Consider the following 56,285-nt stretch of genomic DNA (forward strand, 5'->3'; position numbering starts at 1 on the left):
GGACATCATCAGCGACCACGAAAGCGAACTGCGCGATGATTGCGTTGGCGCACTGGAATATGTCAGCGAATTCCGCACCGGCATGGCACCAGCACTGGCTCGCTCGATCATGCTGCGCAACTTTGCCAACCTCGTGGATTCGGTACTGCTGGCGCAGATCCGTTTCTCCACCGAAAACATGGAAATCGAGCTGCACATCAAGGAAATCTGATCATCACAGCGATGTGAAGACAGCAAAAAGGACGCCCACAGGCGTCCTTTTTGCTGTGCGGCACACGGAACTCAGATGTCCTGCCCCTCGACAATACCGTCGTGATGGCGGTCAGCCGGCAGCACCAGATTCAGGATGATGGCCAGCAGGCTGACGAGGCCGACTCCGGCAAGGTTGAAATTCTGGATCTGCAGCATCAATCCGCCGATCCCGCAGGTCAGCACCACCGACACGATCACCAGATTGCGCGGCGCCATCAGGTCCACCTTGGCATCGATCAGCGTTTTCAGGCCGATGGAGGCAATGGTGCCGAACAGCAGCACCATGATGCCGCCCATGACCGGCATCGGAATCGACGCCAGCACGGCGTTGAATTTGCCGAAGAAGGCCAGCACGATGGCGAGCCCGGCCGCCCAGGTCATGATCACCGGGTTGAAGTTGCGCGTAATCATCAGCGCACCGGTCACTTCCGCATAGGTCGTGATCGGAGGGCCGCCGATCAGGCCGGCAAAGCACACGCCCATGCCGTCACCGGTCAGGGTGCGGTGCAGGCCGGGGCTGGCGGTATAATCCTGGCCGGACACCTTGCCGACGGCCATCACGCCGCCGATATGCTCGATGCAAGGCGCAATCGCCACTGGCAGCATGAAGAGCGCGGCATACCAGTTGACTTCAGGACTGGTGAAATGCGGCAGTGCGAACCAAGGCGCATTGGCAATGCCGCTGAAATCGACCACGCCAAGGAAGATCGCTGCGATATAGCCGACCACGACCCCCGAAAGAATCGGCACCAGCCGCAGCATACCGCCGGCAAACACGGATACGATGATGGTTGTTGCCAGCGAAATCGCCGCCAGCGTCAGCGAGACACCGTAGGGAACCAGCTGCTTGCCGCCCCCCTGCCCCATGGCCATGCCCGATGCGGCAACGGCAACCGAAAGACCGATCACCATGATCACCGGGCCGATCACCACCGGCGGCAGCAGCCGGTTGATCAGCGCCATGCCACGCCAGCGCACAATGGCAGCGATCACGAAGTAGGTAAAACCGGCCGCAAACAGGCCGAATTGCGTAGCCGCCAGGCCCCAGGTCTGCACCGAAAAGATGATCGGCCCGATAAAGGCAAACGACGAGCCGAGGAAAATCGGCACCTTGCGCCCGGTCACCAGCTGGAACATCAGGGTGCCGACGCCGGCCCCCAGCAAAGCCATGGCCGGGTTCAGCCCGGTCAAGAGCGGCACCAGCACCAGCGCCCCGAAAGCCACAAACAGGATTTGCGCGCCGGAGATGGACTGCCTCAGAAAATGGAACATCTGCACTCCCCCTTCATACCACGAACATTGATCAATACATAACCATGTATGTCGCCATAATTATTGATTTTGAATGGCTACATACACATACCCATCCACATCACAAGATACTGCGTGACATGCACACCAAAAAACGGGGAGCCTGCAGCTCCCCGTCCGGTTTACTTGGTACCGAAAATCTTGTCACCCGCGTCGCCAAGACCCGGAATGATGTAACCGTGCTCGTTCAGGTGCGAATCCAGCGAGGCCGCGACAATTTCCACGTCCGGGTGTTTTTCGTTCACCAGCTTCACGCCTTCGGGCGCAGCTACCATCACGATGGCCTTGATCTGCGTGCAACCCTTGCGCTTGAGCATGTCAATCGTGGCGACGAGCGAGCCACCGGTTGCCAGCATCGGGTCAATGATCAGCGCAAGGCGGTCATCGAGCGAGCCGACCAGCTTTTCAAAATAGGGCTCGGGCTGCAGCGTTTCTTCATTGCGCGCGAGGCCAACCACGCTGATTTTCGCGGACGGCACCAGATCCAGTACACCATTGAGCATGCCGATGCCGGCGCGCAGAATAGGTACCACGGTCAGTTTCTTGCCCTTTACTTTCTGCACGTCCACCGGGCCGCACCAGCCGTCAATCGTCACCGGTGCCAGCGGCAGGTCACGGGTTGCCTCATAGGCCAGAAGACGGGCCAGCTCTTCGGTAAGCAGGCGGAACTTGTTGGTGCTGACATCGGCTTCGCGCAGCAGCGCCAGTTTGTGCTGCACCAGCGGGTGGTTCACGACGGTGATTTTCATGGCAGACCTCGATAGATAAACCCCTCTATTGTAGGCCGACCAGCCAAGTTCGCCATTGGCGAAACCGCTACAGGAACATCTGCCATGACAGGCTGCGTCATTTCCGGCGAGGCGGACCAGCCCCACTCCGCAAGGCGGCGGCATGGAAATGGCCGGCCCAACACGGCCGGCCATTATTTGCAGCACTGGCACCGGAGTACGGTGGCACCTCCGTGCGCTCACGCCCGATTTATTGCACCTGCTGCCACATGCTCCAGGTCTTGTAGCCGCCATTGAGGCTGCGTACCTGATAGCCCTGCTGCGCAAGGAAGCGCTGCGCAATGTAGCCGCGCAGACCAACCTGGCAATACACCAGCAGTGGCCGGTCTTTCGACAGTTGCGGCAAAAGGCCGCGCAGCCCGGACAGCGGCAGATTGCGCGCACCGGGCAGCGTGCCGGCAGCGATTTCCTCCGGCTCGCGTACGTCGATGATTTGCGTGCCATCCGCGATGGCCTGTGCAACGTCTTCGGCCTGGAGCACGGCCAGCAGGCCGTCCTGCAGGTTCTGTGCTGCCATGCCGGCGAGATTGACCACATCTTTCGCCGAACCATAGGGTGGCGCATAGGACAACTCCATCTCCGCCAGGTCATCCACCGTCATCCCGGCCTGAAGTGCCACCGCCAGCACATCGATGCGCTTGTCGATCCCCTTTTCACCCACGGCCTGCGCGCCAAGCAGCTTGCCGGTGTCGGGCGCAAACAGAATCTTCAGGCTGATCGGCGTGGCACCGGGGTAGTAACCGGCATGGTCACCGGCATGCAGGTAGAGTTTGCGATACGCGATACCCGCCGCGCGCAGGGCGCGCTCGTTCAGGCCGGTACTGGCCGCAGTCAGCTCGAACACCTTGCAGATGGCGGTGCCCTGGCTGCCACGGTAACGGCTCTCGCGCCCAAAAATCACGTCAGCGGCAATGCGCCCCTGCCGGTTGGCCGGGCCGGCCAGTGGCAGCAACACCGGCTTGCCAGCGATCACATGCTGCACCTCAACAGCATCCCCAACTGCGTATATGTCTGCAGCCGATGTGCGCTGCTGGCTGTCAACCAATATCCCGCCAGTCACCCCCAGCTCAAGGCCGGCATCGGCAGCCAGCGCCGTTTCCGGGCGCACACCGATGGCGAGCACAACCAGATCGGCGGCAATCGCTTTGCCCGAGGCCAGCTGCAAGTGCAACTGCTCGCCAGCGTCGATGCGGGTCAGCGCTTCGTCCAGATGCAGCTGCACGCCATGGGCGCGCAGCGTGGCGGCAAGCGGCGCGGTCATCTCAATGTCCAGTGGCGACAGCACCTGCGGTGCCCGCTCGATCAGGTGAACAGCGACGCCGCGATGGCGCAGCGCCTCGACCGTTTCCAACCCGATGAAGCCGCCACCGATCACGCTGACGGTTTTGATTTCCGGCGTCATCGCCGCCATCAGGCGGTCGAGGTCAGGCACATTCCGCAAGGTAAACACGCGGGGATCATCCAGCCCGGGCAAGGGCGGGCGGATCGGCGCCGCGCCGGGAGCGAGAATCAGCGCATCGTAGCTTTCCTCATAGGTCTCACCGGTCACACGGTTCAGCACGCTCACGGTCTTGCGCTCGCGATGGATGGCCAGCACCTCGCTGCTGACACGCACATCCAGACCGAAACGCGCGCTCAGGCTTTCCGGCGTATGCAGCAGCAGCGATTCGCGCTCGGCAATTTCGCCACCAAGATGGTAAGGCAGGCCACAGTTGGCAAACGATACATACGGGCCGCGCTCGAAGACGATAATCTCAGTCGCCTCATTCAGCCGGCGCGCCCGCGCGGCTGCCGAAGCACCACCAGCGACACCACCAACAATAAGCAGCTTTCTGATTGTTGCCATGGCCCAACCCCTCTCTTCCGATAGTTTATTAAACAAATAATATTATATATTTTTGTATTTTGTAAAGCGTGAAGAATTGACAAGGCGCACTCGAGAGCGCAGATTGCGCAAAAAAGGTAGCCAACGATGAACAAACGAGAACTGATTGAAGCCGTACGCCTGCTGGCCGCTCTGGATCAGCCCGACCTTGACCGCAAGACGGTCGCACTCGTGCTCGACGCCTTTTCCGCCGTCGGTGTCGCCACCCTCAAGGGCGGCGGCAGCCTGCCACTGCCGGGCCTTGGCAAACTGGCCATCCAGCATCGTGCCGCCCGCATGGGACGCAACCCGCGCACCGGCGAGCCGGTAGCCATTGCCGCCAAGCGCACGCTGAAATACACCCCACTGAAAACACTCAAGGACGAGCTGGCCAGCCAGCAAGGGTGACGACACGCAACAGCAGCAACAGCATTTCGTGATGTTGCTGCGCATGCCGGCCCGCCTTTTGCTAAAATCGCGCATCCCTGATTCCATCCGTACCGGAACTTGCCCATGCCGCGACTGCGTTCACTGTTCGTCTCTCTCGCCCTGCTAGCCTCAGCCCATGTACTGGCCGGTGACGCGGAGGACATACAGCAGCTGCTGAAAGCCAGGCAGTATCCGCAAGCGCTGGAGCGCGCCGACAAGGCGCTGGCTGGCTCGCCGAAAGATGTGCAGCTGCGCTTTCTGCGCGGCCTCGCGCTGACTGAAACCGGGCGCACCGACGAGGCCATCAAGGCATTCACCCAGATTGCCGAGGAAAACCCGGGCCTGCCCGAGCCGTACAACAATCTGGCCGTGCTCTACGCCCAGCAGAACCAGTACGACAAGGCCCGTGCCGCCCTGCAGATGGCCATACAGACCAACCCGAGCTATGCAATTGCCCATGAAAATCTGGGTGATCTTTATGCCCGTCTTGCCTCCCAGTCGTATGACAAGGCCCTGCAACTGGAATCCGGCAACGCCAAAATCCAGACCAAACTGACGCTGGTTCACGAACTCTTCAGCCGCAATCCGCAAATGGCGCCGCGTGGCGGCAGCCCGACCCGGATCGCTGCAGCTGCCATTACGCCGAGACCGACACTGCCTGCCACGCCCGTTCCGACCAGGGCCGCCACACCGCTGCCTACGCCCACCAAGGCACCGTCGGCCACACCGGCACCGACCGCAACGCCGACAGCCAAGCCGACCGAAGCCCCCAAGCAGGCCGACACAGGCAAGCCAGCGGATCGCCAGCGCGTACTCAACAGCATCGACCGCTGGGCTGCAGCGTGGTCGAAGCAGAATGCCGATGCGTATCTGGCCAGCTACAGCAAGAATTTCCGCACACCCAAAGGCCAGAAATATGCGGAATGGGCCAGCGAACGCCGTGACCGCGTCACCGCACCGAAACGCATCGAAGTCGGGATCAGCAATCCGGAAGTCGAATTCATCGATGGCAATACCGTGAAGGTCAAGCTGCGCCAGAGCTACAAATCGGACCGTCTGAGCTCCACCACCGGCAAGGTGCTGATCATGGAACGCAGCGGCGATGGCTGGCTGATTGTTGAAGAACGCGCCGGCTAAGGATATTCACGTTGCACTACATCCGATGGTTCAAGCGCCTCGTGATCATCACGCTGCTGCTGGTCATTGCACCGGCAGCACGTCCGATCTTCAGCGACCCAGCCCCCGTTTCCCTGCTAATTGAAAAGCAGGGCAAGGCGGCAAATGGTACGCCGGAGCAGCGCATCATGGCGGCCATCGACGCGATTCGTGGCGGCCAGATCGCTGACGCCACGGCAACCGTCGAAGCCCTGCTCGCCGAACACCCGAATTACCGCCTCGCCCACCTGCTACGCGGCGATCTGTATGCCATGCGCGCACAGCCGCTTGACCGCATTGGTGGTGGCGTGGAGGGCAACAACCTCGCCAGCCAGCTGGAAGACCTGCGCCTGGAAGCCTACCAGCGCAACCAGTACCGCCTGAATCCGCCCCATGTCAACAAACTTCCCGGCAACCTGCTGGTGTTTGCCGACGAGATGAAACACGCCATTCTGGTCGATACCCGCGCCTCGCGGATTTACGTGTACGCCAACGACAACGGCACCCCGCGCTATGTGACCGATTTCTACGTCACCATCGGCAAACTGGGCTTCGACAAATACAAGGAAGGCGATCAGCGCACACCACTGGGCGTTTACTTTGTCACTGGCCACCTGCCACGCGAACAGCTCGACAAGAGCTACGGGGCGCAGGCCGATCTGTACGGCGTCGGCGCATGGCCGATTTCCTACCCCAACGAGCTGGATCGCACACAGGGTCGCACCGGTCACGGGATCTGGCTGCACGGTGTTCCGGCCGCGACGTATGCCCGCGCACCGCTGGCATCGAATGGTTGCGTCGCACTCACCAATCCGGAAATGCAGAAGCTGGCCGAATACCTGCAGCTCGGCAAAACCGCAGTCGTCATCGTTCCGGGCATTCAATGGCTGGATCAGGCCGCCTGGGACAAACAGCACGAGGCGGCCAAAGCCACACTGGAAAACTGGCGCACCGCGTGGGCCGAACGCCAGACCAGCCGCTATCTGAACTTCTACTCGGACAGCTTCCGCAGCGATGACGGCCTCAACATCCGCAGCTGGAGCGAACAGAAAGCGGCGGTCAACAACAGCAAGGAATGGGTGAAGATTGATCTCAATGATGTCAGCATCTTTGCGGCAGGCGAAAACGCCAGCCAGCTGGTGACCAGCTTCGAGCAGGATTACCGCAGCAACAACCTCGATAACCGCATGAAAAAGCGCCTCTACTGGCAGCGCGAAGGCGAAGGCTGGCGCATCGTCTGGGAAGGCAGCAGCAACGCTGGCTGATTGCGCATACCCATGAGTGCATGAAAGCACAACCCTTATCCGGAAAAGGCTCCAGTCACATACCCAACAAAAAACCGCAGCACGCTGCGGTTTTTTGTTGGCAGTACCGGCACAGATCAGAGTGCCAGGCCGCCCGTAACCTCGATGGCGGCGCCATTGATGTAGCTGGCTTCGTCGCTGGCAAGGAAGGCATACACATTGGCAATTTCTTCCGGCCGTGCCACGCGCTGCATCGGAATGCGCGACTCCATCTTCTTCAGCACGTCTTCCGGCATTGCCATCACCATCGGCGTACCGACAAAGCCCGGACACACGGCATTGGCACGAATGCCTTTCTTGCCAAGTTCCTTGGCCCAGGTTTTCACGAAACCGATAACACCGAACTTGGTCGCGGCGTAGTTGGTCTGGCCGAAATTGCCATACACGCCCACGACAGACGAGGCATTCAGGATCACGCCAGCCCCCTGCGCCACCATGGTATCGACCACGGCGCGGGTACAGTTGTAAACGCCCTTCAGATTGATGTCGATCACGCGGTCGAACTGCTCGTCGGTCATCTTGACCAGCTGAGCATCGGCGGTGATGCCGGCATTGTTCACCAGTACGTCAATGCGGCCATACTTGGATTTCACGCCATCAACCATGGCGGCGATCTGCGCCTTGTCGGTGACGTTGACCAGATAACCGACAGCATCGGCGCCACCAGCCACCAGCTCGGCAACCAGCGTGTCGATGCCAGCCTGATTGACGTCACACACGACGACCTTGGCGCCTTCTGCGGCGAATTTGCGTGCGGTTGCCTCACCAATGCCACTGGCTGCACCGGTAATGATGGATACTTTATCTTTGAGTTTCATGCCCGACCCCTGGTTGCGATTGAAAAGTGCCGGCGCGCTAACGGCGCACCGCATCAGGAATCAGCATAGCCGCCATTGTGCGGCGCAGCAAGGAAGATCAGACAGGAATGTGCAAGGGACAGACAGCGCGGAATCAGTGCCCGGCCGGATCGCCGCCGGCCTCGTCGATCAGTGTGCGGCAATCGATGATGCGCAGGTCATTGTCACGCGCGAACGTCATGATGAACTCGTACACGCGCGGGTCGATTTTTTCCAGCTGCTTGTCGACCGCGACGCAGCGCACATTGTTGTGCACCATTGGCCGCACATACGGCGCGTAGGACAGTTTCTGATCATGCCCGAAGGTGGACAGGATGCCGGAGAGTCGCTCGGCCCAGTCGCTGGGACGGAATTCGCGGCCGGAGCTGGTTAGGCCCTGAATGATGATTTCGTAAGGATTACAGATCATGATGCATCTTGGCGGAAACGCCCTCTCAGGCTCATGGGCATTATAACACCGCCACAATCGCCCCGCCCCCTTCAGACGAGCAATATCGGCATTCCCCGGTCTGCATACGCATCGGGGCTTGCCAGTACAGCGCAAACGGCTGAATAATGTTAACTTTTTCCCGCGTTGCCGGCGCCAAGCGTGTACGGCGAGACAGGACCCTGACAACCATGCGTCACTACCTTCAGTTCTCCGATTTCAGCCGCGAAGAGTACGATTACCTTTTCGAGCGCACCGCCAAGATCAAGGCTCGCCTCAAGGCGGGCGAACTCTACCAGCCGCTGCCCGGCAAGGTGCTCGGCATGATCTTCGAAAAAAGCTCGACCCGCACTCGCGTATCGTTTGAAGCCGGCATGTTCCAGCTCGGCGGCCACGCCATGTTCATGCACTCGAAGGACACCCAGCTCGGCCGTGGTGAACCGATCGAAGATGTCGCCCAGGTCATCAGTCGCATGGTCGATATCGTGATGATCCGCACCTTCGAACAGAGCATCATCGAGCGCTTCGCCGAAAACTCCAAGGTTCCGGTCATCAACGGCCTGACCAATGAATACCATCCCTGCCAGATCATGGCCGACATCTTTACCTACATCGAGAAATCCGGCTCGATCGAAGGCAAGACCGTCGCTTGGATCGGCGACTCGAACAATGTGTCGCGCACCTGGCTGCAGGCGGCCAAGATATTCAACTTCAAGCTGAACATTGCCTGCCCGCCCGGCTACGACATGACCGTACTGGACGGCCAGACCTACGGCAGCGATATCTTCGAAATCTTCCGTGATCCGTACCAGGCGGCACGCGATGCCGACATCGTCACCACCGACGTCAGCGTATCCATGGGCTTCGAGCGCGAAACCCTGCAGCGCAAGAAGGACTTCCTCAGCTACAAGGTCAGCGAAAAACTGATGCTGCAGGCCAAGGCCAATGCCGTATTCATGCACTGCCTGCCGGCACACCGCGGTGAAGAAGTCGACCCGGAAGTGATCGACGGCCCGCAATCCATTGTCTGGGACGAAGCGGAAAACCGCATGCACACCCAGAAGGCCGTAATCGAATATCTGCTGCTGGGCCGCATCGAGGACTGATACGTGTCCATGCTAGGCATCACCGACCTTGCCACTTACGTGATCGGAACGGTCGCCATCATTCTGGCGCCCGGACCGAATTCGCTGTTCACGCTGGGCGTAGCCGCGCAGCGTGGCGTGCGCGCGGGTTACGCTGCGGCGGCCGGCATCGTGGTCGGTGATCTCTGCCTGATGCTGGCGGCTGTGCTCGGGGTCGCCGCCCTGATGAAGGCCTTTCCGGCTGCGTATGACGTGGTGCGCTATCTGGGTGCCGCCTACCTCGCCTACCTGGGTATGCGCCTGTTACTCAACAAGCGAAAGGGCTCCGACGATAAACCCGTCGATGTACCAGCCAGCCATATTTTCCGCAAGGCGCTCGGCATCTCGTTGGTCAATGTAAAGGCCATCCTGTTTTTCATGGCCTTCTTCCCGCAATTTGTCGACCCGTCCTACGGCAATGTGCCGCTGACCTTTACCGCGCTCGGACTGATCCTGCAGGCGATCAGCCTGAGCTATCTGAGCGTATTGATTCTTGCCGGTGCCGGTCTTGCCAGACGACTGCGCCACACCCCCTGGGTGGGCGCGCTGCTGCAGCGCCTGACCGGCATTCTGTTCATCAGTTTCGGAGCCCGGCTGGCGCTGAGTCGCTAGCAGGGTGCTGAAACAGTCGCGTTCTTCACCGGCATCAAGCACCGGGCAAAGCCCGGCGCAAACATGCCGTTGAATGATCAGCGGCGAATTTTATTTTCAATACATTTTCATCGGCTTTGCCGCTGAAAATGCAGCGCAGGCTGTTTTCAACAGCCTGCTGGTCCGGAATCGTTTTATCGGGAGTAAAAGATGTCTGACGTGAAAAAAGTCGTGCTCGCCTATTCGGGCGGCCTGGATACCTCGGTCATTCTGAAGTGGCTGCAGGATACCTATCAATGCGAAGTGGTGACCTTCACCGCCGACCTCGGCCAGGGCGAAGAACTCGAGCCGGCACGCCAGAAAGCGCTGCAGTTCGGCATCAAGCCGGAGCACATCTATATCGATGACGTGCGCGAAGAATTCGTGCGCGACTTCGTCTTCCCGATGTTCCGCGCCAACACCGTATACGAAGGCGAATACTTGCTGGGCACCTCGATTGCCCGCCCGCTGATCGCCAAGCGCCTGATCGAGATCGCCCGCGAAACCGGCGCTGACGCCATCAGCCACGGCGCCACCGGCAAGGGTAACGACCAGGTGCGCTTCGAGCTGGGCGCCTACGCGCTGATGCCGGAAGTGAAGATCATCGCCCCGTGGCGCGAATGGGATCTGCTGTCCCGCGAAAAACTGCTGGCCTATGCCGAAACCAACGGCATCCCGGTCGACATGAAGCACAAGAACGGCGGTGCGCCGTATTCGATGGATGCCAACCTGCTGCACATCAGCTTCGAAGGCCGCCATCTGGAAGACCCGAAGGCCGAAGCCGAAGAAAGCATGTGGCGCTGGACCGTCAGCCCGGAAGCCGCACCGGATGCCGCCGAATACGTCGACATCGAGTTCGCCAATGGCGACCCGGTCGCCATCAACGGCGTGGCACTGAAGCCGCACGAAATCCTGGCCAAGCTCAACGAGCTGGGTGGCAAGCACGGCATCGGCCGTCTGGATCTGGTGGAAAACCGCTACGTCGGCATGAAGAGCCGCGGCTGCTACGAAACCCCGGGCGGCACCATTCTGCTGAAGGCTCACCGTGGCATCGAATCCATCACCCTGGACCGCGAAGTGGCCCACCTGAAGGACAGCCTGATGCCACGCTACGCCGAGCTGATCTACAACGGCTACTGGTGGTCACCCGAACGCCGTGCCCTGCAGGTACTGATCGACCACACCCAGGGCTACGTCAACGGCTGGGTCCGCGTGAAGCTCTACAAGGGCAGCGTATCTGTTGTCGCACGCGACTCCAAGGACACCCTGTTCGACCAGACCATCGCGACCTTCGACGATGATGGCGGCGCCTACAACCAGGCTGACGCCGGTGGCTTCATCAAGCTCAACGCGCTGCGCATGCGTATCGCCGGCAAGAAGGGCCGCTAAGTCACTCGCCCCGGTGCAAGCCGGGGTATAACGCCAGAGCCATTACAAGCAATAGCTTCCAGAAATATACCCATGACTGAAGAACAATTTACCGCCATTTCCGTGCCACTGCTCTGCACCGGACTGATCCTGTACATGGTCTTCATCATCTACAAGCTGGCCAAGGAATCGAAGGCTGGCAAGAAGGGGTTTCTGATTCTGCTGTTTGTACTGGGCTTCGGGATGTTCGGCTTCATTTTCAAGACCATCCTGACCGAGTTCCTGCAATAACCCATACCCAATTGTCCAAGAGACTTCCATGAGCCAGTTCGACAACGTATCCGTACTCAAGCAAGCCAACGTCTATTTTGACGGCAAATGCGTCAGCCATACCATTCTGCTGGCAGATGGCACCCGCAAATCCGTGGGCGTCATCCTGCCGTCCAAGCTGGTGTTCAATACCGGCGCACCGGAAATCATGGAACTGATCGCCGGCTCCTGCACCGTGAAGCTGGCCGGTGAAACGGAGGCCACCACCTACACCGGCGGCCAATCGTTCAATGTACCGGGTGATTCCAGCTTCGAAATCGAAGTGACCGACACCCTGCACTACGTCTGCCACTTCGGCTAAGCCCGAGCGCAGGCAATGACAGAGCCGCCAACGCGGCTCTGTTGCATTTATGGCTACATCAACCAACTACCTGCAGAAGGATTGCACTCATGCCCTCTTTTGACATCACCTCCGAAGTCGACATGGTCGCACTGAAAAACGCCATCGACGTGGCTGAGCGGGCCATCGTCAACCGCTACGACTTCAAGGGCACCTCGGCCAAGGTTGAACTCAACGAGAAGAACGAACTGATCACGCTTTACGGCGACTCCGAGTTCCAGCTTGACCAGATCAAGGACCTGCTTTTCCCGGCTCTGGAAAAGAAGGAACCGGACAGCAGCAAGCGACTGGATGCCCAGGATGTGCAGAAAGTCTCCGGAAACAAGGTCAAGCAGGAACTGAAGATCAAGGCCGGCATCGACAAGGACCTGGCAAAGCGCATCACCGTTCTGATCAAGGACAGCAAACTCAAGGTCCAGACCGCCATCCAGGGCGACGCGGTGCGCGTTACCGGTGCCAAGCGCGATGTGCTGCAGGAAACCATTGCCCTGATCCGCAAATCGGTCACGGACTTCCCGCTGCAATACCAGAATTTCCGCGACTAAACCGCCACAGGTAGGCCACAGAAGGAGACTGTACCTACCTGCAAGGTCTATAGTAAGCAGACTTTTCCACTGCCTCTGCTCATGACCTGGACCAAGCGCCCCCCCTGGCTGATCAGCACCCTTGCCCTGTTATTCTGCGCCGGGGTAGTGCTGATCCTCGCCCTGCAGGTGAATCAGTCCTACCGGACGGCACAGCAGCAGGCTCGCACGGAAACCGAGACTGAGGCCGTCATTCTGGAGGGTCAGATCAGTAATGCGGTATCGCAGCTCAATCTGGTACTCACAGACATCAGCCGGCAAGTGCCGCCAGAGCAGCTCTCCGGAGTGGCGCTTGACGATGATGCTGCCAAACAGCTCAATGGCTACCTGCTCGACAAGCTGACCATGGTTCGCCAGGCGAGCAATCTGGCGCTGATCAGCAGCAGTGGCCAGACCACGCATGAAGCGCTGGACACCCCCGAGGCACACATCAGCCTGCCGGCTGAAGAAGTCAGTAATATCCGCAATAACCGCTATCTCAACCGGGTGTACGTCACACTCAAACCGGAAAGCAGGAACCGGACCCCCTCCCTGCTGATTCTGCAGCGCATCGAAGACGGGAATGGTGAATTTGCCGGACTCGTCGCTGCCAGCATCGCCAGCGAATACTTCAGCAAGCTGTTCGACAAGGTTCCCTCGGGGCCGAACAGCGTGATCGACCTGCTGGACCAGGATGGCTTCGTACTGGCTTCGTTGCGCGGCCTCAGCCACCAGAATGCGCCTTACCCGTTTGCGCTTGATACAGATGCATTGAATAGCCTTGGCAACAAGGAAGAAACCATCACCCAACTGACCAAGTCTGCCGATGGCATGCGGCTGGTGAGTTACCGCACAATTCCAGGCAGCCCGCTGCGGATTGTCGTGAGCTCGGCCTCGGAAGACTATCTGGGCAACTGGCGGCGCAATTCACTGGCCTATCTGTTCGGCGGGGCGATTCTGCTGGGACTTTCTCTACTGATGAGCTTTTTCTTCTGGCGCTCGCACAGGCTATCCCGGAATCTGCGCAGCAAGGAAATCAAGTTGCAGGCCAGCGAAAACCGCTTCCGGCAGGTCATCGAAACCACGCCGGTTGCACTGATGCTGGCCCGCCTGCCAGATTATTTTGTCACCTACATCAACCAGCAGGCCGCCCAACTGTTCGATCTCCCCCAGGCCGCCGCACTGTCGATGCGAGCATTCGATTTCTTTCAGGATCGGGTTCAGTTCATGGATCTGGTTTATTACGCACAGCGCAACGAGCCCGCCCACAATGTCGAAATTGTACTGCGGCGGCATGACGGCATGCCGCTGTGGGCGACGCTTTCGCTATCTACGGTCACCATCAGCGAGCAGGTTGTTCTTGTCATCGGCATCAATGACATTACCGAACGCAAGCGACTGGAAGAAGAACTCAAGCGCCGGGCGACGACCGACAGCCTGTCAGGCCTTGCCAACCGGGCCCACTTCATGGAACGTGGCGAGCAGGAACTGCAGAGAACACGTCGCTACGGACATGATCTCTCGCTGATGATGCTGGACATCGATTTTTTCAAGCAAATCAACGACTCTTTCGGGCACCCGGCAGGCGACCAGGTGATCCGCTCGATTGCGGAAATCGCACTCGCCTGCCTTCGCGACACGGACCTGATCGCCCGCATGGGAGGTGAAGAATTTGCAATTCTGTTGCCCGAAACTGACCTGACCGCCACCCTTGAAGCAGCAGAGCGTTTGCGTCTCGCCATCGAAGAACACATGGTCACGACCCCGGAAGGTCATCGCATCCGCTTCACCACCAGCATCGGTGTTGCGCAGTACACGGAACACGACAGCGGTATCAGCGATCTGCTTAAGCGTGCAGACAAGGCGCTCTACAACGCCAAGCACCAGGGACGCAACCGAGTGCGCCAGTACAATGACAGCAAGGCGGATGACTTGCCACTTTCTTGACCAGCATCAACAGTCAGGCAGCCACTTGGGGAATGATATGCAAACAGCAAGCCTTGTTTGCACGCCACTCGCCACTTGGAGGCCCGTATGGAAAACTCTCCCTTGCAAGCCCTGTTCACATCCGACATCGGGCTGCTGTCGCTATTCACGATCGGCTTCATCATTGTGATGGCAGTCTACCTGTTCTTTTTCGTACGCCGGCATATCCGGGAAGACACGCTGGCACAAAATCAGGCCGAAAAACCGGAAGCCAAATAGCAGGGCATAAAACCTGCGTCAATCTATCGCAACAAGTCGATAAAGGTAAAAGCGCTCCTTCTGCTCATAGGGGCGCGAACCCTCCCAGAGCAGCTCGCTATTGGCCGCAGTCACCGGCCATGGCACCAGCCGGTAGCGGCATTCCGCAGCCTGGCGCCGCTCATCGACACGCAGATCCAGCGACGTGAAGTAACTCAAGGCGGCACGCGGCGCCTCACTGATGCTGCTGACATCCAGGCAATCGCCTGCAACGCGATGTGCGACCGCGTTGGCAACCAAACGATAGCTCTTGCCATCATCCAGCCAGGACTGCCACAGGCCGATAAATACGGCCCAGGTGAGGGTTAGGCCGCAGGCCCAGTTTGTCACCGCCCGCTGCCCACGCGGATTGCGCCGCAATAGCAGCAGCACCCAAAGCGCGGTGAGCAAAAATGCAAGCACCGTGCCCATAGTGATTCCCGGAGCATCCAGGCCACCATACTTGCGTATATGCGGCTGGATAAAACCGAGCAAATCTGATCCCAGCGAGAACCACGCAACCCACAAGCCCAGGGTAATCAGGCCGAATGTGGCAATACCAAACCAGTTCAGCGCCTGGGCTGCGCCACGGCGAAGGTCATCAACCCCCCCGGCACCGAAGAGCGACAATGACACCAGTAGTGCCAGCGCCTGGGCTTCGCTCGGATCACCGGCACAGCAGATGTAAAGCACCACAAGCAGCAATGCCCATAACTGATTGCGCCATAACGGTCGCAGCAACTCATGCCTGTTAAGCCAAGCCGTCCAGGCAGCCAGCGGCAATGCCGGCCATGCAAACCAGCTCACGATACCGGGCAGAAATCCGAATGCATGAAACAGGGATAACCGGGAAAACCCGCCATATGCTCCGAGCGCTGCAGTCTCCCACCAGATTGCAAAGAGCCCCGGCTGGGCCTGCCTGAATGCAAAAGGCCAGATGGCAATCAAGGGGGCGGCAAGCAGTATGGCCGTCAACAGAGTGACGAGCGCGGCCTTCTTGCGCGCCCTTCCATGAGCCATCAGCAGCAGCAAGGACACGCACACCGCAAGAATCAATTCGGCAAAGGATGCACCAAGCCCAAGAATGCACCAGCTCAAGGCCTGGACACAGCCTGCATGCAGAGGTCTCTGCGACGTAATGATCAAGCCATAGGCAAGCCAGGCAAAGCCGGTCAAGACCAGAATGGCCGGCGAAATGTGATGCCCCCATTGCAGGAGACCAAGGCATCCGATAAGAATCACCACGGCGACCCGGCCGTGTCGCCTGCCATACAATGCCCGGGCGGCAAGCCCCAGCCCCCACATGGCCAGTGCCACCCATCCCCCGGTCGAAAGCCGGGCAGCATCATGAGCAACCACGCCAAGCGGTGAAAGAACCTTCACAAAGCCAGCAGCAACCCAGTAATAAAGAGGGCCCTGCTCAAAACTCGGCAGGCCGGTAATCTGCGGCACCAGCCAGCCTCCCCCTTGCAGCATGACCTGGATAATCGCCATGCTCTGATTTTCTGCAGGCTTCCAGGGGTCGTGACCGACGAGCCCCGGCAGTAGCCACAGCAAGCACAGCACGATCAGTAGCCAGGGCTTGTCGCTGGGTTTGCCGGGTGTCTCGGGGGAAAGCGAAGATGGCGAATAAGTAAGCATGAAAATCAGAGGCAGTCGATTGGCAAGGAATCATACCCTGAACAGCGCACGGGCGTTGCGCCGCAATAAAAAAGCAGCCCGCAGGCTGCTTTTTGCAATGCACGACGCCGATTAGCGACGATACATGTTGAACTTCTGGTTGAACTTCTCGATACGGCCGGCAGTATCGACAATTTTTTGCTTGCCGGTGTAGAACGGATGGGATTCGGAGGAAACGTCCAGACGAACAACCGGATATTCCTTGCCATCAGTCCACTTCATGGTTTCGCTGCCACGAGCCTTCATGGTGGTACGGGTCAGAAACTTGAAATCAACGCTGGCGTCGAAAAAGATTACTTCGTTGTATTCGGGATGGATACCGGGTTTCATGTCTGTAGGTCCTTAGATTGATAGCGCGCCGGGGTTGTGCCGACGCAAAACGCGCATTATTCCACGATGGTGCCGCCTAGGCAAGCCTAGCGACCACGCATGGAATCAAAAAACTGATCGTTGGTCTTGGTGGCCTTGATTTTGTCCATCAGGAACTCCATCGCCTCCAGATCATCCATTGGATACAGCAACTTGCGCAAAACCCAGATCTTCTGCAGTTTGTCCTGCTCGATCAGCAATTCTTCCTTGCGCGTACCGGAGCGGTTGATGTTGATGGCCGGGAAAATCCGCTTCTCCGCCATCCGGCGATCAAGGTGGATTTCGTTATTGCCCGTACCCTTGAATTCTTCGTAGATCACATCATCCATGCGGCTGCCGGTATCAATCAGCGCGGTAGCAATGATGGTCAGGCTGCCACCCTCTTCGATATTGCGCGCAGCACCGAAGAAACGCTTGGGGCGCTGCAATGCGTTGGCATCAACACCACCGGTCAGCACCTTGCCGGAGGCCGGCACCACGGTGTTGTAGGCACGAGCCAGACGGGTAATCGAGTCGAGCAGGATCACTACATCACGTTTGTGCTCAACCAGACGCTTGGCTTTTTCGATAACCATTTCGGCCACCTGCACATGGCGCATGGCCGGCTCGTCAAAGGTGGACGACACGACTTCGCCTTTCACGGAGCGCTGCATTTCCGTCACTTCTTCCGGCCGCTCGTCGATCAGCAGGACAATGAGTTCGACTTCCGGATGATTGGCGGTAATGGCATGCGCAATATGCTGCAGCATGACTGTTTTGCCGGACTTCGGCGGCGCCACCAGCAGGGCGCGCTGCCCCTTGCCGATCGGCGCCATCAGGTCAATGAGGCGACCGGTCGTATTTTCTTCAGCCCGGATATCACGCTCGAGATGCAGACGCTCATTCGGAAACAATGGCGTCAGGTTTTCAAACAGGATTTTGTTCTTGGCGTTTTCCGGCGGCTCGCCATTGATTTTGTCCACCTTGACCAAGGCTACATAACGCTCGCCATCTTTCGGTGTACGGATTTCACCTTCGACCGTGTCACCGGTGTGCAGATTGAAGCGGCGAATCTGGCTGGGGCTGATGTAGATATCGTCGGGGCCAGCCAGATAGGATGTATCGGGGCTGCGCAGGAAGCCGAAACCGTCCGGCAGCACTTCCAGCGTTCCATCGCCGAAAATGCTCTCCCCTTTCTTGGCCTGATTTTTGAGAATGGCAAACAGCAGGTCCTGTTTGCGCATCCGGTTTGCTCCATCGATCTCATTGGCGGTCGCCATTTCGATCAGCTCGGAAACATGAAGCTTCTTGAGGTCGGATAAACGCATGTCTATGTGGGTGCAGTCAGGGAAATGAAGGGAAGGTAGGGCGGGACGGAATACAAGAACGGCGGACAGAACTGCCCGCCGTGCTGGACAATTGACCTAGGGTAGCCCTGGAGGCGCCCCTTGTCAATCGCAGAGAAGGTGTTTTTATTACAGGTTGGCGTCGAGGAATGCCACCAGTTGCGACTTCGAGAGTGCGCCAACCTTGGTCGCCTTCACTTCACCATCCACAAACAGCATCAGGGTCGGAATGCCACGAATGCCGAACTTCGGCGGGGTAGCCTGATTCTGGTCGATATTCAGCTTGCCGATGGTCAGGCGGCCGGCGTACTCAGAGGCGATATCATCCAGAATCGGCGCAATCATCTTGCAGGGACCACACCATTCAGCCCAGTAATCCACCAGCACCGGGCCCTTGGCCTGCAATACATCGGCATCAAAAGAGGCGTCGGTCAGTTGCACGATTTGTTCGCTCATTAAAGTCTCCAGGCGAGGTTCAGATTGTTGCGCCACTGTTTACAGCGGCCATGCATTTGTTGATGAGGGCATTCTAACCGGCTTCAAGCCATTTTCCCAAACATCGTCCCTATTACCACGATAGGCGCAATCTACAGGGCTGCATCGACGGCGTCAGCCAGACGCTCGACCGCCGTAACCGTCATGCCCTCGATAGGCTGGCGCGGACGATTGGCCTTGGGAACGATGGCATGGGTAAAACCAAGCTTGGCCGCCTCTCGCAAGCGCTCCTGGCCGCGCTGTACCGGACGCACCTCGCCGGCAAGGCCCACTTCACCAAAGACCACCAGTTTCTCCGGCAGAGGCCTGTCCTTCAGGCTGGAAACAATGGCGAGCAGCATGGCCAGATCGGCTGCGGGCTCACTGATGCGCACACCACCTACCGCATTGATGAACACATCCTGATCGAATGCAGCAATACCGGCATGCCGGTGCAGCACAGCCAGCAACAGCGCCAGCCGGTTCTGCTCAACGCCCACCGCCAGCCGTCTTGGTTGCGGCGCATGCGCATCATCGACCAGCGCCTGCACTTCGACCAGCAAGGGGCGGCTACCTTCCTGCGTCACCAGCACGCAGGAACCCGACACCGGCTCGCGGTGCTGCGACAAAAACAGCGCCGAAGGGTTGGAAACTTCACGCAGCCCCTTGTCGGTCATGGCAAACACCCCCAGCTCGTTCACTGCGCCGAAACGGTTCTTGATGGCACGGATCAGGCGGAAGCTGGAATGCGTATCTCCCTCGAAATACAGCACGGCATCAACGATATGCTCCAGTACGCGCGGCCCGGCCAGCGCCCCTTCTTTGGTGACGTGCCCGACCAGCAGGATTGTTGTGCCAGTCCGCTTGGCAAAGCGGGTCAATTGCGCGGCGCATTCACGCACCTGCGCAACACTGCCCGGCGCACTGCCCAATGCCTCGGTGTACACGGTCTGGATCGAATCGATCACTGCGACCTGCGGCTTTTCGCGCTCCAGTGCGCCAAGAATCGCATCCAGCCCGATTTCGGCAAACAGCGCAACCCGCGCAGCCACCAGATCCAGCCGCTTGGCGCGCAGGGCAATCTGCTGCGCCGATTCTTCGCCGGACACATATAACACACGATGGGCATCCGCCAGCCTCGTCAGCGCCTGCAGCAGCAAGGTGGATTTGCCGATGCCCGGATCTCCCCCGATCAGCACGACACCACCAGGAACCAGGCCACCGCCCAGTACGCGATCAAGCTCGGCAATTCCGGTTTGCGTGCGTGGCAGCTCTTCGGCCTCCACATCGGCGAGCTGGCGGATGGCGCCATCCGCCGCCAGCGACTGGAAACGCACCGGCCCGGCCGGCTGGGCAATGGTTTCCTGCAAGGTATTCCATTGCCCGCAACCCGGGCACTGCCCCTGCCATTTCGGCGAAGTGGCGCCGCATTCGCTGCAACTGTAAATCGTCCTGGCTTTGGCCATACTCATCCCGAAAAACAAAGGCCGCATACCCGTTTAGGCATACGGCCACAAGCAAACATTCAAAAGGGCTACAGAGACACACCCATCTAGTTGATATACTGGAACAGACTCAGACTCTGCACCTGCGCAAACGATTTCCGCGCGGCATCAAGCAGGGTCTGGTTCTGTGCAAAATCACTTAGTGCCTCAGCGTAATCCAGATCGCGCAAGTCCCTCAAGGTTTGTGCGTACTGGATTTTCATATCGGCATTGGTATCCCGTACCGAATCGGTCTCATTCATCCGCGCCCCGATACTGGCCTGAACCGTCAGCACATTGGTCAGGGAGTTGGACAAATTGGATAATGCCGTATTGAGCTGATTCTGGAAGGCCGCCTGGCCATTTCCCGTGCCATCGATCGTATAAGTGGTAAGCGCAGTCGACAGATCACCCAGTGTTTTGAAGAGATCAACATTCGTGCTGGCAGCAACAGTAAAGGCGTCCGCTGCACCAGGAGCACCTACCGGCACCTTGGTCGCCGGATCCACCTGCAGTGGCGTTCCGGTGACGCTCAGCTTGATCCCCAGATCCGTGGCCGGCCCCGGCCAGGCCTCAGCACCGATCTGCTTGAATTCGATATCCCCTCCCGGCACATAGGCCCGTGGACCAGAACCAGAAGCACGTGGGGTTGCCTGACCATCGATCAGCGATGTACCAGTACTGTCAATCAGATCATAGGTCACCGTCGGTGCATCCGGTTTTGTGGCATTGGGCTGCCAGTAAAACTGCACCTTGAAGTCACGCGGCGCCGGCAAGGCATTCCACTTGGCCGGGTCAACCACCTCACCCGGGCTGACAATGCCACTGCCTTTATTCGTTGGCGTAAATGCCGGAGCGCCCGAATTGGCCTGGGCCGTCACAAAGGTACCGTTACCATTCTTGATGCGGGAAAACACGTCGTTGCCGGAATCCGACACCGGGATATTGCGTGACTGTGAAATCTGCACCAGCCGTTGCCCATCGTCGCCGTTATAAACCACATTGCCGAAGGTCGCCTCGGTATAGGGCTTGGTGTCCCCCTTGTAACCGGAGAACAGATACAGGCCATTGCCATCTGTGGCATTGGCCAGGCCAAGCAGTTCCTTGTAGCGCCCCTGCAGCTCGCTATCGAGCATTTTCTTCTCCGCCCCGGTCAGCGCAGGATTACCTGCCGTGACTGCCAGTTGCGACACATCGTGAATCAGGTCAGTGACCTGCTTCAGGGTCGCCTCGGTCATGCGCAGGGAGGAATCGGCCGTATTGCTGTTGATCTTGTACTGCTCGTTCAGCGCTTGCGACTGCGCAATATCCAGAATTCGTGACGAGGCAATCGGGTCATCCGCCGGCGTCAGCACCCTGCGCCCGGTACTGAGCTGGTTTTGCAGCTTGGCCTGATCCGAAATATGCTTTTGCAAGCCCTGCGCACCAAGCTGGTAAATCGTATTTGTTCCGACTCGCATGATCGTACTCCCGCTATCCGCCGCGCTCAGCGGCCGATATTGATGATTTCCTGAAAGGCCTGCTGGGCAATCTGGATCAGCTTGCTGGCCGCCTGATAAGCCTGCTGGTAGCGCAGCAGATTGGCGGCCTCTTCATCCAGGTTGACGCCGGACACCGAGTCTCTTGCCTGCTCGGCCTGGGTAAGCATGGCCCCCTGCGCATCAGCCAGTACCTTGGCTTCGCTGGTCTGCGTGCCAATGGCGGCGACCATGCGGCCATAGCCTTCCTGATAGGTAGCAGAGCCACCATCCATCAGCCGTGTGGTCTGCAGTTTGCCAAGCGCCAGGCCGTTGCGGTTATCCGCCGAACCGGTCGCCGTGTTTTTATCAACAACGATGACATCGCCAGCAGCAGCTTGCCCGTCCAGCTTCATATTCCAGCCGTTATACGACAGAGTCATTCCCGGTGTATATGCAACGCCGGTAGCCAGCGCAACTCCCGCTGTATTGTCGAATACATCGAAAGTGCCTGCCGCGTTAAAGGTAACGGTTACCTTGTTGCGCAGGCTCGGATTGATCGCCGCATCGGTAGTTACGGTGGTTTGGGCTGCCACCTCCGGCTGAGTGATTTTCAGACTGCCCGTATTTGTCTTGTTCGGCGTTGCCAGAACGGGGCCAGCGATGGCAATTTCCCGTGGGTCGGTAATGCCGACGCTCAGACCATTGATGAACCCCTTGGTTGGCTGGATGGTAAAACGGTCACCGCCGGCCGGAGTAGCGCTCAATTTCAGATACATGCCTTCGATATTCAGCCCCGCCACCGGATCCTGACCGGCCACGGTGGGATCCAATATCGAACGCGAGCCATCACTGAGACGGGTCAGCGTATATTTGTTGGACGCCGCGTCAAACACCAGCTCGTAATCACTGGCAGCCAGCTTGCTGACATCGCTGATATACCCAGTCAGGCTCGCCCCTCCCGTATTGGCCTGATTGGTGCGCACGGCCCCAAGCGCAGGCGGCTTCACTGTTGTAGGCGGCACGGTGGGAGGGATAGACGCCATTGTAACCGTCGAAAAATCCCAGTAATCACCACCGAGATTGCCGTTGAGGTCCATGCCGGCGCGGTGTTGTTCATTGAAGGTCTGGGCAAAAACCAGCGCCATGCGGTTCAGGCTGTTCTGCGCCAAGTCGAGCGACTTGCTGCGGTATTCCAGCAGCCCGCCCAGAACACCGCCATTGAGCAAGGAGTCGGGCAGTTCAACCTGGTTAGCCCCCTGCTGATAGACCACGGCGAGACGCTCCGGGTCGGCCTGCGAAGGAGCCGTGGTCAGCGTGGTGGCATTCCCACCCATGACCAGGCTCTGGCCACTGCCGATGAAGACATTGATGGTGCCATCGTCATTCTGCAGGGTCGTCGCCTTGACCTGCACATTCAGCTCTCGCACGAGCTGGTCGCGCTGGTCAAGCAGGTCATTGGGCGGCTGCCCGGCACCATTGGTCAGGGCAATCTGGTTGTTGACCTTGGCGATACTCTGGGCAATGGCATTGATGCTGTTGACGGTATTGGTGACCTCGCCATTGAGCGAATTGCGCTGCTCGGCCAGGCGCTGCTCGAACACCTGAAAACGGTTCAGCAGTGTTTGTGACGAGGCCAGCATCTGCTGTCGTGACGGCATGTTAGACGGATTCGTCGTCACATTCTGCACGGAGCTGAAAAAACTCTGCAAGGCAGGGGAAACGCCAGCATCGGGATCCGCCACGATGTTGTCGATTTCCTTCAGGTGCGACAACAAGGCATCGTAGTAGCTGGACTGGCTCTGGGTACTGTTTACCTGACGGGTCAGAAACTGGTCATAGATGCGGGTGATGGTATCAACCTTCACGCCCATGCCAACAAAACCGCTGCCCGAGCCCTGCGGATACGGTGCACTCTGGATGATGCGCTGACGCGAGTATCCCGGTGTATTGACGTTGGCAATATTGTGCCCGGTTGTCGTCAAGCCCAGATTGGCTGCATTGAGGCCAGATACGCCAATGCCAAATACGGAAGATCCCATGATTCGCTCCTGCTTCTATTCGGTATCGGCGTCAGCCGGCGTTACTTGAACCATTGATGCGCTGCTGCACGCTCTGCACGACCCGGGCGACCTTGTGCGCATAATCAGGCGCGGTGGCATAACCGCCGCGCGCCAGTGCCTGCCCGAAACGCCCCGCATCGCTTCCCGTTCCCATCACCTCGCCATAGCGGCGCTGCAGCAGCGAGGTGTAATCGGCAAATGCGTCTTCCAATGACGCGTAGGCACGAAATTTTTCAACCCGTTTCTGCGGCTGACCGTCAACATACTCGGTGGTCAACACATCGACCGTCTTGCCTGTCCAGCTTTTCCCGGCCTTTATCCCGAACAGGTTCCAGGTTTCATTGCCCTGTTCATCCTTGATGGACTTTTTGCCCCAGCCGCTTTCCAGTGCGGCATGGCCGATCAGCATGGCGGGGGCAACATTCAGTGCTTTTGCTGCCAAACCGGCTGCGGCCTTCACTTTCGAGATAAAGCCCTCGGCACTACCATCAAGCCTGCCGGAAGCGGGCTGATCGGCAGTTTTTGCCGGAGCTGCGGCAAAGCCGGCACGCACGGCATCCAGCGAGCGCTGCAACTGCAGCTGCCCGGAACCGGTCTGCACCTGCTTCAGCAGCGCCGGATTCTGCTGCACCTGGATCTGGCGCAAGATGACATCGGACAGGCCGAGGCTGCCCTGCTGCGCCCAGGTTTGCGACAGTTGCTGGTCATACATGCCGCGAAACATGTCGAGTGCACTGCTGTCGCTGCCTTCAGAAAAACGCGGCGTCGCCTGACGCATGCTGGCCAGCATCTGCTGCATCAGCATGGCTTCAAACTGTTTTGCCACTCCGGCAGCTGCCTGATCGCCCTTCTGCCGGCGCAAGCTTTCCACGCCACGCGGATCAATGGCCAGCGAAGCTGCTGCAGTTTTAGCAATGGCCATGTCTCGGCTCCCGGAACGTTTTCAAGCAAACTCCCCTTGCTTAAAGCAAGGGACGTGCCAATGAAAAAGCCCGCCTGCCGGCGGGCCTGTTTCCGACTGCTGAAAATATGAACAAGAGCAAATGCGCAGTGCACAAATCAGATCACTTCCAGCTCCGCTTTCAGCGCTCCTGCCACCTTCATGGCCTGCAGGATAGCCAGCAGATCCTGCGGCGTGGCACCCACTGCGTTCAGCGCCTTGACGACCTGATTCAGGTTCACGGCCTTCGGAAACTTGACGACCGGCCCCTTGCCCACATCAATGTCAACCGCCGCATTGGTCACGGTTTCGGTACGCCCTCCTGCCACCGGATTGGGCTGCACCACCTGATTATCGGCCGCAATTGTCACGGTCAGGCTGCCGTGCGCAATGGCGCATGGATCAACCTGTACCGCCTGGTTCATCACCACCGACCCGGTACGGGCATTGATGATCACCTTGGGCGAGACTTCCCCCTGCGCCACATTGATGTTTTCCAGCCGCGCCAGAAATGCCACACGCTGATTGGTATCGAGCGGTGCGCGAATCTGGATCACGCGACCGTCCATCGCGGCGGCAACCGGACCGAACTGGCTGTTGATGGCACCAACCACCCGGTTGGCCGTACCGAAATCGGATTGCAGCAGTTCGAGCGTCACATAGTCGCCCGAGCCCAGCATGGTCGGCACCAGTTTTTCCACCGTCGCGCCATTGGGAATGCGCCCGGTCGCCAGCTGATTGACCTGCACACTGCTACCGCCTGCCGCACCACCGGCCCCCGCAACGATCAGGTTGCCCTGCGCCATCGCGTAAATCTGTCCATCCGCCCCTTTGAGCGGCGTCATGATCAGCGTGCCGCCGCGCAGACTCTTGGCATTGCCAAGTGACGACACCGTCACATCGATGGGCTGCCCCTGCCTGGCAAAGGGCGGAAGCATGGCGGTCACGGTGACGGCCGCAACATTCTTCAGTTGCATGCTGCCGGTCGGCGGAACCTGTACCCCAAGGTTGGTCAGGATATTGATCACCGACTGCACGGTAAACGGCGTTTGCGTGGTCTGGTCGCCGCTGCCATCCAGCCCCACAACCAGGCCGTAACCAACCAGCTGGTTATTGCGCACACCGGAGAAGGTCGCCAGATCCTTGATGCGCTCAGCTTGCGCGAGCGGCAACAATACCATTGCAAGTACTGCCGCAAGAAACTTGAACACATTGGGCTTCATGCACATATCCCGATCAAAATGGCCATGCAGACAGGAAAAAGCGCTGCAGCCAACCCATGGTATTGGCATCACCGATCGCGCCAACCCCCACCTGCTCGATGCGGGCATCCGCCACCCGCGCCGACGATACCGTATTGCCCGGCCGGACGTCGCGCGGGTTCACAACACCAGTAAATCGCAGCACATTCGTTTCACCATTGATGGCAATCTGCTTTTCTCCGCCCACCTGCAGATTGCCATTGGGAAAGACATCAATCACCGTGACGGCAATCGAGCCGCGGATGGTATTGCTGCTGTTGGTCTCACCCGTGCCGGTATAGGTATTTTTGCCGCTGGCCGTGATCTCGGCATTGAACAGCTTTTCCAGCGCATTCGGGAAATACGGCGCACTGCCACTGCCACTAACCGACAATTCACCCGAACGATTGGCCTTGGAATTGGCCTTGTTGGCAGCAGTAAGACTTTCTTCCAGCGTCACCACCAGAATGTCGCCGATGAAACGAGCATTCGGCTCTTCAAACATCAGCCTTGCCGTAGATGCCTGGTAAATGCTGCCATTCTGGTTTTCCACCATCGCCGTCGGCTGGGGGCGCGATGTCACCGGTTTCGTCACGATGGATTGTGGCGCCACGCAGGCCTGCAACAGCAGGACAGCCAAAGCGATGGCAACAAGACGGAGGTGCGATTTATTCAGCATGGCGATTACAGATTGCTCAGACGCTGCAGCATTTCATCGGATGTCTTGACTGCTCGCGAATTGATTTCGTAAGCACGCTGCGCTTCGATCATGTTGATCAGTTCGCCCGTGACGTTGACATTGGATGTTTCCACAAAACCCTGCTTCACGAAGCCGGAGCCGTTGGTTCCCGGTGTACTGACAATCGGTGCACCACTGGCAGCGGTTTCCAGAAACAGGTTCGAGCCAATGGACTGCAGGCCGCCATTATTGATGAAGGTCGCAAGCTGGATATTGCCGACCACGATAGGTGCCGCAGAATCGCCATTGACGATGGCACTCACCGTACCGTCAGTACCGATAGTCAGCTTGGTCGTGCCCTGCGGCACCTGCAGCGCTGGTTGCAGCAGGAAACCGCTGGATGTGACTACATTGCCCTGGTTATCAAGTTCGAAGGCGCCGTCGCGGGTATAGGAAGTCGTGCCATCCGGCATCGAAATCTGGAAAAAGCCGGGACCATCAATGGCAATATCGAGCTGGCCTTCGGTCTGCTGCAGATTGCCCTGCATGAAGATCCGCGAGGTCGCAACCGGTGTCACGCCGACCCCAATCTGCAGCCCGGTCGGCAACTGGGTCTGCTGGCTGGTCGAGCCGCCCGGCTGGCGGATGGTCTGGTATAGCAGATCTTCAAATACGGCGCGCTGTCGCTTGAAACCATTGGTATTGACGTTAGCCAGGTTGTTCGAGATGACATCGACATTCGTCTGCATGGCATCCATGCCGGTTTTGGCGGTCCAGAGCGAACGAATCATGGTTGCAATCCTTTTCCTGACTATGTGAGTGTTTGTTTGGTTCTAATACGAGGCAACGCGAAATCAGGCGCTCATCTGCAGCAACTGTGAAGCGGCGCGGGCATTCTGGTCGGCGGCCTGCATCATCCGCACCTGCAGATCGTAATGACGCTGCGTGGCAATCATCGCGGTCAGCTGATCGATCGTATTGACGTTGCTTCCCTCCAAGCCCCCTACCGCCAGCCTGACAGAGGCATCGGCCTGAGCCGCTTCGCCACTGCGCAGGCGGAAAAGGCCATCGCTCCCCTTCTGCAGCTCGGTATCCGCTGGGTTGACCAGCTTGATGCGGCCGATTTCGTTAACTTCCGAGGGATTATCCAGCGATGTACCGCTCACGGTGCCATCAGGAGCGATGCTGACCTTGGTATTCTCCGGCACCAGTAGCGGGCCGGTTTCACCGAGGACAACTTCGCCACGCTGATTTTTCAGCAGACCCGTGGCGTCGATCGTGAATTCACCGTTGCGGGTATACGCTTCGCCGGTCGACGTTTGCACCGCGATCCAGCCACGACCGTCAACCGCCACATCCAGGTCGTTGCCGGTTTGCTGGAAGGGGCCGTTGCTCAGATCCGAGCCGGTAGTCTGCTCGACCGTGTAAGCACGTGTTGCCAGACCATCGCCCAAAACAGGAATGGCGCGAAACGCAGCCAGATCGGCGCGAAATCCCGGCGTCGACGCATTGGCCAGATTATGCGCAACGGTCGCCTGGCGCTGTTGCGTATGCTTGGCGCCAGACATGGCGATATAGAGCAGGCGATCCATGATTGTGTCCGTTCAGTTCCAGGGGGCAGGCTCGTCGTTACAGGTTGACCAGCGTCTGCATGATGGTGTTCTGGGCCGAAATGGTCTGCGCATTGGCCTGATATGTACGCTGCGCCACAATCAGGTTCACGAGTTCGGCGGTCAGATCGACATTGGAGTCCTCGACCGTTGCCGACTGCAGCTTGCCGGTACTACCTGCCCCCGGCGCATTGATCAGCGGCTGACCGGAAGAAAAAGATTCAGCCCAGAGATTGTTCCCCAGCGGTTGCAAGCCCTGGCTATTGACGAAGCTCGCCAGCACAACCTTGGCCACATTGCGAGTCTGACTGTTCGAATAACGCCCCTGAATCACACCTTCATCACTCACGGAGATACCGGTCAACACGCCATCCGTGTACCCATCCTGCGTGAGCGAGTTGACCGTATTCGGGCTACCGTACTGCGTCGACTTGTCAAAATACATATTGAAGGCAAGCGGTGTCGTCGCGCCATTCGTCAACGGAATACTGATCGGAGTGGGATTGGTTGTGGCAGTCAGATCCAGCTTGCCATTCGTATCAAAGACCAGTTGCGTCGTCAGGGCCGGCAGATCAACTCCATCGACTGAGAAGTGCACATCCCAGGTATTTGGCGTAGCAACGGGATCAAGGCGACGGAAGTACATGGTTTGGGTGTGCGAAACACCCAGCGAATCATAAATGGTCGCCGATGTTGCGTAGTTGTATGTGGTCGGATCACTGGAAGAAAAAGGCGTTGCCGCAGGTATCACCTTCGCTTGTGCATTCAGATTCACCCCCAGCTGCAGACCGGCATTGCTGGAGCCGGAAGCACCGGTCGCCTGTGCGCCAATATTGGAATATTCGAGCTTGATCGGCTGCGGAGTACTTCCTTCCAGAAACTGGTTCGTGGCGGCATCGACCGGCCAGCCGGTCAGGAAAAGACCATTGCCACCGTTAACGATGTAACCCTGCTTGTCTACCTGGAACTGGCCATTGCGAGCATAGCTGATGGCTCCGGACTGATCAGACATGCGGAAAAAGCCATTCCCGGTAATCGCCACGTCCAGCGGATTATTGGTGGTAGTCAGATTACCCTGGCCAAACTGCTGACTGATGGCGGCAACGCTGACACCGATACCGGCAAGATTGGATGCCGAACCGAAGGTGCTGGCATAGATATCGGCAAACTCGGTGCGCGAACTCTTGAAGCCCACGGTCTGGGAGTTGGCGACATTATTGCCGATGACATCCAGGTTCTTCGAGGATGCATTCAATCCGGAAAGACCTTGCTGAAAACCCATGATACACCCCCAACTTAAGCTGACTTGCCACCCTGGATTTCCAGGATGCTACCAAAACCGACCTTGTTACCGTTTTCCATCAGGGCAACGACACCGTTACTGCCGAACTGCACGGACTTCACCGATTGCCACGTATAGGAGTCCAAAGCAATTTCCTTGCCATCCGCCCCCACCCCCTTGACAGACACCTTGTAATTACCCGCCGGAGCCGTCGTTCCGTCGGCCAGCTTGCCGTCCCAGCTCACTTCCTTAATGCCATCCTTGAGCGAATCATAAGGCAGCTTGGCGACGACATTCCCCTTGCTATCGGTGATGCTCAGCACCGCACTCTTGGTGCCAGCCGGCACATCGAAAGACATACCGGCAGCTTTGCCGTCAAAATGGAAATCCTTGCCGGGTGCCAGCACTTCCTTGCCGATCAACTGCGCCGACTGCATGACTTGCGTGCCAGCATAGAGCTCCTGCATGGTCGCCATGGTCTGGTTCAGCTTCTCGATACCGGTCACGGTATTGATCTGCGCCATCTGGGTGGTCGTCTGGGCGTTATCCATCGGATTCATCGGATCCTGATTCTTTAGCTGGGTCACCAGCAATTTCAGGAAGCGATCCTGCTGATCCTCGATGGCGCTTTTCTGCTTGCCGCTCGTGGTATTCAGCTTGGAATAGTCAAAACTGTTGCTGACGGAAGAAGTGCTCATGATCCGACTCCTCTAAAATTAGGCCTGACCCATGGCAAGGGTGCGCATCATCAGGGTTTTGGCGGTATTCATCACATCGACATTGATCTGGTAGGAACGCGAAGCGGAGATCATGTTCGTCATTTCCTCCACCACATCGACATTCGGCATGGCCACATAGCCATTCGCATCAGCCAGCGGATTGTGTGGATCAAACACCAGCTTCGGCGGCGCCTGATCTTCAAGCACCCCGGCAACGCGCACGCCCACACTGGCGGCACCGCCACCATCAACGGGCGCCGCCTGGAACACCACCTGTTTGGCGCGATAGGGCTGACCGTTCGAGCTGGTTACCGATTCGGCATTGGCCAGATTGCTGGCCACTGCGTTCAGGCGGGCCGACTGCGCGGAGACCGCCGATGATGCAATATCAAAGACACGGAACATGGACATGGGGATCTCCTTACTGGCCGGTCAGCGCGGTGCGCATGCCTTCAACGCGGCGCTGGAAAAACATCACAGCCGCCTGATAGCGGATGGCATTCTGGGAGAACTCGCTCATTTCAGTCGTCATGTCGACCGTATTGCCATCGATCGACGGCTGCTGCGGTGTACGGTAGCCCAGTTCCGGCATTAGCGGATTGGCGCTGCCCGCAGGCTGCAGATGGCGGGCATCGGTATTGCGCAAAGCCCCCTGCCCTTGCTGCACGTCACGCGCCTGCCGGTAGGCCATGCCGAAATCGAAATCGCGCGCCTTGTAATTGGGCGTATCGGCATTGGCAATATTGGACGCCAGTACTTCCTGCCGGTAGGCGCTCAGTTTGAGCGCGGTTTCCTGCGGCTGAAAATAGGTTTCGATGCGACCGAGCATGTGCATTCTCCAGTAACTGGCAAACTGGAAGCACGATTCATGCCACATTGCGTGACACGACCCCTGGCAGACCCGCTAAGCGGCAACGCGGCTTTCACGTCTGTGGCCGCCAGCCCATTACGTAGAGGCACGCAGCGACCAGATCAAGAACGCAAACATACCAACCAGCCCATCACCACACAGCCTTTTATCGTGAATGGCTGCATGCGCATACCCATACTATTTTCGTTTCCGCTTCGGGCATGCGTCACAGCGGGCACTGTCGCTCTTGCTGCAAGCCAGCTTATCGAGCGATTGCGAGAGCGCACAGACCGAGCGGCGGCAGGCGAGGAACTGGATGTCTTCTTCCTGCGCCAGCTCGCGGTAGGCGCGCATCACGTTGTGGCTCAGAAAATCGGTGAACAGGATCAGGAGATCAGCACCGCGCAGCGAAGCCGGGCGACGCTGGTGTGCGGCATTGCGCCCCGATACATGATGGTGGATGCGGATGCCGCGCTGGGCGAGCAGATCCGGAATACTGCCCAGTACGTCGGCGCCAACCAGATAAGCGTTCATGTTGCGAGTCTCCTTGCCGTAGATGAAAGCACATACAATACACTAAATGATAATCATTATCAACTAAGTAGCAAAAGATTTCTTCATCGCACGCCGCTACGTAAAAACCCTGACTTACACCGAGCAGCGTTGTGTCACATCAAAGTGCAGCAAGGTTATTGGTGCGCTAATACCCCCACTCATTTTGCAAGCTTTCGGGATCATCACCATGCTGATTGCCATTCCTTCCGAACATACCCCGGGTGAGCGCCGTGTGGCGGCGACACCGGACACGGTCAAGAAACTCGTCGCTGCCGGCCATCAGATCGTCGTCGAACATAACGCTGGCCGCCACGCAGCCATTCCGGACGCGCAGTATCGCGATGCCGGCGCCAGCATCGCCGAGGATTTCGCCGCAACGGTCACCGGTGCCGCACTGGTTCTGAAAGTCCGGGCTCCGCGGGAAGACGAAATTGCCGCGCTGCCGGCCGGCTGCGCCGTCATCGCACACTTCGACGCCTGGCGCTATCCGCACTTCGCGGCACTGAACGCCAGACGGATCAGCGCCTATGCGCTGGAGCGCGTACCGCGCATCACCCGCGCGCAGAGCATGGATATCCTATCGTCGCAGGCAAATATTGCCGGTTACCGTGCAGTCCTGCTTGCCACCCAGTACTACCCGCGTTTCATGCCGATGTTCATGACGGCGGCCGGCACGGTCAAACCGGCTCGCACGCTGATTCTGGGGGCAGGTGTTGCCGGACTGCAGGCGATTGCCACCGCGAAGCGCCTCGGTGCTATTGTTGAGGTGTTCGACGTCCGTCCCGCCACGCGCGAGCAGGTGGAGTCACTCGGCGCCAAATTCATCGAAGTCGAGCTGACTGCGGAAGAAAAAGCCTCGCTGGAAAACCTCGGCGGCTATGCACGCGAGATGTCGGATGACTACAAGGCCCGCCAGGCCGCGCTGATTGCCAAGCATGCGGCACAGGCCGACATCATCATCACCACCGCACAGATTCCGGGCAAGCAGGCCCCCGTACTCATCACAACGGATACCGTCGCCGCCATGAAGGCCGGCAGCGTCATCATCGATCTGGCCGTTGACACCGGCGGCAACTGCCCACTGTCGCGCAGCGATGAAGTGGTCGTGTCTGACAACGGCGTACAGATCATCGGCAACAGCAACCTGCCGGCACTGGTCGCCGCTGATGCTTCCGCCATGTATGCACGCAATGTGCTGACCTTCCTCAGCCTGGTAATCGGCAAGGATGGCCAGTACGCGCCGCAGATCGACGATGAAATCATTGCCGCCACTCTGGTGTGCGCGGATGGCCAGACGCGGGCCGCCGATCTCGCCACCGGCAGCGCCCCGGTAGCTGCAGAAGTGGAAACTGCCGGCGCTACCGCCTGATTGGAACAAAAGGGAGAATAAGAAATGTCTGCAACTGCTGTTGCTTCTGCGGTCAGCCAGGCCAGCCACGGTCTGGCGGTTGATCCTTTCGTCGGCCTGCTGACGATTTTCGTGCTGGCGATTTTTGTCGGCTACCACGTGGTCTGGAATGTCACCCCCGCACTGCACACACCACTGATGGCAGTCACCAATGCCATTTCCGGCATCATCGTCGTTGGCGCCATGCTGCAGGTGGTGGACATCCACAGCCAGCAGATCACACTGACCAGCGTGCTCGGGGCGATTGCGATTTTCCTCGCCAGCATCAACATTTTCGGCGGCTTCCTGGTGACCCAGCGCATGCTCGAAATGTTCAAGAAAAAGAACAAGTAAGGGGATGATCATGCACAACGTACTCGCCCTGCTCTATCTGGTCGCCGCCATCCTGTTCATCCTGGCCCTGCGCGGGCTGTCCAGCCCGCTGACTGCCCGCCGCGGCAATGTCTATGGCATGGCCGGCATGGCGCTCGCCGTCCTCACTACCTTCTTTGTGGCCGATTCGCCCGTCATCTGGCTGATCGTCGCGGCCATGGCAGCAGGCGCGCTGGTCGGCGCCTGGAAGGCACGCACGGTCGCCATGACCGCCATGCCCGAGCTTGTCGCCGCCATGCACTCGCTGGTCGGCCTGTCGGCCGTGCTGATCGCGGTGGCCGCCGTCTATCACACCGGCGTCAGCCACAGCGGCGTGCAGAAGGTCGAACTCTTCATCGGCGCCTTCATCGGCGCGATCACCTTCACCGCATCCGTCATTGCCTATGGCAAGCTCTCGGGCAAATTCGGCGCCCGCGCCATCAACTTCAAGGGACAGCACGCACTGAACCTGGCACTGGCCATCGCCATGGTCGCCTTCGGTCTGGTCTATTTCCAGACCGATAGCCAGGCCGCCTTCCTGATGATGGTGGCCATTGCCCTGGCACTCGGCGTCACGCTGATCATCCCGATTGGCGGCGCCGACATGCCGGTCGTGGTGTCGATGCTCAACTCCTACTCGGGCTGGGCGGCGGCAGGTATTGGTTTCACGCTGGAAAACCCGGTGCTGATCATTGCCGGCGCCTGCGTGGGCGCGTCTGGCGCGATCCTGTCCTACATCATGTGCAAGGCAATGAATCGCTCGATCGTTTCCGTGCTGCTGGGCGGCTTCGGCGCCGAAGCCGCAGCTGCAGGCCCCGGTGGCAGCGCGCAGAAGAACTACCGCGCCGGCTCGGCTGACGATGCGGCCTTCCTGATGGAAAACGCCGAGAAAGTCATCATCGTTCCGGGCTATGGCCTGGCCGTATCCCGCGCGCAGCATGCACTGCAGGAACTGACCGACCTGCTGACCGAGCGTGGCGTGGATGTCCGCTATGCGATTCACCCGGTGGCGGGCCGCATGCCCGGCCACATGAACGTGCTGCTGGCCGAGGCCGAAGTACCGTATGACAAGGTCTTTGAAATGGAAGAAATCAACAGCGAGTTTTCCACGGCCGACGTGGTGCTGGTGATTGGCGCCAACGACGTGGTGAACCCGGCGGCGAAGAATGACCCGGCCAGCTCGATCTACGGCATGCCGATTCTTGATGCCTACAAGGCCCGCACCGTGATGGTGGTCAAGCGTTCGATGAGCGCCGGCTATGCTGGTCTCGACAACGACCTCTTCTACATGGACAAGACCATGATGGTATTTGGCGATGCCAAGAAGGTCGTCGAGGAAATGCTGCAATCGGTGCACTGAACGCAGCAGCACCGCGACGAAAAGCCGCCCTGCCAGGGCGGCTTTTTCATGGACTGCCACTGCATCTGACGTCATGAAATGGGCTGGCGACCTTGCCGGCACAAGCATCCCATACATGGTCACCCATACGCATGCGGCCATTGCTGCAGAATGGCTGCATGCCAATACCCACGAATGACTACTTCCGGCTTTCCCTGTCCTGCTGCCACGGCCAGCGCCCGCTGACCTCCAGCTCCAGCGAGAAACTCAGGAACGTCCGGATGACGACAATCACCGCCAGCACCGCCAGATTCTGCAAATTGGGCTCGATGGCAACGGTGCCGATGATGTCGGCAATCACCAGCAACTCCAGCCCCAGCAGGATGGCCCGCCCGAGATCGGCGCGCAGGCCGTGATAGGCGTCATGAAACGATTGCTGGCGTACGCGCCAGACAAAGACGCCCCCCGCCACCAGCGCACCAATCAGCAAGACGGCCACTCCGGCCAGCTCGACCGCGTGCGCAGCCCATGGAATGATGCTTTCCCCGATCATTGCACTCCTCCCTTCTCGCCGCCCCGCATCAGGCGGGTTCACATTGCATCATGGCAGACCGGGGGTGGCCGTGCATCAGTCGAAGCGGTAATGCTTGCGCAAGTCCGTGTGAATTTCCCAGACGCACGACAGACCGGCGGGGAAAGTGACCACATCCCCCGCACCGAAATGCACCGGGGCTCCACCTTCCGGTGTCACCGTGACGGTTCCTTCCAGCACATGGCAGGTTTCACTGCTGGCATAGTGCCAGGGAAAGCGGCTGGCCTCCTTTTCCCAGACCGGCCACTGCCGGGTTCCGAGTTCGGCAAGGCGTGCCGGGCTTGCGGCACGCTCGATCCGGATTTTGTTGCTCATGATTTCCTCCTGTATTTCATGCCACTGACATCGGCATTTCATAATTGCAGCTTAGGCTACGGGCTGATTTCCAACCCGTCTCTCTCTGCCATGGATCATACCCTGCTCATTCTGCAAACCCTGACTATCCTGTGCTGGGTGCTTTTCATCCTGGGCTGCGCGATGGTCGGCTGGGGCTGAGTCAGCAGACCCTTGCGAACCGGGCCACACATCAGGGCAGGGTGAGCACCACCTTGCCCTGGCTCAGATTAGCCGCGACATGATCGTGGGCTGCCTGTGCGTCCACCAGCGCAAAGGTGCGATCCAGCGTCAGTCGGTACACGCCACTCTCCAGCCCCGGTAAAACATCATGCAGCAAGGCCGTCGTGAGCTGCGCCTTTACGGCCAGGCTCTGGCTGCGCAGGGTCGAGCCCTGGATGCGCTGCCGCTTGACCAGCAATAGCCCCAGATTGAGTTCAGCCAGCGCGCCGCGCAACAAGCCGATGATGATCAGCCTGCCGTCGGCATTCAGGCAGCGCTGGCTGGCCTGCAGGTGGTCGCCGCCAACGCCATCCAGAATGAGATCGGCACCGCCAGCTGCACGCACGGCAGCGGCAAAATCATCCGCCCGGTAATCCAGCGCCAGATCGGCCCCCAGCTCGCGACAATAAGCGAGCTTGCCGGCGCTGGCCGTCGTGGCCACCCAGGCGCCATGCGCCTTGGCCAGCTGGATGGCGGCACTGCCCACACCGCTGCCGCCAGCGTGAATCAGCACGCGCTGGCCTGCACGCAGACGGCCGATTTCGATCAGATTAAGCCAGGCCGTCAGCCAGGTTTCCGGCAGGCTGGCCGCCCCCACCCAATCCAGAAAATCCGGAATGCGCACGGCAAGGCGTGAATCCAGCAGGCAATACTGGGCATAGCCACCACCCGGCACCAGTCCGAACACCCGTTCGCCCGGCGCAAAACGACCGGTTTGTGCGCCGCAGGCAATGACTTCACCGGCAATTTCCAGCCCAAGCACCGGCGACTCGCCCTCCGGTGCGGGATATTTGCCGGCCGCCTGGACCAGATCGGCCCGGTTCACGCCCGCCGCATGCACGCGCACCAGCAGCTGTCCTTCCTGTAGCTGCGGCACGGGCTGCTCGGCCAGCCTTAGCGCCGGATAGGCCGCTGGATCGATGGCCTGCATCGTTGCCGGATAGCCGGCCATATCATTTTTCATGGGTATATCGCCACAGCCATTTAATTTAAAGTCATACATACCAATACATGGCAAGGTTTAACGAGCATGTCGACTCTAGGTTTCAACCAGACCCGCGAGCTGATTGCTGCTGTGCTCATGCGGCAAGGCCAGGTATTCAGCCGACTGCATCTCGGTCAGACGACTGGCTGTGCGGAAAAACTCGCGGGCCTGCGCCCCCTCCACATACAGCTCATCCGCTACAACGTCCGCCGAAATGATGAGCTTGACACGGTGGTCATAGAACACGTCAACCAGCCAGGTAAACCGCCGGGCCAGGTTTGATTGTGCAGCCCCCAGTTTCGGGATGTTCGACAGGAAAACAGTGTGGTATTGCTGCGCCAGCGCCAGGTAATCAGCCTGCCCGCGGCCATCGCCACACAGCACGGAGAAATCGAACCAGAGCATGCCCGGTGCGTGACGCCGGGCCTTCAGCTTGCGACCGGACAGCAGCAGTTGCTGCGGCAGATCGGGGCCGGTACTCATGGCATTGAAGAGATTATCGAGTTCGGCATCGGCAGCAACACCGGCCGGAACCAGAAACGTGCGCGCAGCGCTGAGTGTGCGCATGCGGTAATCGGTACCGCCATCAACGTTCAGTACATCGAGGCGTTCTTTCAGCAGCGCAATCGTCGGCAGGAAATTCTGCCGCTGCAGGCCATTCGGATACAGGTCGTCCGGCGCGTAATTGCTGGTTGCCACCAGCACGACACCACGCGCGAACAGATGCTCCATCAGGCGGCCGAGCATCATTGCATCGGCAATATCGGAAACATGGAACTCGTCAAAGCACAGCACCCGTACCGCTCTGGCCCATTTGTCGGCCACGGCCACCATCGGGTCAGCCGTGCCTTGCTGGGCCCGCAATTCCGCGTGCACTTCCTGCATGAAGCGGTGAAAGTGCAGGCGTTTCTTGCGCTTGTACGGCAGGCTGGCAAAGAACGCATCCATCAGGAAGCTTTTGCCGCGCCCGACGCCCCCCCAGAAATACAAGCCGCGCGGCAGATCGGGCTGCGGCAGCAGCGCCTTGCCGAACAATTGCGCCTTGCGAAACGGACGCGCGCGCTGGGTTTTGAAATCTACGAGCTGATGCCAGAGTACATCCAGGCGGGCAATCGCCGCCGCCTGGGCCGGATCGGGCAAAAAGGCCGGATTGCTGCTGAGCGCCTGATACCAGGCAAGCGGGCTGATGCCTTCCGAAGGCGGGGCAATCTGGTGCTGGGACATGAGAACAGGTCTGTAATGGAACGTTGCCCTGATTATAAGGCCGCAGCAAGGTGCCCCGAAACAGCCAGCGATGGTGCTTGCCATGCAAAAGCGCAATTCCGGTCAACAACAAAATATCCTGCTCGCGAGAATGGCTGCTCGGGAATGACCCTGAACAGGAGCAGACATGAACAAGACACTGAGCAGCGGCATACTGCTGGCAGCCCTTGCCGGCTTCGCGCACGCGGCAGCAGGCGATGTCCAATTCACCATCAAGACGGGGGCCCCCATCCGTGGTGGTGTGCTGACTGACCAGCAAGGGGGCGTGGTTGTAGGCACTCTGGCCGGTGATGTACTGGCACTGGATTCCCGCCAGCAGGAGCGCTGGCGGACGCGGCTGGCAGGCGCCATCACCACGACACCGGTTCGTACGGGCGAGCTGCTGCTGATCAGCACCAGCAAGGGTATCACCGCCCTGCAGGCCAGCGATGGCAAGGTCCGCTGGGAAAAGGCCCTGGGCAATCTGGGGCTGGAGCACCTGAAAAGCTGGGACAGTTACCTGGCCGACCCGCTCGTCAGCGGCGAGCAGGTGGTGGTGGCCTTCGGGCAGCAGCTTTTCCTGTTAGATGCACGTGATGGCAAAACACGCTGGTCGGTCAAGCTGCCCGCCGGCGTGGTAGCCACTCCGCTCAGGCAGGACAAGCGCTTGCTGCTGACTGATGATCGCGGCCAATTGCACAGCGTCGACCTCGCAAGTGGCCGCCTGCTGGGCAGCACGAAAATTGCCGATGCCATGGTTCAGCAAGCACCGGCATTGCAGGGCAACACCCTTTTTTACAGTTCGCGCGATGGCAAGATCCGGGCTCGGCAGCTTGATGCATCTGCTGCGGATTGGGAGGTTGATCACGGATCGTCATGGGTGATCGCCACACCGCTGCTTGATGCGGGCAAAATCATCGTCGGCAGCTCGGACAGCCAGTTGCTGCAGGAAATTGACCAGCGCAGCGGCAAGGTCGTGTGGGAGCTTCCCGCGAAACAGAATGTGTTTCGCAAGGCGGTGAAAGCTGGCGGGCTGTACTGGTTTGCCGGCGGAGATGCCTATGCACCGCAAACGGCAGGCCGCGTGCAGGCAGTCAGCCCGGAGGGCAAGATGGTTCGCGAACTGACATTGAGCGCGGCGCTGTTTGGCCAGCCCGTGCTTGACCGGACACTGATCTGGGTTGGCGGCGAGGATGGCATCCTCTACGCCATTCGCAGTGAATGATCGACAAGCCCCCAAAAACAAACCCCGGCGACATGCCGGGGTTTGTTTTTGGGTCAATCCGGGGAGAATTACAGCGCTTCGGCGTTGCTAGCCAGGTATTCGGCGACGCCATCAGCAGATGCCTTCATGCCCTTCTTGCCCTTATTCCAGCCGGCCGGGCAAACTTCGCCGTGTTCTTCAACGAATTGCAATGCATCAACCACACGCAACAGTTCGTCGATATCGCGACCCAACGGCAGGTTGTTCACAACCTGGTGCTGTACCACGCCATTCTTGTCGATCAGGAAGGTGCCGCGCAGTGCAACGCCAGCTTCTGCCAGCTCAACGTCGTAGGCCTTGCAGATTTCATGCTTCACGTCGGCAACGAGTGTGTAGCCAACCTGGCCAATACCGCCCTTCTCAACCGGGGTGTTGCGCCAGGCGCTGTGCGTGAACTGGCTGTCGATCGAAATACCGATGACTTCGACATTGCGTGCCTTGAACTCCTGCAGACGATGGTCAAAGGCAATCAGCTCGGACGGGCATACGAATGTGAAATCGAGCGGATAGAAGAAAACGGCCGTGTATTTGCCGGCAGTTGCCTGCTTCAGGTTGTAGCTGTCAACAATCTGGCCATCGCCAAGAACGGCGGCGGCGGTGAAGTCCGGGGCTTGCTTGCCTACGAGTACAGCCATGCTGAATCTCCTTGCTGGTTGTTTAAGGTGCTGAACGATAATTTGAGGGCGCCGTGCCGTCAATTCAAGACTATTCATCTGCTCGATAGAAGGTAACTATTACCCTGCAGTCGCAGTATTCCTGATTGCAAAGCGCACGCCACACGGCCATGATGTAAGCGCGTGATTACATTTTTATGGTGGGAGGAGAGATGACAACACTAAGCCGCCGCGCCCTTCTCGGGCTCGCACTCTTTGGCGCACTGGGTCCGACTTGCTTTGCCGAAGATGAAATCACCATTCTTACACAGCAAGATGTGTTGAACGACTACCAGAAATTCCTGAAGGGACGGGATCCGCTCGGCATTACCTTCTTCGGCGGCGAGCATTCACGCCGTGATGTCGTGGAGCTGGTTCTAGTGCAACAGGCGCTGAAAACCGGCGGCAACACACGCCCGGTCAAGCTGGTGACGGTCAACAACACCAGTGACTCCTACAACCGGTATCTCAAGGAAGTTTCCACTGGCACCGCCGCACTGGGTGGCAACTCAGTCTGGCTCGTTGACCTGAAACCCCTCAGCGACAAGGTTTATATCAGTGAACCAAGCATCCGGCAGGGAGAGTTCAACGCGGGTCTCTACACGATTGCTGGCAACAAGCAGGCTCTTGCTGCACAGGACAAGGCGGCGGTACAGAAGCTCAGCGCAGTCGTCGCCGACAGCTGGAAGCCGGATATCGCAACGCTGGAAAGCATCCCGATCAAGAATGTGCTGAAAACCCAAAGCTGGGACTCGATGGTCGGCATGGTCGCAAAGCAGCGTGCCGATGTCATTCTGGCGCCGTTCCAGCCGACGCCGGACCTCTCGTTCGAGGCTGGCGGGCAGAAATTCCTGCCGATTCCGAATATCAAGGTCGGCCTGCAGGGCAGTCGACATTTTTTTGTGAGCCGCAGCTATCCCGGCAGCGCCCAGCTAGCCAAGGCACTGAATTCGGGGCTGGACTCGCTGCGCGCCAATGGCACCATCGAACGTGCTTACAAGGAGTCCGGCTTCTTCAATGCCAACACGACAAACTGGACCAAAATCAACTGAGCGACAAGCCTGCGAGCGCCAAACAAAAAGCCGACGAGAGCGTCGGCTTTTTGTTTGAACTCTGCAGTGGCGAGAATTACTCGGGCTTCAGACTAGGGGCTCCGGCTTGCCGATATGGTAGCCCTGCGCGAAATCGACCCCAATAGCGGCCAGATGGCTACGGATTTCTTCATTTTCGACAAATTCGGCAATGGTCCGCATGCCAAGGCTGTGACCGATGTCATTCACCGCAATCACCATCTGCCGACTGACACGATCAGTCGCAATATCGCGAACGAGACTGCCGTCAATTTTCAGATAATCCACTGCCAGGTTCTTGAGATAATTGAAGGACGAGAAACCGCTGCCAAAATCGTCCAGTGCAAAACGGCAGCCCCGTTCACGCAGGGTTTCGATAAAAATCGATGACTCCTTCATGTTCGAAATCGCACTGGTTTCCGTGATTTCGAAGCAAATCAGCGATGCCGGGATCCGCGTACTGTCCAGCTGCTGCAGAATAAAGGACAGAGTCTGCCGATTGAGTGACTTGCCGGAGAGATTGATGGCAAGGTGCGGCAATACCCGGCCTTCTTTCTGCCGCTCGGCCAGATAGGCGATGCTGTTGGCCACCACCCAGCCATCCACCTGCGCCATCATGTCGTAACGTTCGGCGGCAGGAATGAAGGCGCCGGGCGTAATGATTCGCCCCTGCGCATCGCTCATGCGCAACAGGATTTCCAGGTGTGTGCCACCACTGGCAGAGGGGCGCAGGGGTTCAATTTTCTGGAAATACAGACGGAACCGATCCTGCTCGATGGCTTCACGCAATGTTGCCAGCAATTGCAGTTCATTATGGCGCTCCTGCAAATCATCCTCACCGCCAGCATACCAGCTCAGGCGGTTGCGGCCGGCATCCTTGGCGGCAAAACAGGCAACATCGGCCTGGCTCATGGCCTCCTGCGGGCTGACAATTGCGGCATCAATCAGCACGAGACCGATACTGACGGTCACTCCGAAAGGGCGACCTTCCCAGACAAAACGGTATTGCTGCAGAGCATGCAGAATGCTCTGCGCCAGTTGGCGCGCATGATCGCGATTGCCATCGGCAAGAAGAATGCCGAATTCATCGCCGCCAAGGCGGCCCAACAAGCCAAAACTGGGCGCAACAAGCACCTGCAGCTGCTCGGTCACCTGCCGCAGGAGTTCATCGCCAGCCAGATGCCCGCAGGTGTCGTTGACCAGCTTGAACTGATCCAGATCCAGCAACATCAGTACATAGGATCGAGTACCGCTGGATGCGCGCCGGCAGGCATCATTGAGCTGGGCTTCAAAGCCCCGGCGATTGATCAGACCGGTCAGGTCATCATGGTTGGCCTGATAGGCCAGTTTCTCGGTAAGTGCCTCGGCGGCACTGACATCATGAAGAATCAGCACCATACCGACGACGTCGCCGTCCCAGTCGCGGATCGGGGCAATTGCGTATTCAACCGTCATGCGCAAACCTTGCCGGTTTATGATGCGCGCCTTGTTGCCACGCAAAGACTGCCGGCCATCGCGCGCAGCCAGCATGGCGGCCTGCAGCACTTCGGCGGTCAGCTCGCTGCCCGGTGAGCACAGCACCGCATTGACCGGTTGCCCTCGGCTGTCATTATGAGACTGCCCGATAAGCTTTTCTGCCGCAGGATTCAGCAGTTTCACCCGGAAATCCGGTGTGGTTGTGATGATGGCGTCAGTAATCGAGATCAGCGTGACTTCAGCCAGCTCTTTTTCAAGAAAGAGCGCGCGTTCGGCATCATCGCGTTCGTGTACTCCCTGCAGCAGATTGCCGCGCATGGTGTTGAAGGCACTCACCAGCGTCTGCAATTCGTCAAGCTTGCCGGAATCCTTGCGGCTGAGCGCCAGAGGAGCAGGCAGATTACCGTAATCAAAATTGCGGGTGTAGGCCGTGATGTGTTTCAGGTGTCGCGCGATCAGGCGATGGTAAAGCCCGAGAAACAGCAGGGCAGCAACACCGAGGCCGACACCTTCGATCAGCAGAATGGACTGGAATGTTTCAATCAGGCGGCTGCGCAAGCCGCCCAGGCTGGACATCAGCCGCATCTCGCCAAGAATCACCGTTTTATTGGTAAGGGGATGCAGATAGGCAACCTGGAAGGTCTCGGTGATGTAATCGCCATCGGGAGGCAGTGCACGCCCAGCGCTGTAGCTGGCTCCGTCGGTTTCGGAAAGTTCGACCCGGTCAACCACCCGAGTCTGCAGCATCGAACTCAGCTGGGTGCGCACCGCGTCACTGTTCACCAGCCAGAGGTTGGCAGCCAGTTGCGGTGTTGTACTCTTGCCGATAGCCATCAGGTCCGCACGGATCTGGTGCAGGCTGCGATCATATTCCCGTTTCAGCAGAAAAAGGGTGAGCGACAGGCAGACAGCAAGACCAGCCACAAATGTGGCCAGAACCAACCGTGCAGCCAGACGGTTTTCCTGATAAGCGCCCTGAAAGCGGAGGAGAAAGGGGATTTGCACGGGATATTCGATGAGCTTCTGTCTATCCAGCATAAACGCGGCCTGCCCGAGTGACAACCTGCATCAGCAATAGTTGTCAGGAAAAGCTTACTTTCCGCTGCAATGATGCAAAAAAGCAGCGCCTTCAGGAGCTGGCGCTGCTTCTGATTACATCAACGGCTGGAAGCTACTTACTCAAGCGCAGCTTCTTCGCTGACCTTTGCCGCAATGCGGGCAGCCCAGCGCTCTGCTTCGGCGGCGTCCCTGTGCTCGACCATGACCCGAACTACCGGCTCGGTGCCGGATGGGCGAAGCAACACTCGGCCCGACACTCCCATTGCCTGTTCGGCATCCGTCACGGACTGCCTGATGGAAGCGGAGGCATGGCAGTCAAACCCCTTGCTGATCCGCACATTCTTCAGGACTTGCGTGAAGAGAGTCAGCCCCGAGCAGAATGCAGCAAGCCCCTGCCCAGACTCCTTCAGTGCTTCAAGAATCTGCAGAGCAGAAACAATGCCATCACCGGTGGTATGGCGATCAAGGCACAGCAGGTGCCCGGACCCCTCGCCACCGACCAACCAGTCATTCGCCAGCAGTTTTTCCAGTACGTAGCGATCACCCACCTTGGCGCGTTCGAAACCGATGCCACGTTCCTGCAGTGCGGTCTCCACCCCCAGATTGGTCATCAGTGTCCCGACCACGCCGGCACCAAGCGTGCCTTTTTTCTGGCGATGCACCGCGAGCACATAGAGCAGCTGGTCGCCATCAATGATGGAGCCATCGCGATCAACCATGATCAACCGGTCGCCATCGCCATCGAGCGCAATCCCGATATCCGCGCCTTCGGCCAGCACGCGGGCGCGCAGTGTCTCCGGATGGGTGGCTCCCACCTCTTCATTGATATTGAAGCCGTTCGGGCTGACACCAATGCTGATGACCTCCGCTCCCAGCTCATGGAAAACATGCGGTGCAGTCAGATAAGTAGCGCCATGCGCACAGTCAAGCACGATTTTCAGACCACGCAGATCCAGCTCGTTCGGGAAGGTCGATTTGCAGAATTCGATATAGCGCCCGGCTGCGTCATTCACGCGCCAGGATTTGCCGATCTGCTTCGGGCCGACACAGGGCTGCGCCTCGTCAATGGCCGCCTCAATGGCCAGTTCGACCGCATCATCAAGCTTCTTGCCGCCCGCACCGAAGAACTTGATGCCGTTATCGTGATAGGGATTGTGCGAAGCCGAAATCACCACACCGGCAGAAAGACGCAGTGCCCGTGTCAGATAGGCAATGCCCGGCGTCGGCAGCGGGCCGGTCAGATAGACATCAACACCAGCCGCATTGAAACCGGCCTGCAGTGCGGCTTCCAGCATATAGCCCGAAACCCGGGTGTCCTTGCCGATCAGAACGGCGGCATGCTCCCCCGACTGCGATGTCTTGCCCTTGGCCAGGATGCGCCCAGCGGCATAGCCCAGCTTCATCGCAAAATCCGGCGTTACGGGATATTCCCCCACCAGTCCCCGAATCCCGTCCGTACCAAAGTATTTGCGAGCCATTGCATCCTTCCTGTCGACACCACGAAAATTAGCGCGATTGTAAGGCCGCAAGGACCTTGAGCGCATCCACTGTTTCATTTACATCATGCACCCGCACGACCGCTGCGCCAGCCTGCGCAGCCAGCACAGCGGCGGTAATGCTGGCGGGCATGCGCTGTGCCACATCCCGGCCAGTGATGTCACCCAGCATGCGCTTGCGCGAAACACCTACCAGCAGTGGCGCAGGCAAGCGCTTGACCAGCTCGGGCAAGGCGACAAACAGTTGCCTGTTATGACCAAAGTCCTTGCCAAAACCAAAGCCGGGATCAAGCAAAATACGATCATGGGTAATACCATGCAGCCCACACAGCTTATAACGTCCAAGCAGATACCCTGCAACTTCATCGGCAACATTGCCATACTGCGGTGCCGACTGCATGGTTTGCGGCTCGCCCTGCTTATGCATCAGGCAGACTGCCGCCGGGTATTGCGCGAGCAGCTCAAGCGCGCCCCCTCCTTCCAGGGCGGCAATGTCATTCACAAGGTCGACGCCGGAAGCCAGTGCGGCACGCATCACGGCAGGTTTGCGGGTATCAATCGACAGCGGCACATTAGCGCCGTGCAAACCTTCCAGCACGGGCAACACGCGGTCGATTTCCTCCTGTTCGGGCACCTGCACCGCCCCCGGACGGGTTGACTCGCCACCGATATCGAGAATGTCGGCCCCCTGCTCGATCAGCGCGTACGCATGGGCAATGGCTCTCTCGCGATCAGCAAAACACCCGCCATCCGAGAAGGAGTCAGGCGTAACATTCACAATGCCCATCACCAGCGGGCGATCCAGAGTCAGCCGGAAACGGCCACATTGCAGCACGGACATTCAGTTCTCTCTATCAAATCGGACAGGCACAATGGAAAAAAGCGGCCGAGGCCGCCTTTTTCTGCAACAGGACAATCAGGCTTCCGGGGCCGGCGATGCGGTCGGTGCCGGCGCATCACCGCTGGGCTTGTCATCCGAAGGCAGGCCCAGCTTGGGTGCCGGCGGATTCTTCGGCGGACGCGGCGGACGGCCTTCCATGATGTCGCGGATCTGCTCGCGATCAATGGTTTCCCACTCCATCAGCGCGGAAGTCATGATCTCGACCTTGTCGCGGTTTTCTTCCAGCAAGCGCACCGCGAGTGCGTATTGCTCGTCGAGAATGCGGCGGATTTCGCTGTCCACCTGCTGCATGGTGGCTTCGGACAGATTCTTGTGTGTCGTTACCGAGCGGCCCAGAAATACTTCGCCATCGTTTTCGCCATACACCATCGGCCCCAGCTTCGCGCTCATGCCGTAACGAGTCACCATGTCGCGCGCCAGTTGCGTGGCACGCTCAAAGTCATTCGATGCGCCGGTGGAGATCTGGCCGGTAAACAGGTCTTCGGCCACACGGCCACCGAACAGCATGCTGATCTGCGCCAGCATCTGGTCCTGATAGAGGCTGAAACGATCCTGCTCAGGCAGTGACCAGGTGACACCCAGCGCGCGGCCGCGCGGGATGATCGTCACTTTGTGCACCGGATCGCAGCCCGGCAGCAGTTCACCGATGATGGCGTGACCGGACTCGTGATAGGCGGTCTTCTTCTTGTCGTCGGGCTGGATGATCATGGACTTGCGCTCGGCTCCCATGAAAATCTTGTCCTTGGCATCTTCGAAGTCCTGCATGTCGACCAGGCGCTTGTTGCGGCGGGCAGCAAAGAGTGCCGCTTCGTTGACCAGATTGGCCAGATCGGCACCGGACATGCCGGGCGTACCGCGTGCCAGGATGTTGGCATCCACGTCAGAGGACACCGGCACCTTGCGCATGTGAACACCCAGAATCTGCTCGCGCCCACGGATATCTGGCAGCGGCACGACTACCTGGCGGTCAAAACGGCCCGGTCGCAGCAAGGCAGGATCAAGCACGTCAGGACGGTTGGTCGCTGCGATCACGATAATGCCGGAATTGCCTTCAAAACCGTCCATCTCGACGAGCATCTGGTTGAGCGTCTGCTCGCGCTCGTCATTGCCACCGCCGAGACCGGCGCCGCGCTGGCGACCGACCGCGTCGATTTCATCGATGAAGATGATGCACGGCGCATTTTTCTTGGCATTCTCGAACATGTCGCGGACACGGGCTGCACCGACACCGACAAACATTTCAACGAAATCCGAGCCGGAAATCGAGAAGAACGGCACCTTGGCCTCGCCAGCAATCGCCTTGGCCAGCAGCGTCTTGCCGGTACCCGGCGAACCCACCATCAGAATGCCGCGCGGCATGCGCCCGCCCAGGCTCTGGTATTTGGTCGGATCGCGCAGATAATCGACGATCTCGGCGACGTCCTGCTTGGCCTCGTCACACCCGGCCACGTCGGCAAACGTTACTGCATTGGTATCCTGATCCAGCATGCGCGCACGGCTCTTGCCGAAACTGAACGCCCCGCCCTTGCCGCCGCCCTGCATCTGGCGCATGAAGAAAATCCATACGCCGATCAGGAGCAGCATCGGGAACCAGTTGATGAGAATGTTCATCAGCAGCGACGGTTCTTCTTCCGGCTTGGCGCTGAATTTCACCTTGTGCCCGATCAGCGTATCAACGAGCTTGCCATCGTAAGGAGCAAAGGTGATGTACTGCGTGCCATCACTGCGCTTGCCGCGGATGATCTGCCCGCCGCGCGAACTCATTTCGATTTCGGCAGACGCAATGCGGTTACTCACCAGTTCTTCCATGAACTGGGAATAGGCGACGGTATCATTCGTCCCCTGCCGCTTGGTCATCTGCTGAAAAACGGTCATCAATACCAGCCCGATCACGAGCCAGATCACGATATTCTTGCCGAGATTGTTCACGGCTTAACTCCTGTAGCATCCAGCCCGGGCCGGAATGTCTTTATTCTAAAGCGGTTCGCCACCGGCTTCAGGCTTTTTTCTGCTTGCCCAGCAGATAGATTTCACTGCTGCGATCACGCGAGGCTTTGGGTTTGCGGCTTTGCACCGCGCTAAACGTTTCTTTCATGGCGGAGAGGTACTCGGTAAATCCCGCCCCCTGAAATACCTTGACCAGAAAATGGCCGCCAGGTTTCAGATGCTCGCGCGAAAAATCCAGCGCCAGCTCGCACAGATACATGCTGCGCGCCTGATCGGTGACGGCATTACCGCTGATATTGGGTGCCATGTCGCAAATTACAAGGTCGACCTGGCGACCGCCAAGCAATTCCAGATAACGCGCCAGCACCTCATCCTCGCGAAAATCCCCCTGCACGAATTCGACGCCGCGTATCGGGTCCATATCAAGTATGTCGAGCGCAAACACGCGGCCGTTGTCGCCCATCAGCCGCCGCGCCACCTGGCACCAGCTGCCCGGTGCAGCCCCCAGGTCGGCCACCCACATGCCGGGCCTGATCAGCTTGTCTTTTTCATTGATTTCCAGCAGCTTGTACGCCGCGCGGGCACGGTAGCCATCTTTCTGTGCCTGATGCACATAATGATCGTTCACATGTTCCTGCAGCCAGGCATTACTGGTTTTACTTCGCGCCATCGGGTAAACTTCCCTGTTTTTTCAAGGATTTGAATTTATGGAACTCACAGCAGATCAGCGTCGCCATCTCAAAAGTCTGGCCCATCACCTCAATCCGGTGGTCATGATCGGTAATAACGGGCTGACGGACGCGGTTCTGCGTGAAGTCGCCGTCAATCTGGATGCACACGAGCTCATCAAGATCCGCGTGCTTGGCGACGACCGCGAACTGCGCGCCCAGTACATGGAGCAGATCTGCTCCGACCTGCAGGCTGCGCCGGTAGCCCTGCTGGGCAAGCTGCTGATCATCTACCGCCCGACTGAAGAGGGCAAATCACGCATCGTTCTGCCCAAGCCCAAGAAGAAGTAAATCACCCAGCCCAAGCCCAAAATGAAGTAAGCAGCCAATCAGGCACACGCAGCAAAAGGGGCAGCCGACCGGAGTCGCTGCCCTTTTTTCATTCTCCCGCCAGGGCAGATCGAGTTCAGCGACCGCCCTCACCCCACACATACAGCACGCCAAGCACGGCCTGCAGCAGATAGATCAGCGTGGAAATGGCGTGCCAAGTGGCAAAACCGCCACCGAACAGTCCCTCGCTGGCATTCACCATGGCGGGCTTGAGGCCGGCGATGATGGGAAATACGGCAAACTGGTTCACCAGCGTGCATGCCAGCATGATCAGGATCAGCCAGAAACGGCCATTTTGCAGTGCGCGCAGACCATCGGCCCATAGCCACCAGATGGTCAGGTAGCCACCGGCGACAATACCGACCCAGCCCATCAGCGCCAGAATCTTGCCGGCGACCATGCCTGCCAGCGCACGATCCAGCGCGGCAAACAAGGCCGGTGCCACCAGCACACCGACAACCCACATGCCACCGATCCAGAACGTGGTCATCAATTGCCGCAGGCCATTACCCATCTCATACCCCTAAACCCATCCAGCCGCAGCCAAACATATGAAATGGCTTCAGCCCTATACCGTTAGATATATTGCACGTCGAGCACTTCGTACTCGCGCTCGCCCCCCGGCGCCATCACCACGGCCACATCACCGGCATATTTGCCGATCAGCGCACGGGCAATCGGGCTGGATACCGAAATCTTGTTGACCTTGATGTCGGCCTCGTCGTCACCGACGATCTGATATTTCACCTTTGCTTCACTTTCCAGGTCTTCCAGTTCGACGGTCGCGCCGAACACCACACGACCATCCGCCGTATCGGCCAGGGTCTTCGGATCAATGATCTGGGCATTGGACAGCTTGCCTTCCAGATCGGCAATGCGCCCCTCGACAAAGCCCTGTTTTTCCTTGGCCGCATCGTACTCGGCGTTTTCCGACAGGTCGCCCTGGGCACGCGCTTCGGCAATGGCCTGAATGACGGCCGGACGCTCGACACTCTTCAGGTGCTGCAATTCCTGCTTCAGCTTTTCTGCGCCAGCCACGGTCAGCGGGATAGTAACCATCTTCTCAATTCTCCGGAACGGCACTGCTCCTTGCAGCACCAAAAACAACAGCCGCCGTCACAGGGACGGCGGCTTTTTCACTTAAGCAGAACCTTATCAGCGATTGAGCGCGCGATGCAAGCCCTGCAGATCATAGACCTTCATTTCACCCAGTTCCTTGATGCCAACGCAGGCCGCACGCGCACCAGCGATGGTGGTAAACACCGGCAGCTTGGCCTTCATGGCCTCATGGCGGATCGAGTAACTGTCCTGAATGGCCTGGCGGCGCTCTTCAACGGTGTTGAAGATCATCTGGACGTCGCCATTGACGATCATGTCGACAATATGCGGACGGCCTTCAGTCACCTTGTTCACCGCAGTCACCGGCAGGCCGGCCGCTTCGATCACGGCAGCGGTACCCTTGGTGGCCACAACCTTGAAGCCGATAGCCGTCAGCACGCGTACGCACTCGACCGCTGCAGCCTTGTCGCCATCCTTCACGGAAATGAAGACATTGCCCTTGATCGGCAGCACGAGGCCCGCAGCCAGCTGCGACTTCACGAAGGCCTCGGCAAAGGTTTCGCCCACGCCCATTACTTCGCCGGTCGACTTCATTTCCGGCCCAAGAATGGTATCCACACCCGGGAACTTGTTGAACGGGAAGACGGCTTCCTTCACCGAGTAGAACGGCGGAATCACTTCTTCCGTTACTCCCTGATCAGCCAGCTTCTGGCCCAGCATGCAGCGCGCAGCCACTTTCGCCAGCGGCACGCTGGTTGCCTTGGAGACATAGGGAACGGTACGCGAAGCACGCGGGTTCACTTCCAGCACATAGACCACGGCATCCGCCCCCTTGCCCTGGATCGCAAACTGCACGTTCATCAGGCCGATCACGTTCAGGGCCTTCGCCATTTCGACGGTCTGGCGGCGCAGTTCATCCTGCAGTTCTTTCGACAGCGAATACGGCGGCAGCGAGCATGCAGAGTCACCGGAATGCACGCCGGCCTGCTCGATGTGCTCCATGATGCCGCCGATAATCACCTGCTCGCCGTCGGAGAGCGCATCCACGTCCACCTCGATGGCATCGTTCAGGAAGCGGTCCAGCAGCACCGGCGAATCGTTTGATACCTTGACGGCTTCGCGCATGTAGCGCGCCAGATCGTCTTCGGAATGCACGATCTGCATGGCACGGCCACCCAGAACGTAGGACGGGCGCACCACCAGCGGATAACCCAGCTGTGCTGCCAGCGCCAGCGCATCCTTCTCGGTACGCGCAGTGGCATTGGGCGGCTGACGCAGCTGCAGATCCTGCAGCAGCTTCTGGAAGCGCTCGCGGTCCTCGGCAGCATCGATCATGTCCGGGCTGGTACCAACAATCGGCACACCGTTGGCTTCGAGCGCACGTGCCAGCTTCAGCGGCGTCTGACCACCGTACTGCACGATCACGCCAACCGGCTTCTCGACAGCCACGATTTCCAGCACGTCTTCCAGCGTCAGCGGTTCGAAATACAGGCGATCGGAGGTATCGTAGTCGGTCGACACGGTTTCCGGGTTGCAGTTGACCATGATGGTCTCGTAACCATCGTCGCGCAGCGCCAGTGCGGCGTGCACGCAGCAATAGTCGAATTCGATACCCTGACCGATGCGGTTCGGGCCACCGCCCAGAATCATCACCTTCTTGCGGTCGGTCGGCTGCGCCTCGCATTCTTCCTCGTAGGTCGAATACATATAGGCTGTATTGCTGGCAAACTCGGCCGCGCAGGTATCAACGCGCTTGTACACCGGACGGATGCCGTGCGCGTGGCGCGCCTTGCGCACCGCATTCTGGTCGCAGCCCAGCAACGCGCCGAGACGGCGGTCGGAAAAGCCCTTGCGCTTGAGTGCGCGGAATTCCGCAGCAGTAATGCTCTCGACGGCACGGCCGCGCAGCGCATTTTCGGTCTTCACGATGTCTTCGATCAGCACCAGGAACCACGGATCGATTTTGGACAGCGCATGCACTTCGTCGACATTCATGCCAACACGGAAGGCATCCGCCACGTACCACAGACGCTCGGGGCCCGGTGCCGCGATTTCGGATTCGATCAGCTGGCGGTCAGTGGTGATTTCGTCAAACCCCGACATGCCGGTTTCCAGACCGCGCAGGGCCTTTTGCAGCGATTCCTGCTGGGTGCGGCCCATGGCCATGACTTCGCCGACCGACTTCATCTGCGTGGTCAGGCGGTTGTTGGCCTGCGGGAATTTCTCGAAAGCAAAACGCGGGATCTTGGTGACCACATAGTCGATCGACGGCTCGAACGACGCCGGGGTCTTGCCACCGGTGATGTCGTTTTTCAGCTCGTCCAGCGTGTAGCCGACGGCCAGCTTGGCGGCCACCTTGGCAATCGGGAAGCCGGTGGCCTTGGAGGCCAGCGCCGAGGAACGCGACACGCGCGGATTCATTTCGATGACGATCAAACGGCCATCCTGCGGATTGACCGAGAATTGCACGTTGGAGCCGCCGGTATCCACACCGATTTCGCGCAATACCGCGATCGATGCATTACGCATGATCTGGTATTCCTTGTCGGTCAGTGTTTGCGCCGGGGCCACGGTGATCGAGTCACCGGTATGCACGCCCATCGGATCCAGGTTTTCGATCGAGCACACGATGATGCAGTTGTCGTTGCGGTCACGCACGACTTCCATCTCGTACTCCTTCCAGCCCAGCAGCGATTCTTCGATCAGCAGCTCGTTGGTCGGCGAGAGGTCGAGACCACGGGTACAAATCTCGATGAATTCCTGGATGTTGTAGGCAATGCCGCCACCGGAACCGCCCATGGTAAAGGACGGACGAATGATCGCCGGAAAGCCGACCTGCGCCTGTACGGCCAGAGCTTCTTCCAGGCTGTGGGCAATACCGGAACGCGCCGAACCCAGGCCGATCTTGTCCATCGCCACCTTGAACTTCTGGCGGTCTTCGGCCTTGTCGATGGCTTCCGGCGTGGCGCCGATCAGTTCGACCTTGTACTTGTCCAGTACGCCGTGACGCCACAGGTCCAGCGCGCAGTTCAGCGCGGTCTGCCCCCCCATGGTCGGCAGGATCGCGTCGGGGCGCTCCTTGTCGATGATCTTTTCGACCATCTGCCAGGTAATCGGCTCGATATAGGTCACATCAGCCATGTTCGGGTCGGTCATGATGGTGGCAGGGTTGCTGTTCACCAGAATGACCTTGTACCCCTCTTCGCGCAGCGCCTTGCAGGCCTGGGCACCAGAGTAGTCGAATTCGCAGGCCTGGCCGATGATGATCGGGCCAGCGCCAATGATCAGGATGCTGTTGATGTCGGTACGCTTGGGCATGCTGATAACCTCTTACTTGCGCTCAGCCATGCTGGCGATGAATTTGTCGAACAGGTAGGCCACATCGTGCGGGCCCGGGCTCGCTTCCGGGTGCCCCTGGAAGGAGAAGGCCGGCTTGTCGGTCAGGGCGATACCCTGCACGGTGCCGTCAAACAGCGAACGGTGCGTCACGCGCACGTTGGCCGGCAGGCTGGTTTCGTCCACCTGGAAACCGTGGTTCTGGCTGGTGATCATTACATGCTTGCTGTCCAGATCCTGCACCGGATGGTTCGCGCCATGGTGGCCGAACTTCATCTTGCTGGTCTTGCCGCCGGCAGCAATACCAAGAATCTGATGCCCCAGACAGATGCCGAACAGCGGCAAGCCCTTGGCCAGGAATTCACGGGTGGCGTCGATGGCATAAGTACACGGCTCCGGATCACCGGGGCCGTTGGAGAGGAACACGCCATCCGGATTCAGCGCCAGCACCTCGGCAGCCGGGGTCTGCGCCGGAACGACGGTCAGCTTGCAGCCACGCTCGGCCAGCATGCGCAGGATGTTGTGCTTCACGCCGAAATCGTAGGCAACCACATGGTATTTCGGGTTGGACTGCACGGTGTAACCCACGCCCAGCTTCCACTCGGCGGTATGCCACTCGTACTTGTCGCTGGCGGTGACCACCTTGGCGAGATCCTGACCGGCCATTGAGCCGAAGGACTTGGCTTTCTCCACCGCCGCAGCGGCGTCGATGTTGTCACCGGTCACGATGCAGCCGGGCTGGGCGCCCTTTTCACGCAGAATGCGGGTCAGCTTGCGGGTATCGATATCCGCAATTGCCACGACATTGTTCTTCACCAGATACTCGCCCAGGCTCATGTCGGCCCGGAAGTTCGAGTGAATCAGCGGTAGGTCGCGAATGATCAGGCCGGCGGCAAAAACAGCGCGCGATTCGGCGTCTTCGGCATTGACGCCGTAGTTGCCGATGTGCGGATAGGTCAGGGTCACCATCTGTTTGGTGTAGGACGGGTCGGTCAGGATTTCCTGATAACCGGTCAGCGAAGTATTGAAAACGACTTCGCCGATGGTTTCACCGTCAGCACCGATGCTGGTGCCATGAAACAGGGTGCCGTCAGCAAGCGCAAGAAGGGCGGGTGTGGACACGGGCGGCTCCTAATGGGGGGAATTCTGGGGGCGCTAGGTGCGAAAACGGGACAGGTCAAGCCCATCCCGTTTTTCATGCGCAAAATTGGCGAAATTCTACCTGAAAACCCTTACCCTTTCAATCTGTCGCCCCGGACACCACCCGCCTTGGCGGTTTGCACCCCCTGACTGCGGTCAGGGCGCATCCAGCAAGGAAAGAATATCGGCAGCGATCGACTCCGGATCGGTCTGGGGGGCGTAGCGCCGCAGAACCCGGCCACTGCGATCCACCAGGAATTTGGTGAAATTCCACTTGATTGCCGTCGTACCCAGCACACCGGGCTGCTGTGCCTTCAGCCATGCATAGAGGGGGCTGGCCCCATCGCCATTGACGGCAATCCTGCCGAACACCGGAAAGCTGGCTTCATACCGTTCGCGGCAAAAGCGGAGAATATCGGCGTCACTGCCCGGCTCCTGCCCGCCAAACTGATTGCAGGGAAAGGCCAGCACGCTGAAGCCCCTTCCGGCAAAACGGCGCTGCAGGGACTCCAGCCCGGCATACTGGGGCGTAAAACCGCAGCGGCTTGCCACATTGACTATCAGCAGCACCTGCCCCTGCCACTCGCGCAGCGTGCGCGGCACACCTTCTGCATCGCTTGCCACAAAATCGTAAATCGCGCTCATCCCTCACCCTGGCTGATTTGCCGTATCCTTGGCGGATTATGCCCGATCAGCCGCCCATCAACCCATCGACCGCATACAGCGGCTACGCCCACGGCGCCAAAGCCAGCCCTGATGTGGCCAGCAGAGCCCTGCAGCACGCCCTGGGCAAGCGCGGCGTGCTTACCTTGAGTGGACACTGGCGCATCTGGCTGCTGCTCACCCCCCATTTCCAGCACTGCATCGCGGACTGCGTGGACCGGGTCGCCCGCGAAAGCGGCAGCCTCAACGTCGTCGGCTGCCTCGCCAATGGCGTATTCAGCGACGATGACTGGTCGCTGGATTCGCCCGGCGCAGTCGTCCTGCTGGAACCTGCGCCGGTTCACAGCGCCCGCTGGCGCCTGACGCTCGCCGCCCCCAATGCACTGGAAGGCGACTGGAAAACCGATGGCAAGCTGCGCCTTGGCGGCATTGCCGGTGATGCCACCGGCGGCGGGCCCTATTGTCTCTGGCAGGGCAGACACATCAGCGCCGGCCGCATCGACCTGCCCTGCCGGCAGCCGCGCTGGCTACTGGCCGACGGCTTCACCCCGGACGGCCCGCGGCACCGCGTCAGCGCCAGCCAGGGCCTGAGCATTTCCGGACTCAATGGCGTCCCTGCCCTGCCGCAACTGGCACACTGGCTCAAGCCGGAATCAGTTAGCGCACACTGGCAAGGCGCGCTATGGCGCAAGCAATCGGGCAACACAAGCCGCTGGCTGCCATTGATCGGCCTGGATCAGGCCGCCGGCGCCATCCTGCTCGCCGGGCAAACGGCCCCTGGCGATCTGCTCACCTGGGGGCATCAGGATGCAGCGCGCGCAACGCAACGCCTGCAACACGGCCTGCAGCGCATGTGCGCCAAGCGCAAACCGGCTTACGCCCTGGCGTTTGCCAGCCAGCACGGCGGCGCCTATGCGGGCTCAGGCACCGACCCCTTCTGGCAGGCCATGCGGGCAGCACTGCCGGGCGTACCCTTCGCCGGCTTTTACGGCAACGGC

General features: G+C 59.2%; 55 protein-coding genes and 1 pseudogene (2 of these 56 cut by a window edge). 19 read left to right on the forward strand and 37 right to left on the reverse strand.

Features of this window, described 5'->3' with window-relative positions; all coding sequences use genetic code 11:
- Positions 1-211, forward strand: partial view of a hypothetical protein gene (locus tag H559_RS0113430; protein WP_028453085.1) — the 3' end only. The gene continues 290 nt to the left of window position 1, outside the view; the window shows 211 of its 501 coding nt (coding positions 291-501); its start codon lies beyond the left edge, outside the window; its stop codon occupies positions 209-211.
- 71 nt (positions 212-282) lie between these two features.
- Here the strand turns inward: H559_RS0113430 and H559_RS0113435 are convergent, their stop codons facing one another.
- From H559_RS0113435 to H559_RS0113445, 3 genes are all read right to left on the reverse strand, one after another.
- Positions 283-1,524 carry a uracil-xanthine permease family protein gene (locus H559_RS0113435; protein ID WP_028453086.1) on the reverse strand — a complete coding sequence of 414 codons (1,242 nt, stop codon included), beginning with the start codon at positions 1,522-1,524 and terminating at the stop codon, positions 283-285.
- A 161-nt stretch (positions 1,525-1,685) separates the two neighbouring features.
- Positions 1,686-2,312: a uracil phosphoribosyltransferase gene (gene upp, locus H559_RS0113440; RefSeq protein WP_028453087.1), complete on the reverse strand. Its 627-nt coding sequence runs from the start codon at positions 2,310-2,312 to the stop codon at positions 1,686-1,688.
- 229 nt (positions 2,313-2,541) lie between these two features.
- Entirely contained in the window at positions 2,542-4,197 is a 1,656-nt protein-coding gene (locus tag H559_RS0113445; RefSeq protein WP_211230946.1) for an FAD-dependent oxidoreductase, read from the reverse strand.
- A gap of 126 nt (positions 4,198-4,323) precedes the next feature.
- Between H559_RS0113445 and H559_RS0113450 the strand changes: the two genes are divergently transcribed.
- From H559_RS0113450 to H559_RS20480, 3 genes are all read left to right on the forward strand, one after another.
- Positions 4,324-4,623, forward strand: a complete 300-nt coding sequence (locus tag H559_RS0113450; RefSeq protein ID WP_028453089.1) for an HU family DNA-binding protein — start codon at positions 4,324-4,326, stop codon at positions 4,621-4,623.
- A gap of 105 nt (positions 4,624-4,728) precedes the next feature.
- Positions 4,729-5,781, forward strand: coding sequence for a tetratricopeptide repeat protein (locus tag H559_RS0113455; protein WP_028453090.1), 1,053 nt, complete (start codon positions 4,729-4,731; stop codon positions 5,779-5,781).
- 11 nt (positions 5,782-5,792) lie between these two features.
- Entirely contained in the window at positions 5,793-7,064 is a 1,272-nt protein-coding gene (locus H559_RS20480) for a L,D-transpeptidase family protein (RefSeq protein WP_051279480.1), read from the forward strand.
- A 116-nt stretch (positions 7,065-7,180) separates the two neighbouring features.
- Here the strand turns inward: H559_RS20480 and fabG are convergent, their stop codons facing one another.
- Both fabG and H559_RS0113470 read right to left on the reverse strand, forming a co-directional pair.
- On the reverse strand, positions 7,181-7,921 hold the full coding sequence (fabG, locus tag H559_RS0113465; protein ID WP_028453091.1) for a 3-oxoacyl-ACP reductase FabG: 741 nt from the start codon (positions 7,919-7,921) through the stop codon (positions 7,181-7,183).
- 160 nt (positions 7,922-8,081) lie between these two features.
- A pseudogene (locus H559_RS0113470) lies at positions 8,082-8,372 on the reverse strand (DUF3579 domain-containing protein); the annotation flags it as partial.
- Positions 8,373-8,578: 206 nt separating this feature from the next.
- Here H559_RS0113470 and argF point away from each other — a divergent pair.
- From argF to H559_RS22390, 8 genes are all read left to right on the forward strand, one after another.
- The gene (gene argF, locus H559_RS0113475; protein WP_211230947.1) at positions 8,579-9,493 is read left to right on the forward strand and encodes an ornithine carbamoyltransferase; all 915 of its coding nucleotides are present in this window, start codon (positions 8,579-8,581) and stop codon (positions 9,491-9,493) included.
- A gap of 9 nt (positions 9,494-9,502) precedes the next feature.
- Positions 9,503-10,123 carry a leucine efflux protein LeuE gene (leuE, locus tag H559_RS0113480; protein WP_028453094.1) on the forward strand — a complete coding sequence of 207 codons (621 nt, stop codon included), beginning with the start codon at positions 9,503-9,505 and terminating at the stop codon, positions 10,121-10,123.
- Positions 10,124-10,312: 189 nt separating this feature from the next.
- Positions 10,313-11,530, forward strand: a complete 1,218-nt coding sequence (locus H559_RS0113485; protein ID WP_028453095.1) for an argininosuccinate synthase — start codon at positions 10,313-10,315, stop codon at positions 11,528-11,530.
- A 72-nt stretch (positions 11,531-11,602) separates the two neighbouring features.
- A complete protein-coding gene (locus H559_RS0113490) occupies positions 11,603-11,800 on the forward strand; it encodes a DUF2788 domain-containing protein (protein ID WP_028453096.1) in 198 nt (65 codons plus the stop codon).
- 28 nt (positions 11,801-11,828) lie between these two features.
- On the forward strand, positions 11,829-12,140 hold the full coding sequence (ppnP, locus tag H559_RS0113495) for a pyrimidine/purine nucleoside phosphorylase (RefSeq protein ID WP_028453097.1): 312 nt from the start codon (positions 11,829-11,831) through the stop codon (positions 12,138-12,140).
- An 89-nt stretch (positions 12,141-12,229) separates the two neighbouring features.
- Entirely contained in the window at positions 12,230-12,724 is a 495-nt protein-coding gene (locus H559_RS0113500; protein ID WP_028453098.1) for a YajQ family cyclic di-GMP-binding protein, read from the forward strand.
- A gap of 81 nt (positions 12,725-12,805) precedes the next feature.
- Entirely contained in the window at positions 12,806-14,689 is a 1,884-nt protein-coding gene (locus H559_RS21890) for a sensor domain-containing diguanylate cyclase (RefSeq protein WP_051279482.1), read from the forward strand.
- An 87-nt stretch (positions 14,690-14,776) separates the two neighbouring features.
- Positions 14,777-14,947: a DUF3149 domain-containing protein gene (locus H559_RS22390; RefSeq protein ID WP_081413070.1), complete on the forward strand. Its 171-nt coding sequence runs from the start codon at positions 14,777-14,779 to the stop codon at positions 14,945-14,947.
- 18 nt (positions 14,948-14,965) lie between these two features.
- On the opposite strand, the gene H559_RS20490 is transcribed toward H559_RS22390, so the two are convergent.
- The 17 genes from H559_RS20490 to H559_RS0113595 all read right to left on the reverse strand — a co-directional run bounded on the left by H559_RS20490 (position 14,966) and on the right by H559_RS0113595 (position 31,672).
- Entirely contained in the window at positions 14,966-16,606 is a 1,641-nt protein-coding gene (locus H559_RS20490; protein ID WP_051279484.1) for an ArnT family glycosyltransferase, read from the reverse strand.
- Positions 16,607-16,717: 111 nt separating this feature from the next.
- A complete protein-coding gene (locus H559_RS0113520) occupies positions 16,718-16,975 on the reverse strand; it encodes a type B 50S ribosomal protein L31 (RefSeq protein WP_028453099.1) in 258 nt (85 codons plus the stop codon).
- 86 nt (positions 16,976-17,061) lie between these two features.
- Complete coding sequence (gene rho / locus H559_RS0113525) at positions 17,062-18,321, reverse strand: transcription termination factor Rho (protein WP_028453100.1); 1,260 nt, start codon at positions 18,319-18,321, stop codon at positions 17,062-17,064.
- A gap of 147 nt (positions 18,322-18,468) precedes the next feature.
- Positions 18,469-18,795 carry a thioredoxin TrxA gene (trxA, locus tag H559_RS0113530; protein ID WP_028453101.1) on the reverse strand — a complete coding sequence of 109 codons (327 nt, stop codon included), beginning with the start codon at positions 18,793-18,795 and terminating at the stop codon, positions 18,469-18,471.
- Positions 18,796-18,926: 131 nt separating this feature from the next.
- Positions 18,927-20,279, reverse strand: coding sequence for a DNA repair protein RadA (radA, locus tag H559_RS0113535; RefSeq protein ID WP_028453102.1), 1,353 nt, complete (start codon positions 20,277-20,279; stop codon positions 18,927-18,929).
- An 86-nt stretch (positions 20,280-20,365) separates the two neighbouring features.
- Entirely contained in the window at positions 20,366-21,757 is a 1,392-nt protein-coding gene (flgL, locus tag H559_RS0113540) for a flagellar hook-associated protein FlgL (protein WP_028453103.1), read from the reverse strand.
- Positions 21,758-21,783: 26 nt separating this feature from the next.
- Positions 21,784-23,796 (reverse strand): flagellar hook-associated protein FlgK, encoded by a 2,013-nt coding sequence (flgK, locus tag H559_RS0113545; RefSeq protein ID WP_028453104.1) that lies wholly within the window; start codon positions 23,794-23,796, stop codon positions 21,784-21,786.
- Between the two features lie 31 nt (positions 23,797-23,827).
- Positions 23,828-24,739, reverse strand: coding sequence for a flagellar assembly peptidoglycan hydrolase FlgJ (gene flgJ / locus H559_RS0113550; RefSeq protein WP_028453105.1), 912 nt, complete (start codon positions 24,737-24,739; stop codon positions 23,828-23,830).
- A 137-nt stretch (positions 24,740-24,876) separates the two neighbouring features.
- Positions 24,877-25,980: a flagellar basal body P-ring protein FlgI gene (locus H559_RS0113555; protein ID WP_028453106.1), complete on the reverse strand. Its 1,104-nt coding sequence runs from the start codon at positions 25,978-25,980 to the stop codon at positions 24,877-24,879.
- Between the two features lie 13 nt (positions 25,981-25,993).
- Positions 25,994-26,677 (reverse strand): flagellar basal body L-ring protein FlgH, encoded by a 684-nt coding sequence (locus H559_RS0113560; RefSeq protein ID WP_051279486.1) that lies wholly within the window; start codon positions 26,675-26,677, stop codon positions 25,994-25,996.
- 5 nt (positions 26,678-26,682) lie between these two features.
- Complete coding sequence (gene flgG, locus H559_RS0113565) at positions 26,683-27,468, reverse strand: flagellar basal-body rod protein FlgG (RefSeq protein ID WP_028453108.1); 786 nt, start codon at positions 27,466-27,468, stop codon at positions 26,683-26,685.
- A 63-nt stretch (positions 27,469-27,531) separates the two neighbouring features.
- Positions 27,532-28,269 (reverse strand): flagellar basal-body rod protein FlgF, encoded by a 738-nt coding sequence (gene flgF / locus H559_RS0113570; RefSeq protein WP_028453109.1) that lies wholly within the window; start codon positions 28,267-28,269, stop codon positions 27,532-27,534.
- Positions 28,270-28,306: 37 nt separating this feature from the next.
- Positions 28,307-29,569 (reverse strand): flagellar hook protein FlgE, encoded by a 1,263-nt coding sequence (gene flgE, locus H559_RS0113575; RefSeq protein ID WP_028453110.1) that lies wholly within the window; start codon positions 29,567-29,569, stop codon positions 28,307-28,309.
- Between the two features lie 14 nt (positions 29,570-29,583).
- Complete coding sequence (locus H559_RS20495) at positions 29,584-30,267, reverse strand: flagellar hook assembly protein FlgD (RefSeq protein ID WP_051279488.1); 684 nt, start codon at positions 30,265-30,267, stop codon at positions 29,584-29,586.
- Between the two features lie 18 nt (positions 30,268-30,285).
- The gene (gene flgC, locus H559_RS0113585) at positions 30,286-30,699 is read right to left on the reverse strand and encodes a flagellar basal body rod protein FlgC (protein ID WP_028453111.1); all 414 of its coding nucleotides are present in this window, start codon (positions 30,697-30,699) and stop codon (positions 30,286-30,288) included.
- Positions 30,700-30,709: 10 nt separating this feature from the next.
- Positions 30,710-31,117 carry a flagellar basal body rod protein FlgB gene (gene flgB, locus H559_RS0113590; protein ID WP_028453112.1) on the reverse strand — a complete coding sequence of 136 codons (408 nt, stop codon included), beginning with the start codon at positions 31,115-31,117 and terminating at the stop codon, positions 30,710-30,712.
- Positions 31,118-31,336: 219 nt separating this feature from the next.
- The gene (locus tag H559_RS0113595; protein WP_028453113.1) at positions 31,337-31,672 is read right to left on the reverse strand and encodes a DUF2325 domain-containing protein; all 336 of its coding nucleotides are present in this window, start codon (positions 31,670-31,672) and stop codon (positions 31,337-31,339) included.
- 208 nt (positions 31,673-31,880) lie between these two features.
- Between H559_RS0113595 and H559_RS20500 the strand changes: the two genes are divergently transcribed.
- From H559_RS20500 to H559_RS0113610, 3 genes are read left to right on the forward strand one after another with little or no spacing between them, the layout of a single operon-like run.
- Entirely contained in the window at positions 31,881-33,062 is a 1,182-nt protein-coding gene (locus H559_RS20500; RefSeq protein ID WP_051279490.1) for a Re/Si-specific NAD(P)(+) transhydrogenase subunit alpha, read from the forward strand.
- A gap of 24 nt (positions 33,063-33,086) precedes the next feature.
- Positions 33,087-33,434, forward strand: coding sequence for a proton-translocating transhydrogenase family protein (locus H559_RS0113605; RefSeq protein ID WP_081413071.1), 348 nt, complete (start codon positions 33,087-33,089; stop codon positions 33,432-33,434).
- A gap of 10 nt (positions 33,435-33,444) precedes the next feature.
- On the forward strand, positions 33,445-34,812 hold the full coding sequence (locus H559_RS0113610) for an NAD(P)(+) transhydrogenase (Re/Si-specific) subunit beta (protein ID WP_028453115.1): 1,368 nt from the start codon (positions 33,445-33,447) through the stop codon (positions 34,810-34,812).
- Positions 34,813-34,990: 178 nt separating this feature from the next.
- On the opposite strand, the gene H559_RS0113620 is transcribed toward H559_RS0113610, so the two are convergent.
- The 4 genes from H559_RS0113620 to zapE form a co-directional block, all read right to left on the reverse strand.
- On the reverse strand, positions 34,991-35,344 hold the full coding sequence (locus H559_RS0113620; protein WP_034641413.1) for a DUF1622 domain-containing protein: 354 nt from the start codon (positions 35,342-35,344) through the stop codon (positions 34,991-34,993).
- A gap of 75 nt (positions 35,345-35,419) precedes the next feature.
- Positions 35,420-35,698, reverse strand: a complete 279-nt coding sequence (locus tag H559_RS0113625) for a cupin domain-containing protein (RefSeq protein ID WP_051279493.1) — start codon at positions 35,696-35,698, stop codon at positions 35,420-35,422.
- Positions 35,699-35,909: 211 nt separating this feature from the next.
- The gene (locus H559_RS0113635) at positions 35,910-36,902 is read right to left on the reverse strand and encodes an NAD(P)H-quinone oxidoreductase (protein WP_245579377.1); all 993 of its coding nucleotides are present in this window, start codon (positions 36,900-36,902) and stop codon (positions 35,910-35,912) included.
- Positions 36,903-36,977: 75 nt separating this feature from the next.
- The gene (gene zapE, locus H559_RS0113640) at positions 36,978-38,147 is read right to left on the reverse strand and encodes a cell division protein ZapE (RefSeq protein ID WP_028453119.1); all 1,170 of its coding nucleotides are present in this window, start codon (positions 38,145-38,147) and stop codon (positions 36,978-36,980) included.
- 166 nt (positions 38,148-38,313) lie between these two features.
- On the opposite strand from zapE, the gene H559_RS0113645 reads away from it, so the two are divergent.
- A complete protein-coding gene (locus tag H559_RS0113645) occupies positions 38,314-39,390 on the forward strand; it encodes an outer membrane protein assembly factor BamB family protein (RefSeq protein ID WP_028453120.1) in 1,077 nt (358 codons plus the stop codon).
- 68 nt (positions 39,391-39,458) lie between these two features.
- Here H559_RS0113645 and H559_RS0113650 read toward each other — a convergent pair whose 3' ends face one another.
- A complete protein-coding gene (locus H559_RS0113650) occupies positions 39,459-40,064 on the reverse strand; it encodes a peroxiredoxin (RefSeq protein ID WP_028453121.1) in 606 nt (201 codons plus the stop codon).
- Positions 40,065-40,255: 191 nt separating this feature from the next.
- Between H559_RS0113650 and H559_RS0113655 the strand changes: the two genes are divergently transcribed.
- Complete coding sequence (locus tag H559_RS0113655; RefSeq protein ID WP_034641419.1) at positions 40,256-41,134, forward strand: type 2 periplasmic-binding domain-containing protein; 879 nt, start codon at positions 40,256-40,258, stop codon at positions 41,132-41,134.
- Positions 41,135-41,221: 87 nt separating this feature from the next.
- On the opposite strand, the gene H559_RS20505 is transcribed toward H559_RS0113655, so the two are convergent.
- The 5 genes from H559_RS20505 to rlmE all read right to left on the reverse strand — a co-directional run bounded on the left by H559_RS20505 (position 41,222) and on the right by rlmE (position 48,701).
- Complete coding sequence (locus tag H559_RS20505; RefSeq protein WP_162143336.1) at positions 41,222-43,633, reverse strand: EAL domain-containing protein; 2,412 nt, start codon at positions 43,631-43,633, stop codon at positions 41,222-41,224.
- A 170-nt stretch (positions 43,634-43,803) separates the two neighbouring features.
- Positions 43,804-45,165, reverse strand: a complete 1,362-nt coding sequence (gene glmM / locus H559_RS0113665; protein ID WP_028453123.1) for a phosphoglucosamine mutase — start codon at positions 45,163-45,165, stop codon at positions 43,804-43,806.
- Positions 45,166-45,193: 28 nt separating this feature from the next.
- Positions 45,194-46,024 (reverse strand): dihydropteroate synthase, encoded by an 831-nt coding sequence (gene folP, locus H559_RS0113670; protein WP_028453124.1) that lies wholly within the window; start codon positions 46,022-46,024, stop codon positions 45,194-45,196.
- Positions 46,025-46,099: 75 nt separating this feature from the next.
- Positions 46,100-48,013, reverse strand: a complete 1,914-nt coding sequence (ftsH, locus tag H559_RS0113675) for an ATP-dependent zinc metalloprotease FtsH (protein ID WP_028453125.1) — start codon at positions 48,011-48,013, stop codon at positions 46,100-46,102.
- A gap of 67 nt (positions 48,014-48,080) precedes the next feature.
- Complete coding sequence (rlmE, locus tag H559_RS0113680; protein WP_028453126.1) at positions 48,081-48,701, reverse strand: 23S rRNA (uridine(2552)-2'-O)-methyltransferase RlmE; 621 nt, start codon at positions 48,699-48,701, stop codon at positions 48,081-48,083.
- Between the two features lie 37 nt (positions 48,702-48,738).
- Here rlmE and yhbY point away from each other — a divergent pair, with 37 nt between their 5' ends.
- On the forward strand, positions 48,739-49,050 hold the full coding sequence (gene yhbY, locus H559_RS0113685) for a ribosome assembly RNA-binding protein YhbY (RefSeq protein ID WP_028453127.1): 312 nt from the start codon (positions 48,739-48,741) through the stop codon (positions 49,048-49,050).
- A gap of 115 nt (positions 49,051-49,165) precedes the next feature.
- On the opposite strand, the gene H559_RS0113690 is transcribed toward yhbY, so the two are convergent.
- From H559_RS0113690 to H559_RS0113710, 5 genes are all read right to left on the reverse strand, one after another.
- A complete protein-coding gene (locus tag H559_RS0113690) occupies positions 49,166-49,603 on the reverse strand; it encodes a DUF4149 domain-containing protein (RefSeq protein ID WP_028453128.1) in 438 nt (145 codons plus the stop codon).
- Positions 49,604-49,665: 62 nt separating this feature from the next.
- A complete protein-coding gene (gene greA, locus H559_RS0113695) occupies positions 49,666-50,148 on the reverse strand; it encodes a transcription elongation factor GreA (RefSeq protein ID WP_028453129.1) in 483 nt (160 codons plus the stop codon).
- A gap of 96 nt (positions 50,149-50,244) precedes the next feature.
- Positions 50,245-53,466: a carbamoyl-phosphate synthase large subunit gene (gene carB, locus H559_RS0113700; RefSeq protein ID WP_028453130.1), complete on the reverse strand. Its 3,222-nt coding sequence runs from the start codon at positions 53,464-53,466 to the stop codon at positions 50,245-50,247.
- Positions 53,467-53,478: 12 nt separating this feature from the next.
- The gene (carA, locus tag H559_RS0113705; protein ID WP_028453131.1) at positions 53,479-54,606 is read right to left on the reverse strand and encodes a glutamine-hydrolyzing carbamoyl-phosphate synthase small subunit; all 1,128 of its coding nucleotides are present in this window, start codon (positions 54,604-54,606) and stop codon (positions 53,479-53,481) included.
- A 174-nt stretch (positions 54,607-54,780) separates the two neighbouring features.
- Positions 54,781-55,269, reverse strand: coding sequence for a glutathione peroxidase (locus H559_RS0113710; RefSeq protein ID WP_028453132.1), 489 nt, complete (start codon positions 55,267-55,269; stop codon positions 54,781-54,783).
- Between the two features lie 38 nt (positions 55,270-55,307).
- Here H559_RS0113710 and H559_RS0113715 point away from each other — a divergent pair, with 38 nt between their 5' ends.
- On the forward strand, positions 55,308-56,285 hold the 5' portion of the coding sequence (locus tag H559_RS0113715; RefSeq protein WP_028453133.1) for an FIST domain-containing protein. Its footprint extends 69 nt past the window's final position; the window shows 978 of its 1,047 coding nt (coding positions 1-978); the start codon lies at positions 55,308-55,310; its stop codon lies off the right edge, out of view.

Source organism: Chitinilyticum aquatile DSM 21506, from assembly GCF_000430805.1.
Taxonomy (GTDB): domain Bacteria; phylum Pseudomonadota; class Gammaproteobacteria; order Burkholderiales; family Chitinibacteraceae; genus Chitinilyticum; species Chitinilyticum aquatile.

What these genes read in the sequence shown, in the direction of transcription:
- H559_RS0113455 (WP_028453090.1), top strand. Translation starts at nt 4,729, where the DNA reads ATGCCGCGACTGCGTTCACTGTTCGTCTCTCTCGCCCTGCTAGCCTCA.
- H559_RS22390 (WP_081413070.1), top strand. Translation starts at nt 14,777, where the DNA reads ATGGAAAACTCTCCCTTGCAAGCCCTGTTCACATCCGACATCGGGCTG.
- flgC (WP_028453111.1), bottom strand. Translation starts at nt 30,699, where the DNA reads ATGTCCATGTTCCGTGTCTTTGATATTGCATCATCGGCGGTCTCCGCG.
- greA (WP_028453129.1), bottom strand. Translation starts at nt 50,148, where the DNA reads ATGGTTACTATCCCGCTGACCGTGGCTGGCGCAGAAAAGCTGAAGCAG.
- H559_RS0113500 (WP_028453098.1), top strand. Translation starts at nt 12,230, where the DNA reads ATGCCCTCTTTTGACATCACCTCCGAAGTCGACATGGTCGCACTGAAA.
- H559_RS21890 (WP_051279482.1), top strand. Translation starts at nt 12,806, where the DNA reads ATGACCTGGACCAAGCGCCCCCCCTGGCTGATCAGCACCCTTGCCCTG.
- flgF (WP_028453109.1), bottom strand. Translation starts at nt 28,269, where the DNA reads ATGGATCGCCTGCTCTATATCGCCATGTCTGGCGCCAAGCATACGCAA.
- H559_RS0113620 (WP_034641413.1), bottom strand. Translation starts at nt 35,344, where the DNA reads ATGATCGGGGAAAGCATCATTCCATGGGCTGCGCACGCGGTCGAGCTG.
- carB (WP_028453130.1), bottom strand. Translation starts at nt 53,466, where the DNA reads ATGCCCAAGCGTACCGACATCAACAGCATCCTGATCATTGGCGCTGGC.
- H559_RS0113490 (WP_028453096.1), top strand. Translation starts at nt 11,603, where the DNA reads ATGACTGAAGAACAATTTACCGCCATTTCCGTGCCACTGCTCTGCACC.
- fabG (WP_028453091.1), bottom strand. Translation starts at nt 7,921, where the DNA reads ATGAAACTCAAAGATAAAGTATCCATCATTACCGGTGCAGCCAGTGGC.
- trxA (WP_028453101.1), bottom strand. Translation starts at nt 18,795, where the DNA reads ATGAGCGAACAAATCGTGCAACTGACCGACGCCTCTTTTGATGCCGAT.
- H559_RS0113655 (WP_034641419.1), top strand. Translation starts at nt 40,256, where the DNA reads ATGACAACACTAAGCCGCCGCGCCCTTCTCGGGCTCGCACTCTTTGGC.
- H559_RS0113520 (WP_028453099.1), bottom strand. Translation starts at nt 16,975, where the DNA reads ATGAAACCCGGTATCCATCCCGAATACAACGAAGTAATCTTTTTCGAC.
- H559_RS0113610 (WP_028453115.1), top strand. Translation starts at nt 33,445, where the DNA reads ATGCACAACGTACTCGCCCTGCTCTATCTGGTCGCCGCCATCCTGTTC.
- leuE (WP_028453094.1), top strand. Translation starts at nt 9,503, where the DNA reads ATGCTAGGCATCACCGACCTTGCCACTTACGTGATCGGAACGGTCGCC.
- H559_RS0113555 (WP_028453106.1), bottom strand. Translation starts at nt 25,980, where the DNA reads ATGAAGCCCAATGTGTTCAAGTTTCTTGCGGCAGTACTTGCAATGGTA.
- H559_RS0113605 (WP_081413071.1), top strand. Translation starts at nt 33,087, where the DNA reads ATGTCTGCAACTGCTGTTGCTTCTGCGGTCAGCCAGGCCAGCCACGGT.
- flgG (WP_028453108.1), bottom strand. Translation starts at nt 27,468, where the DNA reads ATGATTCGTTCGCTCTGGACCGCCAAAACCGGCATGGATGCCATGCAG.
- H559_RS0113560 (WP_051279486.1), bottom strand. Translation starts at nt 26,677, where the DNA reads ATGCTGAATAAATCGCACCTCCGTCTTGTTGCCATCGCTTTGGCTGTC.
- H559_RS0113690 (WP_028453128.1), bottom strand. Translation starts at nt 49,603, where the DNA reads ATGGGTAATGGCCTGCGGCAATTGATGACCACGTTCTGGATCGGTGGC.
- rlmE (WP_028453126.1), bottom strand. Translation starts at nt 48,701, where the DNA reads ATGGCGCGAAGTAAAACCAGTAATGCCTGGCTGCAGGAACATGTGAAC.
- H559_RS0113445 (WP_211230946.1), bottom strand. Translation starts at nt 4,197, where the DNA reads ATGGCAACAATCAGAAAGCTGCTTATTGTTGGTGGTGTCGCTGGTGGT.
- zapE (WP_028453119.1), bottom strand. Translation starts at nt 38,147, where the DNA reads ATGTCCCAGCACCAGATTGCCCCGCCTTCGGAAGGCATCAGCCCGCTT.
- H559_RS0113450 (WP_028453089.1), top strand. Translation starts at nt 4,324, where the DNA reads ATGAACAAACGAGAACTGATTGAAGCCGTACGCCTGCTGGCCGCTCTG.
- H559_RS0113650 (WP_028453121.1), bottom strand. Translation starts at nt 40,064, where the DNA reads ATGGCTGTACTCGTAGGCAAGCAAGCCCCGGACTTCACCGCCGCCGCC.
- H559_RS0113635 (WP_245579377.1), bottom strand. Translation starts at nt 36,902, where the DNA reads ATGAAAAATGATATGGCCGGCTATCCGGCAACGATGCAGGCCATCGAT.
- H559_RS20500 (WP_051279490.1), top strand. Translation starts at nt 31,881, where the DNA reads ATGCTGATTGCCATTCCTTCCGAACATACCCCGGGTGAGCGCCGTGTG.
- H559_RS0113435 (WP_028453086.1), bottom strand. Translation starts at nt 1,524, where the DNA reads ATGTTCCATTTTCTGAGGCAGTCCATCTCCGGCGCGCAAATCCTGTTT.
- flgB (WP_028453112.1), bottom strand. Translation starts at nt 31,117, where the DNA reads ATGCTCGGTCGCATCGAAACCTATTTTCAGCCGCAGGAAACCGCGCTC.
- flgE (WP_028453110.1), bottom strand. Translation starts at nt 29,569, where the DNA reads ATGGGTTTTCAGCAAGGTCTTTCCGGATTGAATGCATCCTCGAAGAAC.
- yhbY (WP_028453127.1), top strand. Translation starts at nt 48,739, where the DNA reads ATGGAACTCACAGCAGATCAGCGTCGCCATCTCAAAAGTCTGGCCCAT.
- ppnP (WP_028453097.1), top strand. Translation starts at nt 11,829, where the DNA reads ATGAGCCAGTTCGACAACGTATCCGTACTCAAGCAAGCCAACGTCTAT.
- glmM (WP_028453123.1), bottom strand. Translation starts at nt 45,165, where the DNA reads ATGGCTCGCAAATACTTTGGTACGGACGGGATTCGGGGACTGGTGGGG.
- H559_RS0113595 (WP_028453113.1), bottom strand. Translation starts at nt 31,672, where the DNA reads ATGAACGCTTATCTGGTTGGCGCCGACGTACTGGGCAGTATTCCGGAT.
- H559_RS20495 (WP_051279488.1), bottom strand. Translation starts at nt 30,267, where the DNA reads ATGAGCACTTCTTCCGTCAGCAACAGTTTTGACTATTCCAAGCTGAAT.
- upp (WP_028453087.1), bottom strand. Translation starts at nt 2,312, where the DNA reads ATGAAAATCACCGTCGTGAACCACCCGCTGGTGCAGCACAAACTGGCG.
- folP (WP_028453124.1), bottom strand. Translation starts at nt 46,024, where the DNA reads ATGTCCGTGCTGCAATGTGGCCGTTTCCGGCTGACTCTGGATCGCCCG.
- H559_RS0113485 (WP_028453095.1), top strand. Translation starts at nt 10,313, where the DNA reads ATGTCTGACGTGAAAAAAGTCGTGCTCGCCTATTCGGGCGGCCTGGAT.
- argF (WP_211230947.1), top strand. Translation starts at nt 8,579, where the DNA reads ATGCGTCACTACCTTCAGTTCTCCGATTTCAGCCGCGAAGAGTACGAT.
- H559_RS0113645 (WP_028453120.1), top strand. Translation starts at nt 38,314, where the DNA reads ATGAACAAGACACTGAGCAGCGGCATACTGCTGGCAGCCCTTGCCGGC.
- flgL (WP_028453103.1), bottom strand. Translation starts at nt 21,757, where the DNA reads ATGCGAGTCGGAACAAATACGATTTACCAGCTTGGTGCGCAGGGCTTG.
- flgJ (WP_028453105.1), bottom strand. Translation starts at nt 24,739, where the DNA reads ATGGCCATTGCTAAAACTGCAGCAGCTTCGCTGGCCATTGATCCGCGT.
- radA (WP_028453102.1), bottom strand. Translation starts at nt 20,279, where the DNA reads ATGGCCAAAGCCAGGACGATTTACAGTTGCAGCGAATGCGGCGCCACT.
- rho (WP_028453100.1), bottom strand. Translation starts at nt 18,321, where the DNA reads ATGCGTTTATCCGACCTCAAGAAGCTTCATGTTTCCGAGCTGATCGAA.
- H559_RS20490 (WP_051279484.1), bottom strand. Translation starts at nt 16,606, where the DNA reads ATGCTTACTTATTCGCCATCTTCGCTTTCCCCCGAGACACCCGGCAAA.
- H559_RS0113625 (WP_051279493.1), bottom strand. Translation starts at nt 35,698, where the DNA reads ATGAGCAACAAAATCCGGATCGAGCGTGCCGCAAGCCCGGCACGCCTT.
- flgK (WP_028453104.1), bottom strand. Translation starts at nt 23,796, where the DNA reads ATGGGATCTTCCGTATTTGGCATTGGCGTATCTGGCCTCAATGCAGCC.
- H559_RS0113710 (WP_028453132.1), bottom strand. Translation starts at nt 55,269, where the DNA reads ATGAGCGCGATTTACGATTTTGTGGCAAGCGATGCAGAAGGTGTGCCG.